Below are 55,823 nucleotides of genomic sequence, written 5' to 3'. Positions count from 1 at the left end.
GCCCATGACGATGGTGGTGAGGTCGGGCTCTTCTTTGACGCTCTGGATGTTGGCGGCGGAGAGATCGATGCTCTGCCCGAGCAGGAGCTTCAGCGGCGTCTTCGACAAGGGATAGAGGTCCCAGGTGTTGAGCTTGCGGTTGTTGATCGCGACCTGCTCGCCATCGGCGATGACGCGCAGCGGCGCGCCGGAATAGTCGAAGCGGATCTTGCCCGGCCGCTCGATGTAGAACTTCCCCTCGGTCTGCTTGCCGTTGGGGTCGAACTGCATGAAGTCGCCGGTCATCGACTTCACGCCGGAGAAGTGGTCGGCGACGGCCTGCGCGGCCGCGCTCGCCTGGGCCTGCGCCGGCGCCAGGCCAACCGGCAGCGCCAAGGCAAGGCCGAGAAACGCGGTGGCGAGAAGGCCGGTATGGCGGGTTTCCTGTCGAAGCATGATCGTCCTCTTTCGTCGTCGCCCGGTTCGTCGTCCCCGGACGGCCGTCGCAGGCTTCATATCGTCCTGCAACGTTCCTTGATCGGGATGGATGCCATGGGCTCAAGGCTTGAATAGGGCAACGGGCAGCCCCGCCCGCGTCCCGACGGCGCGGCCGCCTACATCCGCTCTTCTTCGGTCGGCACCAGGATCTCGCGCTTGCCGGCATGGTTGGCGGGACCGACGATACCCTCGCGCTCCATCCGCTCGATGATCGAAGCGGCGCGGTTGTAGCCGATCGACAGGCGCCGCTGGACGTAGGACGTGGAGGCCTTGCCGTCGCGCAGGACGATAGCCACCGCCTGGTCGTAGAGATCGGCCTCGCCGTCGACATCGCCGCCCCCGGCACCGCCGGCACCGCCCCCGTCGCCGCCCATCTCGTCCTCTTCCTCGAGGATCGCGTCGAGATAGTCGGGCGTGCCCTGCGCCTTCAGATGCGCCACGATGTGCTCCACCTCGGCATCGTCGACGAAGGGACCGTGCACGCGCTGGATGCGCCCGCCGCCGGCCATGAACAGCATGTCGCCCATGCCGAGCAGCTGCTCGGCGCCCTGCTCCTGCAAAATGGTGCGCGAGTCGATCTTCGACGTCACCTGGAAGGAGATGCGGGTCGGGAAATTCGCCTTGATCGTGCCGGTGATGACGTCGACCGAGGGACGCTGCGTCGCCATGATGACGTGGATGCCGGCGGCGCGGGCCATCTGCGCCAGGCGCTGGACGGTGCCCTCGATGTCCTTGCCGGCGACCATCATCAGGTCGGCCATCTCGTCGATGATGACGACGATGTAGGGCAGCGGCGACAGGTCGAACTCCTCCGATTCGAAGATCGGCTCGCCGCTCTCCCGGTCGAAACCGGTCTGCACGATGCGCGAGATGGATTCGCCCTTCTCGATGGCGGCCGCGACGCGGGCGTTGAAGCCGTCGATGTTGCGCACGCCGACCTTCGACATCTTGCGGTAGCGGTCCTCCATCTCGCGCACCGTCCATTTCAGGGCGACGACGGCCTTCTTCGGGTCGGTGACGACGGGCGAGAGGAGATGCGGTATGCCGTCGTAGACGGAGAGTTCGAGCATTTTCGGGTCGATCATGATCATCCGGCACTCGGCCGGCGTCAGCCGGTAGAGCAGCGACAGGATCATGGTGTTGATCGACACCGACTTGCCGGAGCCGGTGGTGCCGGCGACGAGGAGATGCGGCATCTTGGCGAGATCGGCGATGACCGGCTCGCCGCCGATCGTTTTGCCGAGCGCCAGCGCCAGCTTCGCCTTGTTCTGCTGAAAAGTCTCCGAGGCGATCATCTCGCGGAAGTAGACGGTTTCGCGCTTCTGGTTCGGCAGTTCGATGCCGATGGCGTTCTTGCCGGGAATGACGGCGACGCGGGCGGAAATCGCGCTCATCGAGCGGGCGATGTCGTCGGCGAGGCCAATGACGCGCGAGGACTTGATGCCGGGGGCCGGCTCCAGCTCGTAAAGCGTCACCACCGGGCCCGGACGGACCTCGATGATCTCGCCGCGAACGCCGAAATCGTCGAGCACGCCTTCGAGCAGACGCGCATTCTCCTGCAGGATCTCCGGCGAGAGCATGGTGTCGCGGGCGCGCTGCTTGGGCGGCGAGAGCAGATCGATCGGCGGCAGCTCGAAGGGCAGCGCGATGGCGTTGCGGGCGAGCGCCTCGGCACCGCGCTGCGGCCGGCCGCGGGCCGGGATGGTGGCGGCGGGCGGGGCGACGCGCACCGGCGCGGCGGCCGGGGCCGGGCGGGCCGAAACCGGCGCCACGGCGGCGCGCACGGCCTGCGGGCGCTGTGCCGGGAGCGCGTCCGGCTCGGACTTCGGCTTCCGCTTGCCGGGAAAAGCGACGATGTTGGCGGCGAGGCCCCGCCAGCCGGACACTTCCTCGGTGGGCTGCCGGTCCGTGACCGGTTCGACCGGGCCGAGAATCGCATCGTCCGCGTCGACGGCGTCGATGAGCCGATCGTCGTCGCGCTCGTCCTCGAACCGGTCGTCGTCGCCGTCGTCGATCTCCTCGGCGCGATCGTCGCCCTCAGGTGCGTCGAAGCGTGCCGGCTCAGCCGCGCGGCTCCGCGGCAGAGCGGCGGGGGTGTCGAACTGGAAGGGTTCGGGCTTGTCGCTGCGCGGCTCGCCGCCTTCCTCGTCGTCGAGCGGGTCGATATAGCCCCCGCTCTGGTAGGGCGCGGTGACGCGGATCTGACGGGGATGGGCCTCGCGCGGCAGCGGCGGCGCAAAATCGCCCTCCTCTTCCTCGTCCTGCCAGCTGTCGAAACGGTCGGCGAATTCGCTCGGCTCGCTGCGCCGCGCCTTCACCTCGCCGCGGCGACGGTCGAACGCCGCCTTGGCGGAATAGGCGGTGTGCGCGAGCGCGCCGAAGAGCAGCGCCAGCCGGCCCTCGTCCTCGGCGTCGTCCTCTTCGGCGACGGCCCGCGCGCTCTGCCCGGTGGCGGCGGCGCGCGCCGAAATCTGCGTCCGGCCTTCGGCCGCCACCATCGGATCGGCCGAGGGCCGGTCGATCAGCGCCGCGCCGTTGAGGAACAGCCAGACGGCCGGCACCGCGATCATCACCGACAGCACCATGGCCAGCACGCCATCGGGATAGGCGCCGGTGGCGAGCGCCGGGAATTTCAGGACGAGATCGCCGGCGACGCCGCCGAGGCCGATCGGCAGCGGCCAGCCAGCCGGCGCCGGCAGGCAGCCGAGCGCCGCCGAAGCCAGAACGACGCCCGCCAGCGCCAGCCAGGCGCGGCGTCCGATGCGGTCGATCGGCTTGCCCAAGGCGACGAGAATGCCCCAGATCGTCGGCAGCACGGCGAGCAGCACGGCGCCGAGGCCGAAGACCTGCATGACGATGTCGGCCACCACCGCGCCCGTCGAGCCCGCCAGATTGGCGACCTCGTTGTGATTCGCCTGGCTGAATGAGGGATCGGTGACCGTCCAGCTGGCCATCGACAGGCCGAGAAAGCCCGCCAGGCCGAGGAGGCCGAAGCCGCCTGCGATCTCCGCCTGGCGACGCAGGAAGCCCGTCGGCTCGGGACGCTGTGCCCCGTCTTTCCTCGTCACTGTCCGTGGACCCGCTGTCGTAGACGCCATCGCCAATTCGCCCGTTCCGTCGCATCAATCGGCTCCCGAGAATCGCCGGGGCCTTGCTGACGACAGAGTAAGTGCCTCTGGTTAAAGCCTCTTTAACCCTAAGCGATCGTTGCCGGCCCAGGGCATGGCAGCCATGCAGGAGCCCTGCGGCCTCTTGTCCCCGCGGCCCGGCTGCGCCATTTTTATGACAAACATGTTTCATGGAGGACGACAGCCATGCAGATCCGACACGAGGCGACGGAGACCGGCGGCCGATTCGTCGCCGCGGACGTTCCCGGCGCCGAACTGATCTATCTCCACCCCCGCGCCCGCACGATCGTTATCGATCATACCTTCGTTCCGGAGTCGCGGCGCGGCGAGGGCATGGGCGAGACGCTGGTGACCGCGGCGGTCGACTATGCCCGCCGAATGGGCCTGCAGGTCGATCCGCGCTGTCCCTTCGCCCGCCGGAAGTTCGCCGGGCATGCCGACTGGCAGGGCCTCCTGGCGAAGTAGCGACGGCCCGCCCGCCGACCCCGGAACGAAGGGGCCGGAACGAAGAAGTCTGAGCCAGGAGCATAGCAACGAAAAAGGGCGGGCCTTGCGGCTCGCCCTTTTTCGCGTCGTGGCAGGAGGGCGACCCGAATGGCCGCCCCCTGGCTGGGTCAGGAGGCGTGGTAGGCCGCCTCGCCGTGATAGGTGATGTCGAGGCCTTCGCGCTCGGCTTCGACGGTCGGCCGGAGGCCGATGATGAGGTCGACGACCTTGAACAGGATCACCGAACCGACGCCGCTCCACACGATGGTGATGAGCACGGCGATGATCTGCGAGTAGACCTGGCCGCCCATGCTGACGCCCTCGACATAGCCGACGCCGCCGAGCGAGCTGCTCGCCAGGATGCCGGTGCCGATGGCGCCGATGATGCCGCCGATGCCGTGGATGCCGAAGACGTCGAGCGCGTCGTCATAGCCGAACTTCGGCTTGATGACGGCCACGAAGAAGTAGCAGACGACCGAGGCGAAACCGCCGAGGAAGATCGCCGCGACCGGCCCGATCAGGCCGGCAGCGGGCGTCACCGCGACGAGGCCGGCGACCATGCCGGACGCTGCGCCCAGCATCGACGCCTTGCCGCGACCAAAGCTCTCCACGATGGCCCAGGCGACGATGGCGCCGGCGGTGGCCGTGAAGGTGTTGATCATGGCGAGCGCGGTGCCGCCATTGGCCTCGAGGTTGGAACCGGCGTTGAAGCCGAACCAGCCGACCCAGAGGATGGAGGCGCCGACCATGGTCAGCGTCATCGAGTGCGGCGCCATCATGTCGCGGCCGAGACCGGTGCGCCTGCCGATCATGATGCAGCCGACGAGGCCGGCGATGCCGGCGTTGATGTGCACGACCGTGCCGCCGGCAAAGTCGAGCGCGGCGATGCCGCCGGCATGCGCACCGGTGAAGATCAGCCCGGCAGCGTCCCAGACCATGTGCGCGACGGGGAAGTAGATGAAGGTCGCCCAGAGGATCGAGAACAGGATCACCGCCGAGAACTTCACCCGCTCGGCGAAGGCGCCGACGATGAGCGCCGGGGTGATGGCGGCGAAGGTCATCTGGAAGCAGATGAAGACGTATTCCGGGATGACTTCCGAGGAGAAGGTCGCCGAGACCGAATCCGTCGTGACGCCGGCGAGGAAGAGCTTGCCGAGGCCGCCCCAATAGGCGCTGGTGGATCCGCCGAAGGCGAAGGAATAGCCGTAGACGACCCAGACGATCATCATCACCGCGGTGATCATGGTGACCTGCATCAGCACCGACAGCATGTTTTTGGCGCGCACCAGGCCGCCGTAGAAGAGGGCGAGGCCCGGAACCGTCATGAACAGGACGAGGATCGAGGAGATCAGCATCCAGGTCGTGTTGCCAGGATTGGGAACAGCCGGGGCCGCGGGCGCGGCAGCGGCGGCCGCATCGACCGCCGGCGCGGCGGCGTCCTGGGCGAAGGCCGCGGTCGCGGCGAGGCCGGCGAGAACCGCGGCCGAGAGGAGGATTTTACCGAAACGCATATGAAGGAGGTCCTTTCTCAAAGGGCGTTCGAGTCGATTTCGCCGGTGCGGATGCGCACGGCGGAATCGATGCCGAAGACGAAGATCTTGCCGTCGCCGATCTGGCCGGTCTTGGCGGCGACGGTGATCGCCTCCACGGCCCGGTCGACCATGTCGGACGCGACCGCGACCTCGACCTTCAGCTTGGGAAGGAAGCTCACGGCGTATTCGGTGCCGCGATAGATCTCGGTATGACCCTTCTGGCGGCCGTAGCCCTTCACTTCCGTCACGGTGAGACCCTGGATGCCGACGGCGGTCAGGGCTTCACGCACCTCGTCGAGCTTGAACGGCTTGATGATGGCCATCACGATTTTCATGTGCACCTCGAATCTTGAGCGGCGGCCGGGCGAACGGGCGCCGCTATGCCGAGCCATCTGCCCTCCGGACGGCATGTCCGGGAGGGTGACTGACCTTCTCCATCCAAGCCGCGTGCCAATTGCGACCTCTGTCGCGATTTTGCCGTATTTGGGCCGCTGCGGCGCACAATCGCCCGATCCCGCGCCATCCCGCAGCGCACAATCCGTCGGCATTTGCCAGTGTTCTAGGCAGATGCCTGGTTTTCAGGCGCCGGTCGCCGGGGACGGATCAGCCCCTCTTGCGCCACCGAGGCGACCAGAGCGCCATCGAGCGCAAACAGCGAGCCGCGCGTCAGCCCGCGCCCGCCGGAGGAGCTCGGGCTGTCCTGGGCGTAGAGCAGCCAGTCGGAGACCTTCACCGGCCGGTGGAACCACATCGAGTGGTCGAGGCTCGCCGCCTGGATGCCGGCGTCGAAGACCGACAGGCCGTGCGCGAACAAGGCGGTGTCGAGCAGGGTCATGTCGGAGAGGTAGGCGAGCACTGCAGCGTTCAGCGCCGGGTCGTTGCCGATGTCCGACAGCGCCCGCACCCAGATCTGCTGCACCGGCTCGAGCTTGTCGGTGGTGAGGTAGTGGGCGAAGGAGACCGGCCGGAACTCGATCGGCCGCGGCCGCCGCCAGTAGCGCTGCACCGGCTCGGGCGCGCGGTCGAGCAGCATGGCGGCGAGCTCGGCGCCGTGCGGCAAGGCGTCGGGATGCGGCACTTCGGGCATGGCAGCCTGGTGCACCAGCCCCTCCTCGTGCCGCTGGAACGAGGCCGAGAGCGAGAAGATTGCCGCGCCGTGCTGGATCGCCACGACCCGCCGCGTGGTGAAGGAGCCGCCGTCGCGGATGCGGTCGACATCGTAGACGATCGGCACCTTCGGATCGCCAGGCCGCATGAAATAGCCGTGCAGCGAATGCACCTGGCGCTCGGGATCGACGGTGCGCTGCGCGGCGACCAGTGCCTGCGCGATCACCTGCCCGCCGAACACCCGCTGCCAGCTCTGCACCGGCGAGACGCCGCGGAAGAGATTTTCCTCGATCCGCTCGAGATCCAGGATCTCCAGAAGCCTGGCCACACCCTCGTCCATGTCCGTCATTCCTCTTCCTGCCCATCACGGCTTGGGCGTTATGCACCAGCTTGGCGCGGGGGCGTCAACTCGTCGCGCCGGGCGGGAAGGCGGCCCCGGCGGCGTTCTTCGGTTGTCCCGCGCGCCATTCGCCCCTAGATCAGGGCACGCCCCCGTTCGGGCCATGGGCCGCGCAGCCGCCGAGGAGACCCCCCTATGTCGCAAGCCGACACGACCGCCTTGCCGTCCGACGCGCCGGGCCATGCCGCGCCCGAGCGGGTCGACATCGTCGTCGCCGGCGCCGGCTATGTCGGTCTCGCCACGGCCGTCGCCATTGCCGACGCCGCCCCGGGCCTGAAGGTCCTCGTCGTCGATGCCGCGCCGGCCGGCGTCTGGCAGAAGGACGAGCGCGCCTCGGCGATCGCCGCCGCCGCCGTGCGCATGCTGACGCAGCTCGGCCTCTGGGCCGACCTCCTCCCGCAGGCGCAGCCGATCAACGAGATGATCGTCACCGATTCCCGCACCTCGGACGTGGTGCGGCCCGTCTTCCTCACCTTCGGCGGCGAGGCCCAGCCGGGCGAACCCTTTGCCCACATGGTGCCGAACGTCGCCCTCAACGGCGCGCTCCGGGCGCGGGCCGCCGCCCTCGGCGTCGAGATCCGGGCGTCGAGCGGCGTCACCGGCATCGCGGAGAACCCGGCCTCGATCACCGTCAACCTCGCCGGCGGCGCCAGCGTCGAGGCAAGACTTCTCATCGCCTGCGACGGGGTCAAGTCGGCGATCCGCGCCATGGCCGGCATTCCCGTCGTCCATAAGGACTACGGCCAGTCCGGCATCGTCTGCACCGTCGCGCACGAGCGCCCGCATGGCGGTCGGGCCGAGGAGCACTTTTTGCCCTCCGGCCCTTTCGCCATTCTGCCGCTCACCGGCAACCGCTCCTCGCTGGTCTGGACCGAACCGACGCGCGAGGCCGAACGCCTCGTCGCCGGCGATACCATGATGTTCGAGCTCGAGCTGGAGCAGCGTTTCGGCCACAAGCTCGGCACGATCCGCGTCGAGGGCGGCAAGCGCGCTTTTCCGCTCGGCCTCACGCTGGCGCGCGCCTTCGTCAAGCCGCGCATCGCGCTCGCCGGCGACGCCGCGCACGGCATTCATCCGATCGCCGGCCAGGGCCTCAATCTCGGCTTCAAGGATGCCGCGGCGCTCGCCGAAGTGGTCGTCGACGCCGCCCGCCTCGGCCTCGACATCGGCGCCCTCGACGTGCTGGAGACCTACCAGCGCTGGCGCCGCTTTGACACGGTGCAGATGGGCGTCACCACCGACGTGTTGAACCGCCTCTTCTCCAACGACAATCCGCTGCTGCGCGCGGCCCGTTCCTTCGGCCTCTCCCTCGTCGACCGCGCCCCGCCGCTGAAGGATTTCTTCATCGGCCAGGCCGCCGGCATGACCCGCGGCCCCTCCCCTAGATTGCTCCAGGGCGAGCCGATCTGAGGCGGCTCGCTGGCACCGGAGCGCATGCGTTCAACGCTGCGGCATGGGTCCTCGGGTCAAGCCCGAGGATGACTATCTCAGGGGGTAGCAGCCCGTTTACCCGTCCGGCAGGTGGGCGAACTGCGATGTGAGCCGGCGCCGAGGCGCCGGTGAAATGCCAAAATCCTCTCAGGATAGTCATTCTCGGGCTTGACCCGAGAACCCATGCCAAGCCGGTTCCGCTCCTCCAACGGTTCCGGACGGCATTGCTCTCAAGCATCTGCCCCACCGCTCCATCGCGCGCCGGCCGCCCCCCGTGGCAAATTGTTCCTCTCCCGACCCGACATAGAGAATTCCCGCCGCCGCATGTCGGCGCAAGGCACTCTATTCAGAACGAACGCAAACTCGGCGTTTTCGCGCCGGGCGAAAAGGCCTATGCAGCGGCACTCAGAAGCAGCGTGAAGGATCTCGGCATGGCGAATGAAGCGAAGGCAGGGCCGAAAGCCTCGCCGAAGAGCAAGGGGCCGCAGCTTCCCGTCGTGCTCAGCGCCAACAATCTGCTCGTCGGCGACGTCGTCTTCCTCTCCGCCGACGGCTGGACGCGCGATCCGGCCAAGGCCGCGGTCGGCGCCGATGCCGAGACCGCCGCCGCCATGGAGGCGCGCGCCGCTGTGGACGTGAAGGCCAATCTCGTCGTCGACGCCTATCTCGTGCCGGTGACGATCGATGCCGCGGGCATGCCCGTCGCCCGGCATTTTCGCGAGCTGATCCGCCAGAAGGGCCCGAGCATCCATCCCGATTACGGCAAGAAAGCCGAATTCAGCAACCACTACGAAGCGTGAGCGTCGAGGGCCGCACGCGCCCTCCCCCGCTTCGCCGCCGAGCCGAAAAGGATGCCTGATGTACCGTTATGACGAATTCGACGAGCGTTTCGTGCGCGAGCGTGTCGCCCAGTTCACCAGCCAGGTCGAGCGCCGGCTCGACGGCTCGCTGTCGGACGACGAGTTCAAGCCGCTGCGGCTGAAGAACGGGCTCTATCTGCAGCTGCACGCCTACATGCTGCGCGTCGCCGTGCCCTACGGCACGCTGCGCTCCAAGCAGCTGCGCCAGCTCGCGCTGATCGCGGAAAAGTTCGACAAGGGCTACGGCCACTTCACCACGCGCCAGAACCTCCAGTTCAACTGGCCGAAACTGTCGGACGTGCCGGAAATCCTCGGGCTTCTGGCCGATGTCGAGATGCACTGCATCCAGACCTCAGGCAATTGCATCCGCAACGTCACCGCCGACCAGTTCGCCGGCATCGCCAAGGACGAGGTCGAGGACCCGCGCCCGACCGCCGAGCTGATCCGTCAGTGGTCGAGCCTGCACCCGGAATTCGCCTGGCTGCCGCGCAAATTCAAGATCGCCGTCACCGGCGCCGAGCACGACCGCGCGGCGATCCTCGTGCACGACATCGGCCTGCGCGTGCGCCGGCATCCGGAGACGCAGGAGATCGGCTACGAAGTCATCGTCGGCGGCGGCCTTGGCCGCACCCCGATGATCGGCAAGGTCATCCGCGACTTCCTGCCCAAGGCCGAGATTCTGGCCTATCTGGAGGCCGTGATGCGCGTCTATAATTCGGAAGGCCGGCGCGACAACAAGTACAAGGCGCGGGTGAAGATCCTGGTCCATGAGACCGGGCCGGAAGAGTTCATCCGCCGCGTCGAGGCCGAATATGCCCAGCTGAACGGCCCGACGATCAATGCGCCGGAAGAGGAAGTCGAGCGCATCGCCGCCTACTTCGCCAACCCGGAATTCGAGACCCTGCCGGAGCATTCGCAGCTTCTGGCCGCCGCCCGGCAGATCGATCCCGGCCTCGACCGCTTCGTCGCCCAGAACGGCTTTGCCCATCGCCAGCCCGGCTATATCGCGCTCACCGTGTCGCTGAAGCCGGTCGGCGGTGTTCCCGGCGACATGACCGCCGAGCAGATGCGCGCCTTCGCCGACATCGCCGAGCGCTGGTCCTTCGACGAGCTGCGCATCACGCATTCGCAGAACCTCGTCCTGCCGAGCGTCAGGCTCGACGACCTGCCGGACGTCTATGCCGCACTGAAGGCGGCGGGGCTCGCCACCGCCAATGCCGGCCTCGTCACCGACATCATCGCCTGCCCCGGCCTCGACTACTGCGCGCTCGCCACCGCCCGCTCGATCGGCGTCGCCCAGGAGATCGCCGAGACGTTCCGCGACGAGGCGCGGCAGTCGGACATCGGCCCGCTGCAGATCAAGATCTCCGGCTGCATCAATGCCTGCGGCCACCACCATGTCGGCCATATCGGCATTCTCGGTCTCGAGAAATCCGGCAAGGAGAACTACCAGATCACCGTCGGCGGCGACGCCACGGAGAACGCCGCGCTCGGCGAGCGCCTCGGCCCCGGCATCGACGGCGAGCACGTCTCCGGCGCGATCGAGGCGATCGTCGCCGTCTACATGAAAGAGCGTCAGGACGGCGAGGAGTTCATCCAGACCGTGCGCCGCGCCGGCCTCGAGCCCTTCAAGGCGGGCTTCACCGCCTATGTCGCCGACAGGACCGGTTCGAGCGTGGAGGAACTGGCATGAGCCTCCTCGTCGGCAATGAAGGCGCCCGCGCCGATCTCTACACCCCCGTTGACGACGTCGCGGCCCTCTCGCTCGCCGACGGTCCGATCCTCGTTCCCCTGACCGTCATCGACGCGGCGCTCGCCGACCGGCGCAACGAGCGGCTGGGCCTCCTCGTCGCCAACGACACGCCGATCACCGCGATCGAGCCTTTTTTCGGCAGCGTCGACCTCATCGCCGTGACCTTCCCGTCCTTTTCCGACGGGCGCGGCCTGTCGCTGGCGAAACGCCTGCGCCGCGCCGGCTTTGCCGGAACGCTCCGGGTCCGCGGGCCGATCGTCGCCGATCAGTTCGCCGAAGCGCTGGCCTGCGGCTTCGACGAGGTCGAGGTCCCCGACGCCATGGCCGCCCGCCAGCCGCTCGACCAGTGGCTGGGCGCCAAGGACATCGTCCGGGATCACTACCAGTCCGGCTATGGCGAGACCGAGAGCATTTTGCAGAAGCGCCTGGCCGCCCGGCAGGGAGCGGGAAGCGATCCGGCATGAGTGATTCACGTGAAACCCTCGCCGCCGAACTTGATCAGGCTTTCGCGGAGCTGACGCCGCTGGAGCGCCTGACCCTGCTCGTCGAAAGGGTCGAGGCGCCGATCGTCTTCACCACAAGCCTCGGGATCGAGGACCAGATGCTGACGCACCTGATCTTCACCGCCAAGCTGCCGATCGTCCTGAAGACGCTCGACACCGGCCGGCTGTTTCCCGAGAGCTACACGCTGTGGCGCGAGACCGAAGAGAAGTACGGGCGTCGCATCAAGGCGATGTATCCGCAATCCGAGGCGCTGGAAGAACTCGTCAACGACCAGGGCATCGACGGATTCTATTACGCGCCGGAATTCCGCAAGGCGTGCTGCGGCGTGCGCAAGGTCGAGCCGCTCGGCCGGGCTCTGGCCGGTGCCGGCGGCTGGATCACCGGGCTCCGCCGCGACCAGTCGGCGAACCGCGAGGGCATGGAATTCGTCGGCTACGACGCCGCCCGCGGGCTGATCAAGGCCAACCCGCTGTTCGACTGGACGCGCGAGGAAATCCGCCTCTTCGCCGAGGAAGCGGGCGTGCCCGTCAACCCGCTGCACGCCCAGAATTTTCTCTCCATCGGCTGCGCGCCCTGCACCCGCGCGCTGCAGCCCGGCGAACCAGAGCGCGCCGGCCGCTGGTGGTGGGAAGAAGAGACGATGCGCGAATGCGGCCTCCATATCGAGGCCGACGGCACGGTGTCGCGGGCCCGCTTGGTCCCCGGACATGAACATGGCGACGTCGCCTTCGAGCGGCTGGCGCCCGGCGAGACCCCGCCGAAAGGACCTTTGGCATGAAGCACCTGACGCATCTGCAGCGACTCGAGGCCGAATCGATCTTCATCATCCGCGAGGTCGCCGCCACCGCGGAGAACCCGGTGATGCTCTATTCCATCGGCAAGGATTCGGCTGTCATGCTGCATCTGGCGCTGAAGGCGTTCGCGCCGGGCAAGCTGCCGTTCCCGCTGATGCATGTCGACACCAAGTGGAAGTTCCGCGAGATGATCGCCTTCCGCGACCAGTTGGCGGAAAAGCTCGGGCTGAACCTCATCGTCTACACCAACCAGGCCGGCGTCGAGGCCGGGATCAACCCGTTCGCTTCTGGCTCCAGGGTCCACACCGACGTGATGAAGACCGAGGCGCTGAAGCAGGCGCTGGACCTCCACAAGTTCGATGCGGCCTTCGGCGGCGCGCGGCGCGACGAGGAGAAGAGCCGCGCCAAGGAGCGGATCTTTTCGCTGCGCTCGGCCGAGCACCGCTGGGACGCCAAGAACCAGCGGCCCGAGCCCTGGCGCCTGTTCAACACGCGCAAGCGCGCCGGCGAGAGTTTTCGCGTCTTCCCCCTGTCAAATTGGACGGAGACCGACGTCTGGGACTACATCGCGCTCGAGAACATCGAGGTGGTTCCGCTCTATTTCGCCAAGAAGCGACCGGTCGTCGAGCGCGACGGCATGCTGATCATGCGCGACGACGAGCGCATGGACCTCCTGCCCGGCGAAGTCGTCGAGGAGAGAACGGTACGGTTCCGTACACTCGGCGACTATCCGCTGACCGGGGCAGTCGAGTCCACCGCATCGACGCTGCCGGAAATCATCCAGGAGATGCGCTCGTCGCGCTCGTCCGAACGCGAAGGCCGGATGATTGACAAGGACGGCGGCGCCTCGATGGAAGAGAAGAAGCAGGAAGGCTATTTCTGAGATGGATTCTCTTGCCCGCATCGCCGACGCCGAATTCGCCGGCCCGGCCCCCGATCTCGCCGCCATTCCCGCGCCGGCCGAATCCCTGCTGCGCTTCATCACCTGCGGCTCGGTCGACGACGGCAAGTCGACGCTGATCGGCCGCCTGCTCTACGACGCCAATGCGGTCTTCGACGACCAGCTGGAAGCCCTGAAGCGCGACTCGAAGAAATTCGGCACGACCGGCGACGATCTCGACTTCGCCCTCCTCGTCGACGGCCTCTCGGCCGAGCGCGAGCAGGGCATCACCATCGACGTCGCCTACCGCTATTTCTCGACGCCGAAGCGCGCCTTTATCATTGCCGACACGCCCGGCCACGAGCAGTACACCCGCAACATGGCGACCGGCGCGAGCTCGGCCGAGCTCGCGGTGATCCTCGTCGACGCGCGCAAGGGCATCCTGCCGCAGACCCGCCGACACTCCTTCATCACCTCGATGCTGGGCGTCAAAAGCGTCATCATCGCCATCAACAAGATGGACCTCGTCGGCTTCGACCAGGCCGTCTTCGACCGCATCGTGGCGGAGTACAAGGCGATCCTGCCGGCGCTCGCCTTCACCGATGTCAGCTACATCCCGCTGTCGGCGAAGAACGGCGACAACATCACCTCGCGCTCGGTCCACACGCCCTGGTACACCGGCGAGACGCTGCTGGAGCGGCTGGAGAACGCCACGCCCGAGACTTTCGAGGCCGACGGCGCCGCCTTCCGCATGCCCGTGCAGTGGGTCAACCGGCCGAACCTCGATTTCCGCGGCTATTGCGGCACCGTCGCCGGCGGCCGCATCGCCAAGGGCGATCCGGTCACGGCGCTGCCGAATGGCGGCACCAGCCGCGTCAAGGCGGTCTATGGTCCCGCCGGCGAGGTCACGAGCGCCGGGGCCGGCGAGGCGATCACCGTCACGCTCGAGGACGAGGTGGACCTCTCGCGCGGCGACGTGCTGGTGATTTCCGGCGACCGCATCGCCGCGCACAAGCTGGTCAAGGCCGAGATCCTCTGGATGGTCGACCGGCCGCTGATTTCGGGCGGCCGCTTCGTCGCCCGCATCGGCACGGCGCAGACGCCGGCGACGGTGCGGAGCCTCGACAAGGCGATCGACATCCACAGCTACGCCCCGCGCGACGCCAATGCGCTGCTGATGAACGAGATCGGCCGCGTGACCCTCGCCTTCGACCGGCCGCCGGTGACGCTGCCCTATACCGACAACCGCGACCTCGGCGCCTTCATCCTGATCGACCAGCTGACCAACGAGACGGTGGCGCTCGGGCTCGTGCGGGAAGTCGGAACCGATGCGCCGAGGATCGAGACGGCGGCGCCCGTCGCCGAGCCGACGGCGATGGAGCGGGCCAAGCGCGCCTGGTTCGGTGCCGACGTCGCCGCCCATCCCGAGCGGGCCGCCGGCATCCTGCGCTTCCGGGCGCTGGCCTCGGTGCTGATCGCGCTCCTGGCGCTCGCACTCGGTCTTGGCTGGTTCGCCGCGATCGTGCTGGGCCTTGCCGATTTCGCGCTGCGTCCTCTGCTGCGGCAGGCCGTCGACGGCACCGAGCGCCATCCCGGCGCGCCCTCCGATCCGACGACGGTTCGCGACGGGGCCGGAATTTGAGCGGCACCACCGGCGGCGGCAAGCCCTATCGCCGCGCCGGCCCGCCGGCGCGTCCGCAACGCTCGCTGCCGATCATCGAGGCCGCCCTCCTCACCGCCTCCATCGCCGCCTGCTTCGCGCTGACGGCGGGGATCCTGGGGTAGTGCCGGACAGATAGCGTGTGTCCGCCGGATCCGTCGGTGCGTGGCCCTCGTGCTTCGACGGCGCTCAGCACGAGGGCCATGCATAGGTGTGCGCCCGGCAGAACGCCGACGTTTGGGAACCGATGTTCAAAGTCCCCCCCGGCGTCAGCGTCCCGGCTGAACCGGGGACGCGGCGAGAGCGCTGGCTTCTCATCCCCTCATGCTGAGCCTGTCGAAGCACGAGGGGATCGGCACAGCAGGTCTCTCGCCTATTCCGCAAACAGGCTGCGCAGCACCTCCAGGACCGCTGCCAGCGCCCCGTCGTCGATCCGTCCCAGCCGCTTCACCAGCCGTCGCTTGTCCAAAGCCCGGCTCTGCTCCGGCAAGACGAGCCCGCTCGTGCCCTGAAACGCGATGGCGACGCGAAACCGCGCTGGCGTGCTGCCCGAGGTCATCGGGGCGACGAGGACGGTTCGAAGGTGATCGTTGAGATCGTCGGGCGACACGACGAGGCAGGGCCGGGTCTTCCGGATCTCGCTGCCGACCGTCGGGTCCAGCGTTGCGAGCCAGACCTCGCCACGGCTTACCATGTCAGATCTTGGTCGCCCTCGTTGGCAAAGTCGGGCCAGACAAGCCCGTCATCGCCCGCCTCTGCCAGGCGGGCCGCATCCTCGGCCCATCCGGCGCGGGGATCGGCGTCGAGCCGTTCGATGACGATCCGCCCGGCTTCCATCGTCAGGCTGACATGGTCGCCGGCGTTTGCGCCAAAAGCGGACAGCAGCGGCTTCGGGATGATGATTCCGGTCGAATTGCCGAATTTTCTCACCGCGCCACGCATGCCTCTTCTCCACCCTGGTATCCGACCAAGATAGCAGGCGCGGGATCCGTTACAACAATGTTAGCCCGTCTACCCCTGCGAATAGGGCGAGATCGACACTTCCACCCGGCGGTTCTGGGCGCGGCCATAGTCGCTGTCGTTCGGCGCGATCGGGCGGCTCTCGCCAAACCCCTGCACATTGAGGCGGCGGCCGTCGATGCGCTGGCTGGCGAGATAGTCGGCGACACTTTCCGCGCGCCGGCGCGACAGGTCGAGATTGTAGCCGTCCGAGCCCTGGCTGTCGGTGTGGCCGTCGACATCGACGGCCGAGCGGTCGTATTTCGCCAGCACGATCGCGACCGAATTCAGCACGGGATAGAAGTCGGAGCGGATCGAGTCGCCGTCCGAGGGGAAGGTGATGTTGGAGGGCATGTTGAGGACGATGCGGTCGCCGACGCGCGTCACCGAAACGCCGGTGCCCTGCAGCTGGCGGCGCAGATCCGCCTCCTGGTTGTCCATGTAGGCGCCGATGCCGGCGCCGCCGATGCCGCCGATGCCGGCACCGATCAGGGCGGCGCGTCCCGCATCCATGCCGGTCGCCCGTCCCACGACATAGCCGCCGAGCGCCCCGACGCCCGCGCCGATGCCGGCGCCCCCCACCGTGTTGGAGAGCTTCTGCTCGCCGGTATAGGGATCGGTGGTGCAGCCCGATACGACGAGCACGGCACAGGCGAGGGCGGCGATGGGCTTCATGGGAACCTCGATGGGGCGAAACGGGCGCCGTCCCCGCTGTGGCGGCGGACGTCTTGCCGAAAGGTCGCCAAATCCGGTTGAGGTTTCGTTAAGCGTGGCAGGGCCCCGGGGCGGGCCGGGCCGGACGATCGGGGCTCCTTCCGTAGCGGCGCCCTCCCCCTCATTGCATTCGTCGTCACAAAACAATGATCTTGTCCCCCCAAAAGGCTAGGAAGGATGGACGAAGTTTCGCCGACCGTCCCATCTCGCCGCCTTCTCGGAGATGCCGCATGCGCCTCGCCTTTCTGTTTCTCGCCCTTTTCGCTCCCGTCGCTGCCCAGGCCGCGGATGTTGCCGTGCCGCCGGCGCCGGTCTATCGTGGCCAGATCGTCCTGCCGACCGGGCTGAAGGTCGCCGGCGCCGAATTCGGCGGGATCTCGGGACTCGACTACGACCCGGCCTCCGACACCTTTTACGCCATCTCGGACGACCGATCGGAAAAGGCTCCCGCGCGCTTCTACGCCCTGAAGATGACGCTCGGAACGGACGGCATCAGCGGACTCGACATCGCCGAGAGCCATGCGCTTCTCGCCCTCAACGGCGAGCCCTTCGCCGCCCGCAGCGTCGATCCCGAGGCGATCCGGCTGGCGGCCGGCCGCCTGATCTGGTCGAGCGAGGGCGACGCCACCGGGCGCCCCTCGATCACCAAGGCCGATCTGGCCGGCAAGGGGCTCGGCACCTTCAAGCTGCCCGACGCCTTCCTTCCCGACGAGGGAGCCGCCGGCCGCGGCGTGCGCGGCAATCTCGGCTTCGAGGGGCTGGCACTCTCGCCCGACGGCACGACGCTCTATGCCGCGACGGAAAACGCGCTTCTCCAGGACGGCGACAAGGCGAGCCTGACCGCCGGCAGCCCGGCGCGCCTTCTCGTCCTCGATCTCGCCGAGGGCAAGGTGACCGGCGACTATGTCTACGAGACGGAGAAGATCTTTCAGGCGCCGACCCTGCCGGGCGCCCCGGCCGACAACGGCGTCAGCGAGATCCTGGCGCTCGACGCCGAGCACCTCGTCGTGGTCGAGCGCAGCTATGTCGCCGGCGTCGGCAACCACATCGCCTTTTTCATCGTGCAGCTTTCTGGCGCCGACGACATGTCAGCGCGGCCGACCATCGCCGGGGCGAGGCCCCTGTCCAAGGCGCTGTGGTTCAAGATCGACGAAGGCGATTTCGGCGGGCTCGACATCGACAACATCGAGGCGGCGAGCTGGGGCCCGGAAATCGGTGGCGAGCGCTCGCTGGTGATCGCCTCGGACAATAATTTCAACCGGCACCAGTCGACCCAGTTCCTGCTCTTCACCGTGCCGAATCCGGCGCCCTGAAGCCTGATCCCGAAAGGCGGCTTCCGACCTTCGGAAAAGACCATGCCAGACCAGGCGTCTGGCGCCTTCCCGCGCCTGGCTTGAGCGAGGTCAAGGCCGCCGGCCCGCCATGCGCGATGATCCCGAGGCCCGATGATCTCGGGGGACATGGCGGAGCACCGGATGGACAAGACCCTGGAAGCGCAGATCCTGAAGATACTGGCCGAGCATCGCATCATGACCCTCGCCACCCTGCGGCCCGACGGCTGGCCGCAGGCGACGACGGTCGGCTATGTCAGCCTCGGCCTCACCCTCTATTTCCTGTGTGCGCTGGACAGCCAGAAGGCGGCGAATCTCGCGCGCGACGGCCGCGTCTCGGTGACCATCGACCACGACACATCAGATCTCATGGCGATCACCGGCCTCTCCATGGCCGCCCGGGCCGAGCGGGTGACGGATCCGGCCGAAGGCGCGCGGATCCTGGCGCTGATGCCGCTGAAATATCCTGAGGAAACGACGCTGCCGATGCCCATGCCGGAACCGGACCAGGTCGCGATCTTCAGGCTGACGCCGACGGTGATCTCGGTCCTCGACTATACCAAGGGGTTCGGCCACAGCGAGCTCGTCACGCTCTGATGGGGCCGTCCGCCCGTGAGCCGCGTCCGGGGGTCGCGACGCCGCCACTCCCGGCGGCGTCGCAAAGATAAGCCGGCTTAGGCCGCCTTCTTGCCCTTGAGAAGGCCGCGGTTGACCAGCAGCTCGGCGATCTGCACGGCGTTGAGCGCGGCGCCCTTGCGCAGATTGTCGGCGACGACCCAGATGTTCAGGCCGTTCTCCAGCGTCTGGTCCTCGCGGATGCGGCTGATATAGGTCGCGTCCTCGCCGGCCGATTCGTAGGGCGTCGTGTAGCCGCCGTCCTCGTGCTTGTCGACGACGAGGCAGCCCGGCGCCTCGCGCAGGATGGCGCGCGCCTCGTCAGCGGTGATCGGGTTCTCGAACTCGATGTTCACCGCCTCGGAATGGCCGATGAAGACCGGCACGCGCACGGCGGTGCAGGTGACCTTGATCTTCGGGTCGAGGATCTTCTTGGTCTCGGCCATGACCTTCCACTCCTCCTTGGTCGAGCCGTCTTCCATGAAGACGTCGATATGGGGAATGACGTTGAAGGCGATGCGCTTGGTGAACTTGTTGACCTCGACGGCGTCGGCGACGAAGACGGCGCGGCTCTGCTTGAACAGCTCGTCCATGCCTTCCTTGCCGGCGCCCGACACCGACTGGTAGGTCGACACCACGATGCGCTTGATCTTGGCATGGTCGTGCAGCGGCTTCAGCGCGACGACGAGCTGAGCGGTGGAGCAGTTCGGGTTGGCGATGATGTTCTTGCGCGAGAACATCGCGACCGCATCGGCATTCACCTCCGGCACGATCAGCGGCACGTCGGGATCGTAGCGGAAGGCCGAGGAATTATCGATGACGACGCAGCCGGCGGCGGCGATCTTCGGCGACCACTTCTTCGACACTTCGCCGCCGGCCGACATCAGGCAGATGTCGCTCTGGGAGAAGTCGAAGGTGTCGAGGAACTGCGTCTTCAGCGTCTTGTCGCCATAGGCGACCTCGGTGCCCTGGCTGCGGCGCGAGGCCAGCGCCACGACTTCGTCGGCCGGAAAGCCGCGCTCGTCGAGGATGTTGAGGATTTCGCGCCCGACATTGCCGGTGGCGCCTACGATCGCGAGCCTGTAGCCCATCGGAACTCTCCCCTCTCCCGCGGAAAATCATGCGCTCGATCCCACCCCCGGGGAGAGCACGGGGAGGGAAGCGTCAGATAATCGGGGTTTTGGTGGTGAGCGCGATCATGCGCGCGGTATGGCGAAGGCCGCGGCGAAAGTCAATTGTCGACTGTTGATGTCGGGTGTCGAGATTTGCTGCCGCGGTCTGACCGCGGCATCCCCCGCTCCCGGAGCCCACGCCAGGCGCGGTCTCCGGAAGTTTAGGTAGAGCCGACGACTAGGCGTCGCGGCGTTGGGTCGGGCGCGACTGGCTCTTTGCGAAACGCTTGGCGATCCAGCCGACGACGAAGACCTTGATGAGCTGCTTGATCATGGGGTGTCCTTAGAAGGGGCAAAGGAGCTCAACGTGGGTCCTCGCCTCCGGTTGCCCTCGCAGGCGGGGTTTTTGCGCACGTTTTCGTCAGCCTGATGCGGCACAGAACCAGCACCCGGCCGAAACTTTGGCTCAACGCAGGCGTGCGCCACCTCCCCTAGCGGAACATTTGCGTCGGTCGTCCGTTCCCGTCGCAATCAACTGCATCAGGGAGGATTTCCCGCATGTTTCGTCCCTCGGTGGCCGCGCTGGCGGCCTCGCTTCTCTTTGCCCCGGCGGCCTTCGCCCAGTCGCAGTCGGATTCCTCCGTCCCAACCATTCCGGAATCGCAGATCGAGCCGCGCACGGTCGCCACGACCTACGAATTCGTCGCCACCGCCAGTTCCGGCAACGCCTTCGAGATCGAGGCGGCGACGCTGGCCTTGCAGAAGGCCGCGATGCCGGAGGTGAAGGCGCTGGCGCAGAAGATGCTGGACGACCACACGGCGGCGCAGGAAGAACTCCTGGCCGTCGGCAAGAGCGCCAATACCGACATCGCCAAGCCGGCGCCCGACGGCGAGCAGCAGGGACTTCTCGACAAGCTCGGCTCGACCGATCCGGCCGGGTTCGATGCGATGTATCTGGACAGCCAGATCTTTGCCCACCAGCGCGCTCTGGCGCTGTTCAAGGGCTATGCCGAAGGCAGCGAACCGCTGAACCAGTATGCGGCCAAGACGCTGCCGACGCTGCAGATGCACTATCAGATGGTCCTGGACCTTTCAGCCAAGCTGCCCGGCGAGGCGGCGGTCCAGTAACCCAACCTGGCGCCGCGGAAGCGCTCCGCTCCCCTGTGAGGAGCGCTGCCCGCCGCGTCGGGGCGGCCATGCCAGTCGGTGCCGGCATGGCCGCATTCTTCACGCCGCGAGCTTGCCGCGGAAGGCGGACCGGATCGCCGCACCCATCTCCACAGTGCCGACGCGGGTCGCGCCCGGGGCCATGATGTCGGGCGTGCGGATGCCCTTTTCCAAGACCTCGGCGATCGCCGCTTCCAGCGCGTCGGCTTCCCTGACCTTCTGGAAGGAATAGCGCAGGCACATGGCAAACGACGCGATCATCGCGATCGGATTGGCGACGCCCTGGCCGGCAATGTCCGGCGCCGAGCCGTGCACCGGCTCATACAGCGCCTTGCGCTTGCCGGTGGCAGGGTCCTCGGCGCCGAGCGAGGCCGAGGGCAGCATGCCGAGCGAGCCCGTCAGCATCGCCGCGATGTCGGACAGCATGTCGCCAAAGAGGTTGTCGGTGACGATCACGTCGAACTGTTTTGGCGCGCGCACGAGCTGCATGCCGCCGGCGTCGGCCAGCATGTGCTCGAGCTGGAGATCGGAAAACTCCTCGCGGTGGACGCGGGTGACGACCTCATTCCACAAGACGCCCGACTTCATGACGTTGCGCTTTTCCATCGAGGTGACCTTGCCGCGGCGCGTGCGCGCCAGCTCGAAGGCGGCCCTTGCGATGCGCTCGATCTCGTAGGTGTCGTAGACCTGCGTATCGATGCCGCGCTTCTGGCCGTTGCCGAGGTCGATGATCTCCTTCGGCTCGCCGAAATAGACGCCGCCGGTGAGCTCGCGCAGGATCAGGATGTCGAGCCCCTCGATGATCTCGGGCTTCAGCGAGGACGCGTCGGCGAGCGCGGGATAGCAGATCGCCGGCCTGAGATTGGCGAACAGTTTGAGGTCCTTGCGCAGCCGGAGCAGGCCGGCCTCCGGTCGCTGATCATAAGGCACCGAGTCCCATTTCGGCCCGCCGACGGCGCCGAACAGCACCGCATCTGCCGCGAGCGCCGTCTCCATGTCGGCGTCCGCGATGGCCTCGCCATGCGCGTCGTAGGCCGAGCCGCCGACGAGCGCCTTTTCCGTCGCGAAGGAAGCGACGCCCTCGTCGTTCATGAAGCCCACGATCTTCTCGACCTCGGCCATCGCCTCGGGGCCGATGCCGTCGCCGGGCAGGAGCAGGAGTTTGGACGTGTTCATGCGAGGATCCTCTGGAAAACTCCACCCCTGCTAGCGCCCGCCGCCGCAAGCTGCAAGCGCGGAGGCATCGGGCGACGCTCCGGCCGAGAAACCTCAGTCCTGCGCCGTCGGACGGATGACGATGCTGCCGATCTCCACATCGGCCGGCTGCTCGATGGCGAAGGCGATGCCGCGGGCGATCGACTCCGGCGCGATCGCGATGGCCTCCGCGCGGGTCTGGATCGCCCTGCGCAGGGCCTCGTCGCGAATGGTGCCCGCAAAATCGGTGGCGATCATGCCGGGCGACACCTCGGTAACCCGCAGATGTGGAACGCACTCCTGGCGCAGCGCTTCCATGATCGTGCGCACGGCGTTCTTGGTCGCGGCATAGACGCCCATGCCCGGCACGACCTTCAGCCCCGCCGTCGAGACGACGGAAACGATGTGTCCACCCTGCTGTCGGCGGAACACGGGCAGAGCAGCGGCGATGCCGTGAAGGACGCCTTTGACGTTGACGTCGATCATTGCATCCCATCCGTCGATATCCAACGTGTCGAAGCGCGAGATCGGCCCGATGCCGGCATTATTGACCAGGACGTCGAGCCGGCCGAAACGCTCGACAGCCAGTCCCACGAGGTTTTCCAGATCGTCGCGCCGGGTGACGTCCGTCACCCGGCAGACGGCCTCGCCGCCCGCCGCCGCGATCCCTGCCGCAACTTCGGCCAGCGGGCCTTCGCGCCGTCCCCCCAGCACCAGCTTCGCCCCGCGCGCGCCCAAGAGCGCTGCAGTGGCCCGGCCGATGCCGCTGCCGGCGCCGGTGATCACGACGACCTTGTTCTCGATGGACATGGGACTCTCCTTTTCCCGAAAGACTAGTCCCGCCCGCCCGGACAATATATGCGTAAAACGCCATGATCCCGTCGAAGACGTCCAATTCTCAGGTTGATCCCCTCTCGGAGGTGCTGTCGGTGCTGGGAGCCAGGGGGATCCGTCTCACCCGGCTGGAAGCGTCCGGCGACTGGGCGCTGGCTTTTTCGGCAAGGCAGCGGCTGAAATTCGTCGCGATGCTTCGCGGTGAATGCTGGATTGTGCCGCAGGACAGGCGCCGCGAGCGCCTGACGCAGGGCGACGTCTTTCTGATCGGCGATACATCCTATGCCGTGACCAGCGATCCGGCTCCCGCGCCGATCGACGGCGATGCGCTCTATGCCGAAGCGGACAGGGTCCGGCTCGGCGGCATGGACTGCGTGATGGTCGGCGGCGGTATCGACTTCGCCAGCGCCGATGCCCGCTTCGTGCTCGACGCGCTGCCCCCTTTCCTGCGCGTCGACCCGGCCTCGGCCTCGGCCATCGCCGGTCTTCTGGATCTGCTCGACCGCGAGGTTGGCGACGACCGGCCCGGCAGCGCGCTGGTCGCCGCCCGCCTTGCCGAAATCCTGCTGGTCGAGGCGATCCGCGCCTATGTCGCGGTTCGGAGGGAGGAAGAAGCCGGTTGGATCGGCGCCCTCGGCGATCCCCGCATCGGGGCATCCCTTCGCCTGATCCATGGCGACGTCGCCCATCCCTGGACGGTCGGGGAGCTGGCGGCGCGGGTCGGCATGTCGCGGTCGGGCTTTGCCCGGCGGTTCGCCGAGCGCGTCGGTCGCCCGCCGCTCGGCTATCTCACCCACTGGCGCATGATCCTTGCGCGCCGGATGCTGCGCGGAGACGCCGCTACCGTTGCCCGTGTCGCCACCGGGATCGGTTATGCCTCCGAGAGCGCCTTTGCGCACGCCTTCCGGCGAACCTTCGGTCACGCGCCGAGACAGGCAGCGCCAGCCATGGCGACGGCGGCCTTGCCCGTCGAGGCCGCCGCCGCACCCGCCGGGACAAACGACGATGGCGCCGGCAAGGCTCTGCCGGACAGGGGTTCTGCGATTCACACCCATGGCGCCGACGCCCCGACAATGCCCTGAATCGACCGCAATTTCTCAACCTTCGCTTAACCCTGTCGGCGCCATAAGCGGACCATAGAAACGGCGCCCAGGCCGCGGGTAAGAGATTGATCGCAAAGGCGTGATTTTTCCCCGCCGGCACAAGGCCGGAGACCTAAAATGCCCGACTTCATCAGCCAAAAAGCCGCCGACAATCTCGGCATCAGCCTTGCCATTCTGCTCGGGCTCCTCGCCTGCCGCTGGGCCGCCGAGCTCTGGACGTCGCGCGGCACCGACGCCGTCGCCGCGCGTCAGCGCCGCTTCACCATCCGCGCCGTCACCAATGCGCTGATCGCCGTGTCGCTGCTCGGCGTCTGGCTGTCGGAGATCCAGAACCTCGTCTTCTCGCTCGCCGCCGTCATGGTCGCCCTGGTGATCGCCACCAAGGAGCTTCTGATGTGCGTCGCCGGCGCGCTGCTCCGGCTCGGCGGCCATCTGTTCAAGGTCGGCGACCGGATCGAGATCAACGGCCTGCACGGCGAGGTCATCGACCACGGCCTGTTCTCGACGACGATCATGGAGACGCCGCGGGCGAGCCTCGGACACGCCGGCACCGGCCGCCGCATGACCCTGCCCAACAGCCTGTTCCTCGCCTGTCCGGTGCGGGTCGAGGCGCAGCCCCGGCAGTTCGCGCCTCACCGCTTCACCCTGACGCTCGAGCACGCCGTGCCGGTGGCCCATGCGCTGAGCCGCCTCGAGGCCGGCGCCGAGGCGGCGCTCGCCGAGGACATGGACCGCGCCACGCGCTTTCATCGCCTCGCCGTCGCCAAGACCGGCGTCGACATCGCCGGCCCCGGCTTCGAGGTGACGCTCGCCACCAGCGAGCTCGGCAAGCTGCAGTTCCACGTGATGCTCTATTGCCTCGCCCAGGACGCCCGCGCGCTGGAACAGGAAATCACCCTCGGTTTCCTCGCCGATCTCGAAAACCTCGCCGTGCCGGACGCCGAGCCGGCGCGCCCGAAACTCAGCGAAAGCTGGGACGCGCTCGCCCGCAAACTGCGCGATCCCCGCTCCAGCGCCGCCTGATTCTCCCGCTCTCCTCGAAAGGACCCGCCATGTCTCTCGCCGCCCGCAGCGCCGCCACCGACACCCGCCGCCCCTCGCGCCTCGGCTCCGACGTCGCCCAACCCGCCCGCGTCGCCCGCCGCCTGACGGCCGACGGTCGCAGCTTCGGCCGGTAGGGCAAGCACACCATCCAGCCCACACTTTTGGAAGAGCACGCAGGCTGATCCCTTCAGACATGATTCTCCCTGCGGCGATCGGGGCGCGGGCTGCTGGAACACTGTCGCTAGCCCAACGGAGCCCGGTCGCCATTCAGAATAGGCGACCAGCGCGAGGCTGCCCGCAAGCTGCGTCGAGTACGCCGTGGCGCTTGGTGTGCTGCGCGAGGTGTTGAGCGAGCGGCGGCCGTACCTGGTCCGAAAGTGCGTCCGCCGCAAGTTCCAAGAGTAAGATCCGTCGATCAAGGACCGGACCAGTTATCGCCGATCCGGAAACGCGATTACCCGACCGCTTTCTAAATCAACCGCCTCCACCGCACGCGGCCGCAGTCTGATAATGGCGGCACCATCGCGGTCGCTGAGATATCCGCGCGCCAAGCCGGCAAGATCTTCGATCTCAGCCGGCGGCAAAGGCAGGGCGGAGCGGATTGAGGCCTTAGTGACGATACCCTCGTCGAGCAGCGCCTGTATACCGCGGCGAAGCATTCGCGGCCGCTCCATCGGCATCTCTGCATCGCTGTCGAACGGCTCGCGCAGTGGTCCGCGCCACTTGCGACGGCTCATGCTCTTCTGCAGCTCCGTCTTCATGTCGCTGTCGATCATGCCAAGATCGAAGGACCGCATGACCATTGCGCCAATCGACATCCCCCACCGCTTCTTAAGCGCGCTGAAGTAATCCAGCGACGGATAGCGAACCTCGGTCATAAAGGCAGACTTTGGGAAAAGGAGCGCGCCTGCGAACCGGTGCGCCTGCTTCTCCAGGAGACGATGATCAGCCTTTCCCTTTTCCGTTTGCTTGTCAGGCGGCGACACGCCTCGATGCAGCACCAGATGACCGAGCTCGTGCGCAGCGTCGAAACGAGCACGCGCCGCACTGACCTCGTAGATGTTAATACCGACGAACGACCTGTTAAGCATCTTCGACGGAAAGAGAAAACCGTCCTGCTTGTCGGATGGGATGTTGAGCGTGACGACCGGAATGCCGACATTTTCAAGGGCGAGAATCATGTCGCGGATCGGCTGATCCTGGAAACCCCAAGCGCGCCGAAGCGCCTCGGCACAGGACTCGATCTGGGCCGGCGTGATAAGACTGAAGTCTGCCGGCAGCTTGAAGTCCGGCAGATCGACATGAGGAAATTCGAGCTCGCTTTCCAGGAAGCTAAACAGCTCTCGAAGCCACTTCATCCGCTGCTCGGTCATCTCGCGCGCAGACTTCGATTCAGAAGCGAGCGAGCGCCAAAAAACGCGATCCAGCCGCTCGTCGAATGGGGGCTTTGTGAAAAAGTCAGCGGGAAAACTCAGCTTGTCAGCAAGGGCCGACAACCGCTCAGGCGTCGGCTTGTCTTGATTGGCCTCATATCGAGTAATCGCCATTGGCGTTACCCCGATCATGTCCGCCAGCGCGTTCTTGAACAGACCGCGAGCAAGCCGAGCTTCAGTCAGCCTCTCGCCGAAGAAGTTTGGTACTCCGTTCGTCATTATCTTTCCTCCTCGACAATCCGGCGGCGAGGCCGGACCTGAACTCGATCTGGCTGGCCAGTTCCTTCATCGTCATTCTTATCTTCAGGGCCCACCGGCGGCTCGGCGGTCCCAAACATCGCCAAGTTATGCAGGTCAAAACGATGCACCCAGTTTGTGTATTCCGCGTTGGGCACCGCCAGCATGAGAGCGCCAAGATTCGTTTGCTCTTCATTAAACCGCATGCCGCTCATACCGTGGAGAAGAACGACAAGCTGGCCTTGAGAGAAGTCGATCATCCGTACGAGGCGATCGCCGAGAGGCAACTCAAGCTGAGAGACCGCGCCGAGGCTGCGCGCCATCTGCCGCTTATAATCTGCAATGCGCGGAGCATCGCCCAAGGTCAGAATCGGCTCCTGGATCATAATCAGGCGCCCAGCTTTGACGACCAGCTTACGTTGACCATTACAGGGAAGTCGCCGCGTATCGTACGGGACGCCAAAACGCTCGCAAGCATCGATTATGCAGCTGGCGATCGCCGGGCCGCGTCTGCGCGCGAACTCCTCCATCTTTCCGTATTCTGGAATTAGATCGTCCTCGGCGATCTGGTCCGCCAGCTGCCGATACTGCCAGGGAGCCCGCGTGGCGATCATTCGAAGAAGGTCTTGGTCGAGATCGCTCTGAATGAGTTCTGCTGCGCTGATCACCAATCGCCTCCGATTCGCCAACATCCTTAACGTAAGTAGGGAAAAGGCCGCGAAAAGTAAAGTCTGACGCGGTTCATGCGACATCGGCAGGGTATTGATGTCACTCGGGCCGCCTGCGGCATTGCGGACAGGCGCACCGGCCGCCTCCCCGCAAGAATTTGAGCATCAATGTCACCTCGCGCCGACCATGCACGGCGACGAACTGCGCATTTGCTCCACCGAGCCAGCATTCTCGAAGCCTCGGCTTTTCCCCTCGTATTTGGATCGTCATCACGACGGACTAGGCGTCTGTATCAGGCATTGCTCAGTGTCCCCACCGGTGAGACCGCAAATGCTTGCGTGGTGAAAATAGCAAAAAGGCCCGCCGAAACGAGCCTTGCTACACATCTGATATTCTTGAAAAAATTTGGAGCGGGCGAAGGGATTCGAACCCTCGACCCCAACCTTGGCAAGGTTGTGCTCTACCCCTGAGCTACGCCCGCCCGCTCCTGGCAGCGCTAGGCGCTGCGGATGAGCGCTGTATGCCGCAAAGATCGGGGCATTGCAACAGGCTTCGTGACGCTTCGCCCGGGAAAAATGCAGCGGACCGCCAAACACACTTTCCGCGGGCGGCTCGACGATGACGTGCGCCGGATCGCTGGTGCCGGGTCCGGAAGGCCTTGCCGGCACGAAGCCTGGATCGTCGTGCCCGACGCGCACGCGGTGCTTCTTGCCGACCTCATGCGCTGCAACGCCCTTCGTTTCCTGCCCGCGTCGCCCCGATATGCCGCTCCCTGCGCCAGCGCCGCGACTTGATCCCGGCCCGCGGCGGGGCTAGGTCGGGCGGCTAAATGCCCGCAGAAACGCCCGACATCGGATCCTCCATGGCTCTTTCCCGCGACGATCTCTTTGCCTTTCTCGATCGCCAGGGGATCGCCACCACCACGGTCGAGCACCCGCCGCTGCACACCGTCGAGGAGAGCCAGGCGCTGCGCGGCGCCATTCCCGGCGGCCACACCAAGAACCTGTGCCTGAAGGACAAGAAGGGGACGATCTTTCTCGTCGTCGCCGAGGAGACGGCCGCGGTGGACCTGAAGACGCTGCACAAGACCATCGGCGCGCAGGGGCGCCTGTCCTTCGCCAGCCCCGACCAGATGCGCGCTCTGCTCGGCGTCGAGCCGGGCTCGGTCACCGCCTTCGGCCTCGTCAACGACGGGAACCATGCGGTGAGGCTGGTGCTTGATGCGGGACTTCTCCAGCACGATATGGTGAACTGCCATCCGCTGACGAACCGGGCGACGACGACCATCGCCCGCGAGGACCTGATGGCCTTCTTCGCGGCGACCGGGCACACGCCCGCCATCGTCAGCCTGGAGGCGGGCGAACACGGCCAAGTCGACGACGTGTGAGTCGCTGACGGCGAATGTGAAGACGAACAGGGCGGCGGCGGACCGGCGGAATGACGGGCGCAAACAGACGGGGACGGTAAAGATGAGCAACAACCCCTACGGTTCGGGCTACGGCGCGCAGACGATGGGCGCAGCCACGCCCAAGGCGCCCCCTGCCGGTGCCGGTGCCAACGGCGCCGGGCCGCTGATCAAGGACACGACGACGGCGAATTTTGCCGCCGACGTGATCGCGCAATCCCGCCAGCAGCCGGTCCTGGTCGATTTCTGGGCGCCCTGGTGCGGCCCTTGCAAGCAGCTGACGCCGATCCTCGAGCGCGCCGTGATGGCGGCCGAGGGGCGGGTGAAGCTCGTGAAGATGAACATCGACGACCATCCCTCGATCGCCGGCCAGCTCGGCGTGAAGTCGATCCCGGCGGTCTTCGCCTTCGTCGACGGCCAGCCGGTCGACGGTTTTATGGGCGCCCTGCCGGAAAGCGAGGTCACCGCCTTCATTGAGCGCCTCGGCGGCCCCGGCGAGGATCCCGTCGCCGCCGCGCTGGAAGAGGCGAAGGCCCTTCTCGCGGCGGGCGATGCCGGCAATGCCGCGCAGCTCTTCGCCTCGATCCTGCAGCACGACCCCTCCGTCCTCGGCGCCGTCGCCGGTCTCGTCGAATGCTATCTCCTCGCCGGGGATGCGGTGCATGCGCGCACCCTCCTCGACCAGGTGCCGGCCGACAAGGCGGATGATCCCGCGCTGTCGGTCGCCCGCACCAAGCTGAAGCTGATGGAAGAGATCGCCGCGCTCGGCGACCCGGTGGCGCTGCAGGCGCGCATCGAGGGCGATGCCGACGACCATCAGGCCCGCTTCGATCTGGCGTTGATCGCCCAGGCGCGCGGCCACAGGGCCGAGGCCGCCGGGCATCTGCTCGAAATCGTCAAGCGCGACCGCAGCTGGAACGAGGACGGCGCGCGCAAGAAGCTGATCGAGTTCTTCGAGGTCTGGGGCGCGATGGATCCGGCGACCAAGGACGCCCGTCGCCGGCTGTCGACGCTCCTCTTCTCCTGAAGCTGTACGCGCCGGCCGCCTTCGGGCGGTCGGCGCGGGCAGAAGAGACGGTGGGTGTCGCGGCGGACAGGCCTTGAGATTCCCGTGCCATGTCCCAGTTCGGGTTGTGTCAGATGGAGACCGACCGTGGTTCATGCAGGCAATGCCAATTACACCAGAGAAGCCGATCTGCCGGATACCGTGCCGGTCTTCCCGCTCGTCGGCGCGCTGCTCCTGCCGGGCGGCCAGCTGCCGCTGAACATTTTCGAGCCGCGCTATCTCGCGATGATCGACGATGCGATGGCGGGACGACGGATCATCGGCATGATCCAGCCGCGCGTCGACGGCGCGATGCTGCCGAACGGCGATCCCGATCTTGCCAAGGTCGGCTGTCTCGGCCGCATCACGTCGCTGACCGAGAGTGGCGACGGCCGCTACGTCATCAACCTGCACGGCATCGCCCGCTTCCGGGTGATCGAGGAGCTCGTGGTCCGGACGCCCTACCGCGCCTGCCGCCTCGCCCCCTTCGTCGCAGACCTCGATCTCAGCCACGGCGCCGGCGAGGTGGACCGGGAGGGCCTGCTCGCCGCCTTCCGGATGTATCTCGACGTCAACCAGCTGGAAGCCGACTGGGAGAGCATCACCAAGGCCTCGAACGAAACGCTCGTCAACGCGCTGTGCATGATGTCGCCCTATGGCCCGGCGGAAAAGCAGGCGCTGCTCGAGGCGCCCGACCTGAAGACGCGCGCGGAAACGCTGGTCGCGCTGACCGAGATGGCGATCGCCCGCGAGACCTCCGAGGACGGTCTCGGCCAGACGCTGCAGTAGCCGAGCACGCCGCTGCCGGAAGTGTGCGGATACTGCGACGTGGTCAGGGACGGCGGCGAGAGTGGGCTGGCTTGCGAATAGCCCTGTAGCGGCACCCGTATAGGCTTCGTGCTTGCGACCGGTCCGGGGACCGGTTCGTGATCGGGCCAGCGACCCGCCGGCGCTCGTGCCATAGTCTCGGTCTTGTGCCATGACGGGGCGCCATGTCCGGCGCCGCCTTTCGACGACAGGAAGCCCATGCCCCGCACCACCCCGGCCGACCGCAGGCCCGACCCTAAACTCCTGGAACTCCTGGTCTGCCCGCTGACCAAGACGACGTTGACCTATGATGCCGAGCGCAACGAACTGGTTTCGGCCGCCGCACGCCTCGCCTTCCCGATCCGCGACGGCATTCCGATCATGCTGGCCTCCGAGGCCCGCGCGCTCGACTGAGCCCGCTCGAAAGCAGTGCGCGAGCTTGGCGGGATGAGCACGGGTCGCAACGCGGCGACGGCCGGCCGCGAGACCGTCATCCCGGCCGGCCGATCTCCCTGTTCCCCCCGGCCCTGCCGGTGCTATGACGGGCCGAGGAGATTTCCATGGCCAAGCATCTGACCGCCCGCAACATCGCCGCCGATTTTGGCGAGAGTTCCCGCCACTGGACGAAACTCGCCGCCACCGGCGTCGTGCCCGGCGCCTTCCAGCCGAAGGGCACGGCGACCTGGCTGTTCGACGTCGAGCTGTTTCGCGCCTGGCACGCTGCGGGCCAGATGCCGGCGCCGCGTGCGCCGGTGCCCTCGCCCGTCTCCAAGCGGCCGAAACCCGTCGTCTCGCCGCGCCAGCAGCGCAAGCAGGCCGAATTCAGCTCCGAGATCGACCGCCTCGTGCGCAGCGCTCTGCCGCCGAAATAAGTCGCTCATGGCGGCTGATGGCGCCAGGCCGCGGGATCGCCGAGCCGGACGGCCAGAGCTCGCCGAAAGGCTCCTCTGATGGACGCCAAAGCCGAAGGCCGCAGCGCCCGGAAGGATCATGCCTTGGACGACAGGACCGACATGACCGCCAACTTTCTCGGCCTGCCCCGAACACTGCCGGACGGCCGCGCCCCCGCCGCGGTGATTTTTGGCGCCGGCCACGGCAGCACCTATCCGGGCAAGGACAGCACGGCTCACGCCCGGGCGGCCGACGCGATCCGCGCCGCCAGCAAGGCGGATGCGGGCCTCCTCACCCACTGGGATTTCGATCTCGGCGGGCCGCTTTTCCCCGATGGCCTCGTCGCCTGCGTCGACAGCGGCGATCTGCCGACGGCGATGCACGACAATGCCGGCAACCGGGCGCTGATCGAGGCGCGCACGCGCGCCGTGCTGGCCGAGGGCGCCGTGCCGATCCTCCTCGGGGGCGACGATTCGGTCGTCATCCCCTTCCTCGCCGGCTTTGCCGAGGGCGGACCGATCTGGATCCTGCAGATCGACGCGCATATCGACTGGCGCGACGCGCTGGACGGCGAGCGTTTCGGCTATTCCAGCCCGATGCGCCGGGCGAGCGAAATGGGCCATGTCGCGGGGATGGTGCAGGTCGGCCTGCGCGGCGTCGGCAGCGCCCGCCCGGCCGAGATCGAAGCGGCCCGGGATTTCGGCAGCCGCTTCGTCACCGCGCGCGAGCTTCATGCCGGTGGCATCGACACCGCGCTGCGCCACATCCCGGAAGGCGCGCGGGTGGTGGTGACGCTCGACTGCGACGGCCTCGACCCCGCCGTCATGCCGGGCGTCATCGCGCCTGCGCCCGGCGGCCTCAGCTACACCCAGGCGACCCAACTCATCGCCGGCCTCGGCCGGCGCGCCAGAATCGTCGGCTTCGACCTCGTCGAACTCTACCCGCCGGCCGACATCGGTGGTCTCTCGGCCCTCACCGCCGCGCGGCTCGTCATCAACGCGATCGGGGCGATCGTCCGGCAGGCGTGACGCCGGCTCGACCGGTGAGACAAGGTGAAGCGTCGCGCCTCGGCCAGATGCCCAATTCGCCCACCATGCGCGGATGCTCAGTGCGGCAGTTCCTCATCTCCCAGGAACACCGCAATCCCGTTTTCGTCGAGCACCCGGCTGAATTCCTCGTAGGCCTCGCGCTCCGTCGCAAAGAGCTCATCCCAGGCGGTGGAGACATCGTCCACATCGACGACCTCCAGGGCCCAGCCATGGTCGCTGCCGACGATGCGGTAGATGTGAACCTGAACGGTGCGATCGTCCCGCGTGACGAGGCCGCCGAGGGGTGAAAATTCGAGGTCGGGATCGTCGGTCATCAGTACTTTCCTGTGCCCTTGGGTCTGGCGGCGAAATCGCGCCGCAACGAACAGGGTCGAGGAGCTTCCCGGTGTGGGATGCTAACGGGGAGAGGGACAGGTCAGCAAGGCCCGCATCCGCCGCGGTGCCGTCTCGACGCGGTCCTCAGAAAGCGTCAGGCGTGATGGCCCGTCGCCGCCATCGGTGTTTGCGAACCCCCATTGCCGGACGCATTCCAACGTCAGTCGCCGCGCACCCAGCTGCCAATCAACCACACGACCGACCTGGCCGCGACTGCCGTCCGCGACAACAAAAAACCCGCCGGACCAAACCTAAAAGGCTGATCCGACGGGTTAAATTTGGTTGCGGGGACAGGATTTGAACCTGTGACCTTCAGGTTATGAGCCTGACGAGCTACCGGGCTGCTCCACCCCGCGCCACGGCGTCGACTGTGCCGCTCGTTGCCGAGCGCTTCGTCTCCGGTGAGGTGGATATAGGCGACATCGGCCGGAATGAAAAGGGGAAATGTGAAGGTAAGACGACAATTTCGTCCGGCGGCCCCGGGGTGGTGCCGCCGTCGTGCATGACCTGGCGAAAATAGAGCCCATCGCGACGCAAAAGGCAAATCCGCTGTTCCGGGCGCCCATGGTAATCGGAGCAAGGGTTGTAGGCCCCTGGTGCAGCCAAGAACTGCGCCTGCGAGCCTCTCGCTCTCGCTAAAGGCCGGATCGGCGGCCGAAAGGGTTCGGCGGCCGTCGATCGCGCTTGCGTCGAACATCCGGCCTTCGCCGGTGTCCGGACATCGCGGCCGTATCTCCCGGCGGTCGAAGGCCGGCCCAGAGAGCCGTGCGCCTCAGGCGTCGCGCAGCTTTCGGCGCAGCACCTTGCCGACATTCGTCTTCGGCAGCTCGTCGCGGAACTCGACATGTTTTGGCCGTTTGTAGCCGGTGAGTTCCGCCTTGCAAAAACTCTTCACCGCCTCGGCCGTCAGCCCGGGATCGTTGCGCACGACGAAGAGCTTCACCGCCTCGCCGGAATCGGCATCGGCGACGCCGATGGCGGCAGCCTCCGCCACGCCCTTCAGGCGCGTGACGACGTCCTCGATCTCGTTCGGATAGACGTTGAAGCCGGAGACGTTGATCATGTCCTTCTTCCGGTCGACGATGCAGAAGGCGCCGTTTTCGTCCATCACGCCGATGTCGCCGCTCTTGAAGAAGCCGTCCTCGGTCATCACCCGCGCCGTCTCGTCCGGCCGGTTCCAGTAGCCGGCCATCACCTGCGGGCCGCGAATAGCGATCTCGCCGCGCTCGCCCATCGGCAATTCCCGGCCGTCGTCGTCGATGATCTTCAATTCGGTCGACGGCAGGGGATAGCCGATCGTGCCGGTATAGGCGGTGGCATCCACGGGATTGCAGCAGGCCGAGGGCGCGGTTTCCGACAGGCCGTAGCCCTCGACGATGGCGCAGCCCGTCGTCTCCAGCCAGAGTTTGGCCGTCGCCGACTGCACCGCCATGCCGCCGCCGACGGAAAGGCGCAGGTTCGACCAGTCGACCTTCGTCGCATCGGGGTGGCGCGCCAGCGCCCCGAACAGGGTGTTGACCGCGGGAAAACAGTGAAAACGGTGCTGCTGCAGTTCCTTCAGCGTCGCGGCGATGTCGCGCGGGTTGAGGATGAGGAGGTTGCAGCCGCCGGTCCGCATGGCCAGCATCATGTTCACGGTGAAACCGAAGATATGGTAGAGCGGCAGGGCGCAGACGGTCAGCACCTGCTCGCCGGCCGGGATGCGCCGCATCGCCGGGGCGTGCCAGGTCTCGGTCTGCAGCACATTGGCGATGACGTTGCGGTGGAGGAGCATGGCGCCCTTCGAGACGCCCGTGGTGCCGCCGGTATATTGCAGCGCCGCGATGTCATCGAGCCCGGCCGAGGCCGGGGTGAAGCGCCCGGCGCGCCCCTTGGCCATCGCCGCCTTCCAGCGCACCGCCTGCGGCAGGTTGAAGGCCGGCACCAGCTTCTTCACATGCCGCAGCACGAAGTTGACGACCGTCCCCTTCAGGATCGGCAGCATGTCGCCGATCGAGGTGACGACGATGTGCGGCAGGGTGATGTGCGCCGCGCAGGCCTCCAGCGTCGCCGCCATGTTCTCGAGGACGATGATCGCCTTGGCGCCGGAATCGCTCAGCTGGTGCTCGAGTTCGCGCGGCGTGTAGAGCGGGTTGGTGTTCACGACCACCATGCCGGCGCGCAGCACCGCGGCCACGGCGACGGGATATTGCGGCACGTTCGGCATCATCAGCGCCACGCGGTCGCCCTTGGCCAACCCCAGCGACTGCAGATAGGCGGCGAGCACCTGCGACTGCGCGTCGAGCTCGGCGAAGCTGAGCGTGGTGCCCATAAAGCGGAAGGCGGGTTTCGCGCCGTGCCGCGCGAAGGCCTCGACCAGAAGGTCGGACAGCGAACGGTAGGAATAAGGCGGCAGATCCGCCGCGATCCCTTCCGGATAATGTGCCAGCCATGGTCTCTGCATTTGCGTGCCCTCCCGTTTTTTCCATCCTGAATACATGAGATGGCGGGAAAGCGAAATTGTCTTCCGTTTACGTCAATGCCGCACGAGCCGGTATGACGAAAGCCTGCCCGCGGTGGTCCGACATTTGCCGGGCGCTGAGGACCTGCTATCTTTGCGGCACGAACGAGCAAGCCAAGAGGACAGGGACATGCAGAAATTCGATCGCCTGACGGGCGTCGCGGCGCCGATGCCGATCGTCAACATCGACACCGACATGATCATTCCCAAGGACTATCTGAAGACGATCGCCCGCACCGGCCTCGGCAAGGGCCTCTTCGCCGAGCTGCGCTACCAGGCCGACGGCTCGGACAATCCCGACTTCGTGCTCAACAAGCCCGCCTATCGCGGCGCCGAAATCCTCGTCACCGGCGACAATTTCGGCTGCGGCTCGTCGCGCGAGCACGCCCCCTGGGCCCTGCTCGACTTCGGCATCCGCTGCGTGATCTCGACCTCGTTCGCCGACATCTTTTACAACAACTGCTTCAAGAACGGCATTTTGCCGATCCGCGTCACGCCCGAGCAGCTGGAACTGTTGATGGACGACGCCGAGCGCGGCGCCAATGCGCGGATTTCCGTCGACCTCGAGGCGCAGGAAATCCGCGGACCCGACGGCGGCATGATCCATTTCGACATCGATCCGTTCCGCAAGCACTGCCTCCTGAACGGCCTCGACGACATCGGCCTGACCCTGGAAAAAGGCACGAGCATCGAAAATTTTGAGGCGAAGAACGCCGCCGAACGGCCCTGGGCCTGATTCTTCCCGCGTCGGCCGCAGCCTGACAGCCGCACGGCCACCCGACCCGCTCCTTTCCGCCTCCCCTGTCACGGCGGCGGAAAGGCTCAGGCGAGCGAGGGCGGGTGGACGGGCGCGCCTTCCGCCATTTCGCCGAGCCAGGCCGCCAGAAGGCCCGGCCAGGCCGCGGTTTCGGTTCCGGCGCGCCCCATCCCCCAGCCATGCCCGCCCTGGGAAAAGACATGCAGCGCGGCGGGGATGCCAGTCGTTCGCAGGGCATTGAACATCATCAGGCTGTGGTCGATCGGCGCCAGCGGATCGTCGGCGGAATGCGCGAGGAAGACGGGCGGGGTCCCGGCGTCGACATGGCGCTCGACCGAAAAGGCCTCGCTCTCGCGCCGGCCGGGATTGTCCCCGAGAAGCGCGCGGCGCGCGCCCGTGCCGTCCACGGTCGGCATCATCGACAGCACGGGATAGACCAGCGCGGCGAAATCGGGCCGGGCCGACAGGGCGTCGATGGCGTCGAGCCTTGAGCCCAGATCTTCATCCGGGCGCACCGTGGTCATTCCGGCGAGATGCGCGCCGCTGGAAAAGCCGATGAGGCCGATTCGGGAAAATCCCTCGGCCGCGGCCCGCGACCGCACGATCCGCATGGCGCGCCTTGCGTCCTCGAAAGGCGCCGCCGCGGGCCAGCCATCGCCGGGGAGGCGATGGATCAGCTCGAAGGCGGTGATGCCTTGCGATTGCAGCCAGCGGCAGGCCGGCTCGCTCTCGGCCCCCGCCCCCATTCGGCCATCGCCGCCGCCGACGACGATGACCGCCGTCCCGCCGAGATCCACCACGGCTGGCCGCGTTCCCGAGGGATGCGCCGGCCGGTAGACCACGAGCCGCGGCCCCCGGACGGCCTGCGGCGCGCCCAGCCCGTCCCTCGTCTCGGCGCGAGAAAATCGCCCTGCCTCCGGCGGCCCGTCCGGCCAGAGCGGCACGATTTCCAGCGCCGCAGGGGCCCATGCCCGCGCGGGCCCGGCCAGTGCGGCGAGCGTGGCAAGGCCGAGCAGCTGGCGCCGGTCGATCAGCATCATTTCTCTCCTCCACCGACGGGGCTTCCGCCGCGTCCCGGTCTTCACCTAGGGTGGCCGGCGGCGCCGCGAAACCCGGCGCCTTCCTGCCGCAGGCTTGAGGTCTTGTCGTGTCCCCCGAAGTCGATTCCGTCGCCACCCCGAATGTCCTGCCCGGCCCCGTTGACGTCGTCGTTATCGGCGGAGGCATCGTCGGCGTCAGCACCGCGCTCTTCCTTCAGCAGAAGGGTTTTCGCGTCGCGCTGTGCGAAAAGGGCGTCATTGCCGGCGAGCAGTCGAGCCGCAACTGGGGCTGGTGCCGCGCCATGGGCCGCGACGCGCGCGAGATTCCGCTGATCCAGGAGAGCCTGCGACTCTGGAAGCGGATGGAGGGGCTCGTCGGCCACGATGTCGGCTTTCGGACCTGCGGCATCGCCTATCCCGCTGCCACTCAGGACAAACTGGACGCGCACGCGCCCTGGCTCGAGCATTCGAGGATCCATCAGCTCGGCTCGCGGATCCTGACGGCAGACGAGTTGCGGGCCCTGATGCCCGGCCCCACCGGCGATTTCGCCGGCGCCCTGTACACGCCGGGCGACGGCCGGGCGGAGCCGGCGCGCGCCGCACCCGCCATCGCCCGGGCGGTAATCGCCGGCGGCGGCACGGTGCTGACGAATTGCGCGGTGCGCGCGGTGGAGACGACGGCCGGGCGCGTCTCGGGCGTCGTGACCGAAAGCGGGACCATTGCCGCGGGTGCCGTGGTGCTGGCCGGCGGCGCCTGGTCGCGGCTGTTCTGCGGCAACATGGATCTCGACCTGCCGCAGCTGAAAGTGCTGGGCTCGGTGCTGCGCACCGCGCCGATCGAGGGCGGGCCGGAGATCTCGGCCGCCGGCAGCGATTACGGGTTCCGCAAGCGCGCCGACGGCGGCTACAGCCTCGCCCATGGCGGACTCTCGACCTTCGACATCACCCCGGATGCGTTCCGCCTGTTCTCCGCCTTCCTCCCGGCCCTGAAGAGTGAGCATAAGGGACTGAAACTCCGGCTCTCCCGACGGTTCGTCGACGAGCTCCGGCAGAAGAGGCGCTGGGCGGCGGACAGGGTCTCGCCTTTCGAGGAAACCCGGATCCTCGATCCCGAGCCCGATGCAAAACTTCTGGAGGCGGCGATGGCGGCCTTCCGCCGGCTGCATCCGGCCTTCGCCGCGGCGCGCGAGGTGCAGCGCTGGGGCGGGCTGATCGACGTGACGCCGGACGCCGTGCCGGTCATCTCGGACGTCGCCGCCCTGCCAGGCTTCTTCGTCGCCACCGGCTTTTCCGGCCACGGCTTTGGCCTCGGTCCGGGCGCGGGAAAGCTGATGGCCGAGCTGGTCGCGGGCGACACGCCCGTCGTCGATCCCACGCCCTTCCGCTTCGCGCGCTTCACCGACGGCAGCCCGATCACCCTCGACGGCGGTTTCTGATTCCCGCCGGCGACCGCGCCGGGCCCCTCATGCCGTGCCTGCCCGAGCACGCGGGGTCGGCACGGCGCGAAACGTCGATGCGCTCCGTCTATTCCGCGGCGGCGGCGGCCGCGGCGAGTTCGCGCTCACGCGGCGAGCCCAGCACCTTGTGCAGCTGCTCCTCGTCGAGCGCGCCTTCCCAGCGGGCGACGACGAGGGTCGCGACCGCATTGCCGACGAGATTGGTCAGCGCCCGGCATTCCGACATGAAGCGGTCGACGCCGAGGATCAGCGCCATGCCGGCGACCGGCACCGACGGCACGACCGAAAGCGTGGCGGCCAGCGTGATGAAGCCCGCGCCGGTAATGCCGGCCGCGCCCTTCGACGACAGCATGGCGACGAGGAGGAGGAGCACCTGCTCGCCGAGGGTCAGGTCGATGTTCGTCGCCTGGGCGATAAACAGGGCCGCCAGCGTCATGTAGATGTTGGTGCCGTCGAGGTTGAAGGAGTAGCCGGTCGGGATGACGAGGCCGACGACCGATTTCTGCGCGCCGGCATATTCCATCTTTTCCGTCAGCGTCGGCAGCGCCGCCTCCGAGGACGAGGTGCCGAGGACGAGCAGCAGCTCCTCCTTGATGTAGCGCAAGAGCGCGAAGATGGAGAAGCCGTTGTAGCGGCAGACGAGGCCGAGCACCACGACGACGAAGAGGAGAGCCGTGAGGTAGAAGGTGCCGACCAGCATGGCGAGGTTGGCGACCGAGCCGATGCCGTATTTGCCGATGGTGAAGGCCATGGCGCCGAAGGCGCCGATCGGGGCGGCCTTCATCAGGATGGCTACGAGCTTGAAGATCGGCGCCGACAGCGCCTGCAGGAAGGTCAGCACCGGCGCGCCCTTCTCGCCGACCATGGCCAGCGCGATGCCGAACAGGACCGCGAAGAACAGCACCTGCAGGATGTCGCCGGAAGCGAAGGCGCCGACGATGGTCGTCGGGATGATGTTCATCAGGAAGCCGGTGATCGTCTGCTCGTGCGCCTTCGAACTGTAGTCGGCGACGGCGGCGGCATCGAGCGAGGCCGGGTCGATGTTGAGGCCGGCGCCGGGCTGGACCAGATTGGCGACGACGAGGCCGATGACGAGGGCCAGCGTCGAGAAGGTGAGGAAGTAGATCATCGCCTTGCCGACGACGCGGCCGACCTTGCCAAGATCGCTCATCGCCGCGATGCCAGTCGCCACCGTCAGGAAGATCACCGGCGCGATGATCATCTTCACCAGGCGAATGAAGCCGTCGCCGAAGGGCTTCATGCTTTCGCCGATGGCGGGATAGAAATGCCCCAGCGCGATGCCGATCAGGATCGCGGCGACCACCTGGACGTAGAGCTGGCGATAAAGCGGCTTGCGGCCGGCGGGTGCGGCGCCCGCGGGGAGGGTCTGGATGTCCATGTCTGTCCTCGATGAATTCGCTCGGGCCGGTCATGGCCGGCCCGAAACCGTTTTCATCAGTTAGACTTAACATGCGGCGGCGGCAACCGCCTCTCAGTCCTCGTCGCCTTTCGGTCCCTCCGCCTCCACCAGCTGTCGCGCCTCCTCGGCGACCTCGGGGCTGAGCGGGCGAGGCGTCAGGTCGATGCCCCGGGACAGGCGGTCGACGATCGTCTGCAGCGCCGTCACGCGGCCAAAGGTCTTGTGGTTGGCCGGGATGACGTCCCAAACGGCATGGTCGGTCGAGGTTTTCGCGAACATGTCGTCGGCCGCTTCGACATAGCCGCTCCATTTGCCGCGGTTGCGGAAATCCTCGACGCTGAGTTTCCAGCGCTTCAGCGGATCGTCCATCCGGCTGAGAAAGCGCTTCAGCTGCTCCTCGGCGGTGATGGCGAGAAAGACCTTGACGATGCGGGTGCCGTTGTCGCTGAGCGTCTTCTCGAATTCGCAGATCTCGCGATAGGCGCGTTTCCATTCGGCCTGGCTGGCAAAACCCTCGACGCGCTCGACGAGAACGCGCCCGTACCAGGATCGGTCGAAGACGGCGATCTCGCCCTTGGCCGGCAGGCGCGCCCAGAAACGGGAGAGATAGTGACGCGAAAGATCGTCCGGCGTCGGCGCGGCGATCGGCCAGACCTTGAAGCCGCGCGGGTCGAGGACATTGGCCATGCGGCGGATCGCCCCGCCCTTGCCGGCGGCGTCCCAGCCCTCGAAGACGACGATGGCACTGTGGTCGGAGTGGAGATAGGCCTGCTGGATCTTCACCAGCGTCTGCTGCAACTCGGCCAGCCGGTCCTCGTAGGTGCCGCCCTTCAGACGGCTGCCCATGTCGAGCCCGGCAATGGTGGGCGCGGTCGGTTTCTTTGACATCGGCGAAAAGTCTCCCTGCACGGCCGTGCGATCTTTATCGGCAATCGCCAAAGGCGCAAGCCGTGCGGCATGCCGGCGCGCTGCGCCTCGGGTGAGGCGCCATTCAGAGACGGTTCGGAGGGAGAACGTCAAGACGGCCGCCGGGTTGGGCGGTCGAAACCGCGGGGAGCGAATCGGCGGCGACGAGGCCTCCGGGTGGGCGAGGGAGGTAGGTCAGGCGAGGGTCGGCGTGAGCGCCCCTTCATCCCGTCGCAGAAGGAGCGATTGTTCACCCATCCGTAGACGGAAACGGAGGAAGGCCGCGAAGTTGAAGGGCCCGATGGAGCTTTTTCAGGTCTTCTGCATTCTGGGAACGCCGCGCCGATCGTTTTCGGCCGGCGACATCGCCTCATTGTCTACGCGCCGTTGACAGTCAGGCGGCATTCCCTCGTCTTTGAGCGGACGGCGTTCGATGCCAAATGGGGGTCACGTTCCATCAGCGGAGATCTTCCATGCTCGACCAGATCAAGGGCCTTCATCACGTCACGTCGATGGCCGCCAATGCCCGCGACAACAACGCCTTCTTCACCGAGACGCTCGGCCTGCGCCGGGTGAAGAAGACCGTCAACTTCGATGCCCCCGACGTCTACCATCTCTATTACGGCGACGAGGTCGGCACGCCCGGCTCGGTAATGACCTATTTTCCCTTCCCGCACATCGTGAAGGGCAGGCCCGGCGCGGGCGAAGTCGGCGCCACCGCCTTCTCCGTCCCCAAAGGCAGCCTCGGCCGCTGGGAGACGCGCCTTGGCGACGCCGGCGTTTCCGGCCTGTCCCGGGACGCGGCCTTCGGCGCGGAACGCCTGCATTTTGACGGCCCCGACGGCGACGGATTTGCCCTGATCGAGACCGAAGACGACACCCGGACGCCCTTCCTCGGTGCCGGCGTCGACGCGGATGCGGCCATCCGCGGCTTCCACTCCGTGCAGCTGCGGCTGCGCGACGGCGGCGCGACGACCGAACTCCTGACCTTCATGGGCTACGAGACCGTCGAGCGGGCCGGCGCGGTGACGCGGATGCGGGTGAAGGGCGGCGGCATCGCCGACATCATCGACATCGAGACGCTGCCCAGCGCGCCCGCAGCAAGGCAGGGTGCCGGCTCGGTCCACCATGTCGCCTTCGCGGTTGAAAACCGCGAGACGCAACTTGCCGTGCGCCAGGCGCTGCTCGACACCGGCCATCAGGTGACGCCGGTGATCGACCGTGACTATTTCTGGGCGATCTACTTCCGCACCCCCGGCGGCGTGCTGTTCGAGATCGCCACGAACGAGCCCGGCTTCGAACGCGACGAGGACCGCAGCAGTCTCGGACAAGGATTGATGCTGCCGACGCGCTACGAGCCTTCCCGTGCCGCGATTGCCGCCCATCTTCCTCCGCTGTGAAGTCTGTCGATTTTCAACCTGCGACGAGGTATACTGTGCCAATGTCATCGGAGACTTATCATTACGCGCAGCATACCGCCGCGCCCGGGGCGCCGCTGCTGTTCGTCTTTCATGGGACGGGCGGCGACGAGCGGCAGTTCTTTGCGCTCGGGCGCCAGATGCTGCCTTTCGCCCATCTCGTTTCGCCGCGCGGCGACGTCGCCGAGATGGGCGCGGCGCGCTTCTTCCGGCGCCAGGCCGAGGGGCAGTACGACAGGGCCGATCTCTCCCGGGCGACGGCCAAGATGGCGGCCTTCGTCGCGGCCAAAATCGCCGAGCTCCGGCCGAGCCGCGTCGTCGGCCTCGGCTATTCCAACGGTGCCAACATTCTGTCCACCCTCTTGTTCGACAAGCCCGCTCTGTTCGACGCGGCGGTGCTGATGCACCCGCTGATTCCCTTCGATCCCGTGGCGGGCGCCGGGATGGACGGGACGCGAATCCTGATCACGGCGGGACGCCGCGATCCGATCTGCCCGCCCGCCTTGACCGAGCGGCTGGCCGACTTCCTCGGTGCTGAGGGCGCGGGGGTCGAGACGGTCTGGCATCCCGGCGGACATGAGATCCGCGACACAGAGCTCGACGCCGCTTCGGCCTTCCTCGCCGGTGCCGCCGGCAGCGCCGCCGGGACGGAAGCGACGGGAGAAAAAGCGTGAACGCGTCGGAGATCACCCTGGAGGATGGGCCGAGCAAGGGCGTCTACCGCCTGCGGGGACCGGACGGCGCGGCCGCCGAGCTGAGTTTTTCCAAGGCTGGCACGACCATGATCATCATCGACCACACCGACGTGCCCGACGCTTTTCGCGGCCAGGGCGCGGGCCTGCTCCTGGTGGAACGGGCCATCGCCGACGCTCGGGCGAGCGGCAAGAAGATCATCCCGCTCTGCCCCTTCGCCAATGCCCAGTTCCGCAAGCATCCCGAATGGGCCGACGTGCTGAAGCAGTAAGGCGCCGCGCAAGGGCTGCTGCCCACCTGGCTCCCTCCAGCAGGTGACGGGCTTGGAGAGGGCGTCCTGGTCTGCCTGATGGGCGGCTTGGACACTTTTCGATCGATCCGGCCGGCATCTGCCGCCCGCACGGTGCTTTCATCTCTGCCGGTTCGCGGGGAGCCGCTGCGGCAGCGCTTGGCCCGGACGCCATCACTGGAAATTGCGCCCTTTCGGCAGGACCGCGCGCAGCGCAGGCCCCGGCACGGCGACACCCGGGACGGTGCGGTCGACGCGCGAGGGCGCGCCCCGCGCCGCCTCGATCGGCCGGCGCACCTCGTCGGCGCGCGCCAGCAGGCTGCCGAGCGACGAGGCGACGCCGCCCCGCCGTCCGCGCCGCCCTGACGGGAGCGGGCTCTTGACGTGGTCGGCCGGCGCCACGTGCCCCTCCCCCGGCAGGCCGCCCGCCGCCACCGCGGCCAGGAGCGGGGTGAGATCCTCGACGCGGTCGGCGACGACGTGGATGACGCCGCGATCCGACTGCATCCGCCCGGTCACCTCGACGAAGCGGGCACCGAGCACCACCGGCCGGAACGCCTCGAACAGCTTTGGCCAGACGATGATGTTGGCGGTGCCGGTCTCGTCCTCGATGGTCATGAAGATCACCCCCTTGGCCGAGCCCGGCCGCTGCCGCACCAGAACGAGGCCGGAAACCGTGACGCGCCGACCCGACGGCAGGCTTTCCAGCGTCTCGTTGGTCAGCACCTTGCGCGCCTTCAGCGTGGCGCGGACGAAAGCGACGGGATGCGCCTTCAGCGACAGCGACAGAAAACGGTAGTCGTTGATCACCTCCTCGCCGAGCGGCATTGGCGGCAGATGCGCGTCCGGCTCCTTCTGCAGGTCCGTGGCATCGGCCTGCTCGAACAGAGGCAGGCGCTCGGCCGCGCCGCTGGGATCCAGCGCCTCGGCCGCCCAGAGCGCGTCGCGCCGGGAGAGGCCGAGCGAGGAAAAGCAGTCGCCATCGGCGAGCCGCTCGATCGCCGCCCGCTTCAGCCCCGAGCGCAGCCAGAGATCTCTCACGGAATCGTACGGCCCCGACCGCGACCGCGTCGCCACCAATTGATCCATCTCCGCCTTCGACAGGCCCTTGATCTGCCGAAAACCGAGCCGGACGGCGTGGGTCGAGCGGATGTCCTTCTCCATCTCGCGGTGGCGCCGCGCCAGAGCGCGCGGGTCGAAGGCCGAGGGTTCGAGGCTGCAATCCCAGGTGGAATGGTTAACGTCGGCCGGGTGGACGGCGACGCCGTGGTCGCGCAGGTCCCGGACGATCTGCGACGGCGCATAGAACCCCATCGGCTGGGCGTTGAGGAGCGCCGCGGCAAAAACGTCGGGGTAATGGCACTTCATGTAGCAGGAGGCGTAGACGAGAAGCGCGAAGGAGGCGGCGTGGCTCTCGGGAAAGCCATAGCCGCCGAACCCCTCGATCTGCTTGAAGCAGCGCTCAGCGAAATCCCTGGAATAGCCGTTGCCGACCATGCCCTCGATCATCTTGTCGCGGAAGGTGTGGATCTTGCCGGTGCGCTTGAAGGTCGCCATGGCGCGGCGCAGCTGGTCGGCCTCGCCCGGGGTGAAACTCGCCGCGACGATCGCCATCTGCATCGCCTGTTCCTGGAACAGCGGCACGCCGAGCGTGCGGTGCAGGACGGCCCGCAGCGCCTCGTTCTCGTAGACGGGCTCTTCGAGCCCCATCCGGCGCTTGAGATAGGGGTGCACCATGTCGCCCTGGATCGGCCCGGGCCGGACGATCGCCACCTGGATGACGAAGTCGTAGAACTCCCGCGGCTGCAGCTTCGGCAGCATCGACATCTGCGCCCGCGATTCGATCTGGAAAACGCCGAGCGTGTCGGCCCGCCGCGTCATCGCATAGGTCGGACCGTCCTGGGCATGCTTCGACAGGTAGGCGAGCGTCAGCCGACCGCCATGGTGCGCGGGATAGTGCTCGGAGAGGAGATCGAAGCCGCGCCGAAGGCAGGACAGCATGCCGAGCGCCAGGATATCGATCTTCAAAATCTTCAGCTCGTCGAGATCGTCCTTGTCCCATTCGACGATGGTGCGCCCGTCCATGCCGCTGTTGAGGATCGGCACGACCTCGTCGATGCGCCCGCGGGTGATGACGAAGCCGCCGACATGCTGCGAGAGGTGGCGGGGAAAGCCCATCAACTCGTTGGCGAAGGCGAGCACGTTCTCCGTCACCGGATCGGCGACCGACAGCCCCGCCTCCGCCGCCTCGCGCTCGCCGACATCCCCAGCATGATGGCCCCAGACCGAGCCGGACAGGGCCGAGACCGCGTCGTCCGACAGGCCGAAAGCCTTGCCGACCTCGCGCGCCGCCGAGCGGCCGCGATAGGTGATGACGGTGGCGGCAATCGCCGCATTGTCGCGGCCATAGGCCTCGTAGATGTGCTGGATCACCTCCTCGCGCCGCTCGTGCTCGAAGTCGACGTCGATGTCCGGCGGCTCGTCGCGGTCCGGCGAGATGAAGCGCTCGAACAACAGCCCGGTGATCTCCGGATCGACCTCGGTAATCCCCAAGCAATAGCAGACGGTGGAATTGGCGGCCGAGCCCCGCCCCTGGCAGAGGATCTGCTGCGAGCGGGCGAAGCGGACGATGTTGTAGACGGTGAGGAAATAGGGCTCGTATTTCATCACCGCGATGATTTTCAGCTCGTGCTCGATCTGCCCGACGGTCTTCTCCGACACGCCGCCGGGATAGCGCCAGGCGGCCCCCTCATAGGCGAGGCGCCGCAGCACCTCGGCGGGCGTGCCGTCGAGCCCCAGCGCCTCGTCGGGATATTCGTATTGCAGCGAGGCGAGATCGAAGCCGAGCGCTTGGAAGAATCGCCCGCTCTCGGAAAGCGCGCCGGGATGGTCGCGGAACAGCGCCGCCATCTCGGCCTCGGTCTTCAGGTGCCGCTCGGCATTCTTCGACAGGATCAGGCCCGCCTCGGGGATGGCCACATGATGACGGATGGCGGTGAGAACGTCCTGCATCCGGCGGCGGTCGGGCACGTGGTAGAAGACGTCGTTGGTCGCCATCAGCGGAAGCCGCGCCTCAGAAGCGAGCCGTGCGGCACGGGCAAGCCGCCGGGCGTCGGCGCCGTCATGGCGTGGCGCCGCCGCCAGATGCACGGCGCCGGCAAAGTTTTCCCGCAAGGCGAGGAGACAGGCCTTCGCCCCGTCGATCGCCGCCTGCGCGGCTTCGTCGTCGCTGGCGCCGAGCCCGTCCGGGGCGAGCAGCGCCAGATGCAGCCCCTCGCCACCGTCGAGGAGATCGCCGAGATGGAGCACGCAGTCGCCCTTCACCGTGCGCCGATTGCCGAGGCTGAGCAGCCGGCACAGTTTTCCCCAACCGGCCCGGTCGCGCGGATAGGCAAAAATGTCGGGCGTTTCGTCCTTGAAGACGAGGCGGGCACCGGGCGCGAAGGCAAAGCCGATCTCGCGGGCCGCCTGGTGCGCCCGCACCACGCCGGCGACGGTGTTGCGGTCGGCGAGCCCGAGGCCGGCGAGCCCGAGCGCGCGGGCGGCAATGACGAGTTCGTCCGGCTGCGAGGCGCCGCGCAGGAAGGAAAAGCTGCTCGCCGTGCCGATCTCGGCAAAGCCGCCGGCAGCGCCCGGCCGAAAGGGGCGGCGAAAGGACGGCGGGCGCGAGGCCGGGGGCGGAAGGGCGGCCGTCATCAGGCAAAGATCCCGTGCATGAACCAGCGCGCCACCGCGTCGCCATGGCCGCTGTCGCCGGGCGTCGCTGCCTGTTCCTTGCGAAACAGCCAGAAGCGCCGCCCGTCGGCATCCTCGATGCGGAAATAGTCGCGGGCGCGCTCGGCCTGCCCGAGCCACCATTCCGGCGCGATCCGCTCGGGCCCCTCGACGCGGCGCACGACATGCAGCGCCCGGCGCCAGCGGAAATGAAGCGGCGCCCCGTCCGGCACCGCGAAGGTTGCCTCGACCGGTTCGGGCGACGCCAGCAGCCGCACCGGCCGCGGCGCCGGCGCCGCGGCCAAGGCGGCATCCGGCAGCGCCCGGGCGCAGGCAGCCACGGCCGTGAGCCGGCTGCCGCCCTGCGGCCCCGACACGGCCGGGCGGATGCGCATCGCCCGTTCCGGCCAGTGGCTGGCGCGCGCCTCGATCTGCAGCACCTGCGCCTCGCCGAGGCGGGCGCCGAGCCGGTCGATCAGACCGGCAAGATCGCCTTCCGCCCCGCGTTCGCCGGAAAGATCCTCCTGGCGCTCGGCCAAACTCTCCGACTCCAGCACCGCCAGGCGGACGAGATCGAAGCCGAAACCGGCATCGATGTCCTCGCCAAATCCCTTCAGCCGCTCGCGGAAGAGCGCCCCGATGCGGTCGGGCGTGCGCAGCGGCAAGGAGGCCGCGACGCGCACCCGCTCGACCTTGCCGTCGACGCGGAACAGCGACAGCTCCAGCCGCCGCGCCCCCTCGCCGCGACGCTCCAGCGCCTGGCAGAGACGCTGGGCGAGAAAACCGGTGATGCGCTGGACGTCCTCCACCTGGTTGATCGGCGCGGCAAAGCGCCGTTCCGCCATCAGCGCGGGAACGGGGCGGCGCGGGCTGATCGGCCGGTCGGCGAGGCCGAGCGATTCGTCGAGACGGGTGAGGAGGGCGGCGCCGAAGCGCCGCGCCAGGCTCTGCCGCGGCAGCGCGGCCAGCGCCCCGACGGTCTTCAGCCCGAGCCGCTCGAGCTTGGCCGTCTCCTCCGCCCCGAGCCGAAGCGCGCCGATCGCCAGCGGCGTCACGGCGGCGCGCTCCTCCCCCCTGGCGACGGCCATCCCCGAGGATGACGCGACGACCGCCAGCGCCGTGCCGGCATGCCCGGCAATCGCGGCGCGGGCGAAGAATCCCTGGTGGAAGAGCCGGGCGAGAAGATCGTCCATCAGCGCCTTCTCGCCGCCGAAGAGATGGCCGCAGCCGGAAATGTCGAGGATCAGCCCGTGCGGCGGATCGAGCGCGACGAGCGGGGTATAGCGGTCGCACCAGTCGGCAAGCGCCGCGAGAAGAACGGCGTCCGCCCCCCTGTCGGCCGCGACGACGTCGAGACCGGGAAAACGGGCGCGGGCATCGGCCAGGCCGAGCCCCGGCGACAGGCCGAGGGCCGATGCCTTCTCGCAGAGCGCGGCGATGCGGTCGGCCTGGGCGAGCCGCTCGTAGAGCACCAGGGGTGCCGCCGGCTCGGCCGCGTCACGAGGCGCGGCGGAGCGCCAGGACCGCCCCAGACGGTCGCGCCGGATCCGGTCCGTCGACAGGAGCGGCAGCTGGACGGCGAGCAGGCGGCTCGGCGAAGGCTTGGAAGCGGCGGTCATGGGGATTCCATTGCAGGAGAAAATGATGGGAACGGCCGTCGCGCGCCTTTTCGACGGTGACGGCGAAGACGGGGTGGCCGATCAGCCGCGAGGCCGGCTCGCCGCGGCCCGGCGACAGATCCGGCACGAAGGAGGCCGGCGCGGGGGCGATGCGCAGCCGCAGCGGCGCGGCCGTCGCCTCGGGCCGTCCGCTCTGGCGCAGGAGCAACAACGGGCGGCCGGCGCGGCCGGCGCGCAGATGCAGCCGGCGCGTGCCCTCGAGCCCCAGAAGCTTTGGATTGCCCCGCGCTTCCAGGATGGTGAGGGCGGGCGCCGGCGAGCGCGCCGCCTCCTCGCCGGCCCAGATCGCCTGCTCCAGCCGCGGCGCACGCACCAGGACGAGACCTGAGGGATCGAGGCCGTAGGCGGCCAGGCCCGGCCCGTAGGGCATGCCGCCCTCGGCAAAGCCGTGGGCGCCGCCGATCCAGATCGCCGGGCGGTCCGGGCCGGCGCCGAACAGAACGGCGAGCGCCAGGGCAAAGCCCGCGCCGCTGCCGCTGCCGCGGGTCTCGTCGACATGGATTTCGGTGAGGCCGCTCAAGGGAAAGCCGCCGCCAAGTGCCGCATCCGCCTCGGCGATGCCGAAAGGCCGGCACGCTTCCCCGCTTGGCACCGTTGCCCGGGCAGGCCCGCCGCTCGCCCGCGGGACCTCGGGCGGGGCCGCCAGCCGACCGACGGCGCGGCCCTCGATCCGGGCGATGCGTGCGGCGAGGTCGGCCACGGTCTCGCGCCGTCCGGTTTCGGCGGCCGGGCGGTCGGGACAACGCGCGGTTTTTAACATGGCGATCTCCCTCGGCGCGCCGGGCGGCCGTTCCATCCCCTCTCCCGGAGGGGTCTTGTTCCCTGTATGTTCCTATGGATTCCAGAGGGCCGGAGGAGAGTCAAGAAGAGTCTTTTTCGGAATATTTTCCTTTTATCAGGGAACTTGGCGGGTACATCCGGGCATTCCCTCGGGGAATGGGCCATAGATTCCTAGGCTACGCCGAGGCCAGGCGTCAGCGAGGGACCCGCGCATCCCGCCCGCCGCCGCCGGCAACGGCAGGGGATATCCGATCGAGGCCAGCGATTTCTACGGCCGGCGGCGCCTTTGGCTACGATATTGCGGAAGGGCGGCGCGAATCGGCCCGATCATGCCGGGCTTCGCACCGGCGCCGGCCCGCCCTATCTTGTCGGGAACGGCAGAGAGAAGGAACGACATGGCCATACTCGACCAGAGCGGCGACTGGGGCCGGCGGCTGGCGCCGAGCCTGGAGGAGATCGAAGCGCTGGCGCTGGAGGCCTATGCCGGCCTGCCCGCGGAATTCCGAGCGCTCTCCGGCGACGTCCAGTTCCTCGTCGCCGAGTTTCCCGAGGATTCCGTCATCGAGGAAATGGGACTGGAAAGCGCCTTCGACATTCTCGGCCTGTTCGAGGGCCGCCCCGTCGGCGATCCCGGCCTCGCCGTCACCGGCGAGATGGGCAACCGCATCCTTCTCTACCGCCGGCCCCTTCTCGACTATTGGTGCGAGCACGAGGAAGCGCTCGGCACGCTCGTGGCGCATGTGATGATCCACGAGATCGGCCATCATTTCGGCCTGTCCGACGAGGACATGGAAGAGCTCGAGGCGCAGGCCGACTGAGGCTTTCACCATCGCCCGATGGTTTTCGATCATCCTCGCCGTCGTGCCCGACATCGCCATCCCCACGGCCACACCGTCCGGTCAGCGCCGATGCCAGTCGAGCGACCACAGCAGCGTCGCCGGCAAGGGTGTCCAGAGGCCGGTGGGGATCCCGGCCGCGCGCAGGGCCGCCGCCGTCCAGGCATTGCAGCCGGCGAGCGCGGTGAAGCGTCCCTCTGCCTCATAGAAGCGGTCGAAGCTTCCATAGCCCGGCGCGTCCACCGGCACGGGGGCGCCCGCGGCATCGCGGGAAAACGCCGCGAGGACGAAAGCGGTGAGGGCGGCGAGGCCGGCATCGTCGAGATCGATCGCAGTAACGCCCGGTGCCGAGGCGTCGATCACCGGGGAAAGGCCGACATGCAGCACCGCGGCGTCGCCGGCGAAGGCGCGAAGCACCGTGCCGAGGCGCAGGTCGGTCCATTCGGGCGTCGCGAGATAGAAGTCGCGCCCGCCGCGACCGACGACGATGGCCGCGACGTCCTCCCGGCCCACCGGCAGCCCGGCATCGCCCAGGAATCCGAAAGCCGCGCGCAGCTCCGCCACCGCCGGCAAGGCGATGTCCGTGTGGATGGCGTTGGAGAGGATCAGCACGCGGTGGCGGGCGCCGGAGGACGCCAAGGGATCCCGGCGCACGGCGTCGGGGGCGTGGGGCAGGACGACGCCGAGAACCAGGGCCAGCACCGGCACCATCAGGACCGCGGCAAGCCCGTAACGTCCGCCGCGTCCGCGCATCAGCTCTTCCCCCTTCCGCTACTGTTCGCCGAGTTTCATCTCCGGGGAGTAGTTTTGTCCGTAGAGTTCTTTGACGACGGCTTGGGCGCAACGCATTTGGTTGGCGTTGGCATCGTAGGCGTAGGCAGGATTGCCGTGGAGTTCCCATCCCTTGTCGAGGGCTGCGGAGACCTTGTGGCAGAAGCTGGCGTCGTCTGGACCTGTGAGCAGTCGGTAGAGTTTCATGGGGGTCCTTGCGGGTTCTCGGAGGGTTTTGGCGGGTGCCGGCGCTGATCCCGGCGCGAGCTGCGGGGCCGTCTTGGGGGAACTGGCTGTGGGCGGGCCGGGCGGCGGGGCGATGGGGCGGCGTCCGGGCTCTGGGCGCCGAGCGCCGGTGGCAGCGGGCCGTCGGCGGCAGGCCGGGCAGCGGGACAAGGCCGTCGAAGCGTGGGCAAGGCCGAGGCCGTTCGGCCGACAGGAGTGGCGCGCTGAACGCAAACAGCCCCGTCGCTTTCGCGACGGGGCTGTTTGGATGGATGTTGCTGATGAGGCTTGGAGAGATTTGACTTGCCATTGGCAGACCTGGCGGCGACCGACTTTCCCGCGTCTTAAGACGAAGTATCATAGGCGCTGGAGCGTTTCACGGCCGAGTTCGGAATGGGATCGGGTGCAGCCGCTCCGCTAGAACCACCAGGTCAGCGAATGGCAAGATGAAGCTGGTATTTTTTCAGGGGCGCTCACGCCAGTCGGGTAAAGACCCGACTGTCTCCGCTGGGGCGGGCCACAAGGCCCGACGCCCGGTCGGGCTACGGGGCGCCAAGCTGGTTGGTCGTTCCGTAGCTGAGAGTTCTGGCAGCCCCTGCAGGGAGGCCGTTTGGCTTGGAATGAGAACCGTCTCTTTTCAGCGGCAACAGGCTGGGTGCCCGTAGACCGACAGGTCGTCGGATTGCTTCGCAATCCGCGCCAGCGCAGACGGCCATTCCGTGAATGGCCGGCGTGAGCGCCTCGAGACAAACCAATGTTCACCCTCGCTAAAGCGAGGTGAACATTGGCGAATGGGAATGATCAAGCCGATCGGGCGATTAGTACCGGTAAGCTTCAAGCGTTGCCGCTCGTCCACACCCGGCCTATCAACGTGGTGGTCTACCACGGCCCTGATAGGGAGCACTCGTTTTGAGGTTAGTTTCCCGCTTAGATGCCTTCAGCGGTTATCTAGTCCGTACATAGCTACCCTGCACTGCGGCTGGCGCCACAACAGGTCCACCAGAGGTACGTCCATCCCGGTCCTCTCGTACTAGGGACAGATCCTCTCAATACTCCTACACCCACGGCAGATAGGGACCGAACTGTCTCACGACGTTCTGAACCCAACTCACGTACCGCTTTAAATGGCGAACAGCCATACCCTTGGGACCTGCTCCAGCCCCAGGATGCGATGAGTCGACATCGAGGTGCCAAACAACCCCGTCGATATGGACTCTTGGGGGTCATCAGCCTGTTATCCCCGGCGTACCTTTTATCCGTTGAGCGATGGCCCTTCCACGCGGGACCACCGGATCACTATGACCGACTTTCGTCTCTGCTCGACATGTACGTCTCGCAGTCAGGCGGGCTTATGCCATTGCACTCGACGACCGATTTCCGACCGGTCTGAGCCCACCATCGCGCGCCTCCGTTACTCTTTGGGAGGCGACCGCCCCAGTCAAACTACCCACCATACACTGTCCCGGATCCGGATAACGGACCGCGGTTAGACATCCATGACGATAAGGGTGGTATTTCAAGGATGGCTCCACACGAGCTGGCGCCCATGCTTCAAAGCCTACCACCTATCCTACACATGCCGACACGAATGCCAGTGTAAAGCTATAGTAAAGGTGCACGGGGTCTTTCCGTCTGACCGCAGGAACCCCGCATCTTCACGGGGAATTCAATTTCACTGAGTCTATGCTGGAGACAGCGGGGAAGTCGTTACGCCATTCGTGCAGGTCGGAACTTACCCGACAAGGAATTTCGCTACCTTAGGACCGTTATAGTTACGGCCGCCGTTTACTGGGGCTTCATTTCAGAGCTTGCACCCCTCCACTTAACCTTCCAGCACCGGGCAGGCGTCAGACCCTATACGTCGTCTTGCGACTTCGCAGAGCCCTGTGTTTTTGGTAAACAGTCGCTACCCCCTGGTCTGTGCCACCTCATCGAACTTGCGTTCGAAAAGGTCACGCTTCTTCCGAAGTTACGCGTGCAATTTGCCGAGTTCCTTCAGCATAGTTCTCTCAAGCGCCTTGGTATACTCTACCAGTCCACCTGTGTCGGTTTAGGGTACGGTCTATACGGTGGGGCTATTTCCTGGAACCTCTTCACCGCCCGATCAATCCAATAAGACCGAACGATACACGAGATCCGTCACTCTCCACCAGGCCCACGATTATTAACGTGGTTCCCATCGACTACGCCTTTCGGCCTCGCCTTAGGGGCCGGCTAACCCTGCTCAGATTAACTTTAAGCAGGAACCCTTGGACTTTCGGCGAGGGTGTCTCTCACACCCTTTATCGTTACTCATGTCAGCATTCTCACTTCCCATACCTCCAGCAGCCCTCACGGGTCCGCCTTCACAGGCCTAGGGAACGCTCCGCTACCACTTTGCAAACCCGTAGGTTTGGCAAAATCCACAGCTTCGGTGCATGGCTTTAGCCCCGTTACATTTTCGGCGCAAAGACCCTTATTTAGACCAGTGAGCTGTTACGCTTTCTTTAAATGATGGCTGCTTCTAAGCCAACATCCTGGTTGTTTTGGGATCTTCACATCCTTTCCCACTTAGCCATGACTTGGGGACCTTAGATGGTGGTCAGGGTTGTTTCCCTCTCCACGACGGACGTTAGCACCCGCCGTGTGTCTGCCGACTAGTACTCCCCGGTATTCGGAGTTTGATTGGATTTGGTAGGACGGTGAGTCCCCCTAGTCCATTCAGTGCTCTACCCCCGAGGGTATTCGGTCGACGCTCTACCTAAATAGATTTCGCGGAGAACCAGCTATTTCCGAGTTTGATTGGCCTTTCACCCCTAGCCACAAGTCATCCCGATCTATTGCAACAGATATGGGTTCGGTCCTCCAGTGCATGTTACTGCACCTTCAACCTGCTCATGGCTAGATCACTCGGTTTCGGGTCTAATCCGACGAACTGAACGCCCTGTTCAGACTCGCTTTCGCTACGCCTCCACCTATCGGCTTAAGCTCGCTCGCCAGACTAAGTCGCTGACCCATTATACAAAAGGTACGCCGTCACCCATGATGGCTCCGACTGTTTGTAGGCATCCGGTTTCAGGTTCTATTTCACTCCCCTTGTCGGGGTGCTTTTCACCTTTCCCTCACGGTACTGGTTCGCTATCGGTCATGCACGAGTACTTAGGCTTAGAGGGTGGTCCCCCTAATTTCAGACAGGATTTCACGTGTCCCGCCCTACTCGAGGACACTAAAGAGCATTATGCCTACGGGGCTGTCACCCACTCTTGCCACGCTTTCCAACGTGTTCGGCTTCTCTCAGATAGTGCCACTGGCCTGGTCCGCGTTCGCTCGCCGCTACTGACGGAGTCTCGGTTGATGTCCTTTCCTTCGGGTACTTAGATGTTTCAGTTCCCCGAGTTCGCTTCTTATCCCTATTTTATTCGAAGATAAGATACCTCGCTATGATCCCTAGAAACCGCAATGCCACCACGCAGCCTAAGCCACGCAGTGCCATTCCGATTTTCTAGGAATCGGAGGTGGGTTGCCCCATTCGGAAATCCACGGATCAAAGCTTATTCGCAGCTCCCCATGGCTTATCGCAGCGTATCACGTCCTTCATCGCCTGTGCATGCCAAGGCATCCACCAGATGCCCTTATATCACTTGATCATTCCCATCGCCAATGTTCACCTTTTGCGAAGACCGTTCACGCCGACCATCAGTGTGATGGTCGTCTGCACGGGGCGCGGATTGCAGAGCAATCCGACGGCCGGTCGGCCTACGCATTCCCCATCCTGAGATGGGGTTTGCTTCGGCGTTCTGGTCGCCTGCCTTCGTGGCGTGGCGGGCCTCTCAAAGAGAGAGGTGTTCATGGGATGTAGTCTCATTCCACGACGAAGCGTTAGCTTCGTCGTTCGAGCACCGCAAACGCGAGGGATGTGCAATCCTGGTCGCGTCCTGCAGCGGTACTCTCGTGCCAATCCCTTCTGGAGAAAGGATTGGCGAAAGACCAGCTTCTTGAGACGGAGCCCGATGCCACGCGGTCAGGCATGGCAATCGAAACAGGGGAACCCATTCCAACAAGTTCATCGCCGCATCCTTTCGAATGCGCCGCCAAACCCAAGGGGTGAGGGCTATCCCTGCGGATCATGACGTCTATCCAATCGGTGATGAACCGCTTGGCGCCATGACCCAGACAGAACCCTTCAAAACACCCCTTTCGGAGTGCCCCAAAGGGCCCTTCAGGACCCGTCTTCTCTTCACAATGTCAACAGAACAGGCCAACCGAACCCCGATGGGTCCGGCGGCAAACTTTTACCTTCTTCATGTTTGGATGACTGCGCGC

At 66.9% G+C, this 55,823-nt stretch carries 50 protein-coding genes, 2 tRNA genes and 2 rRNA genes (1 of these 54 running past the window's edge); 27 read left to right on the top strand and 27 right to left on the bottom strand.

Annotation, left to right across the window (positions count from 1 at the left end; translation table 11 throughout):
* Positions 1 to 435: the 5' portion of an outer membrane lipoprotein carrier protein LolA gene (locus IEX88_RS24670; protein ID WP_188855135.1), read on the bottom strand. It extends 201 nt beyond the left edge of the window; only the first 435 of its 636 coding nucleotides appear in the window; it begins with the start codon at positions 433 to 435; its stop codon lies beyond the left edge, outside the window.
* Positions 436 to 593: 158 nt separating this feature from the next.
* A complete protein-coding gene (locus IEX88_RS24665; protein WP_188855134.1) occupies positions 594 to 3,575 on the bottom strand; it encodes an FtsK/SpoIIIE family DNA translocase in 2,982 nt (993 codons plus the stop codon).
* Between the two features lie 216 nt (positions 3,576 to 3,791).
* On the opposite strand from IEX88_RS24665, the gene IEX88_RS24660 reads away from it, so the two are divergent.
* Entirely contained in the window at positions 3,792 to 4,070 is a 279-nt protein-coding gene (locus tag IEX88_RS24660; protein WP_188855133.1) for a GNAT family N-acetyltransferase, read from the top strand.
* A gap of 149 nt (positions 4,071 to 4,219) precedes the next feature.
* Here IEX88_RS24660 and IEX88_RS24655 read toward each other — a convergent pair whose 3' ends face one another.
* The 3 genes from IEX88_RS24655 to tesB all read right to left on the bottom strand — a co-directional run bounded on the left by IEX88_RS24655 (position 4,220) and on the right by tesB (position 7,070).
* The gene (locus IEX88_RS24655; RefSeq protein WP_188855132.1) at positions 4,220 to 5,602 is read right to left on the bottom strand and encodes an ammonium transporter; all 1,383 of its coding nucleotides are present in this window, start codon (positions 5,600 to 5,602) and stop codon (positions 4,220 to 4,222) included.
* Between the two features lie 17 nt (positions 5,603 to 5,619).
* Complete coding sequence (locus IEX88_RS24650) at positions 5,620 to 5,958, bottom strand: P-II family nitrogen regulator (protein ID WP_188855131.1); 339 nt, start codon at positions 5,956 to 5,958, stop codon at positions 5,620 to 5,622.
* Between the two features lie 224 nt (positions 5,959 to 6,182).
* A complete protein-coding gene (gene tesB, locus IEX88_RS24645; RefSeq protein ID WP_188855166.1) occupies positions 6,183 to 7,070 on the bottom strand; it encodes an acyl-CoA thioesterase II in 888 nt (295 codons plus the stop codon).
* Between the two features lie 195 nt (positions 7,071 to 7,265).
* Between tesB and IEX88_RS24640 the strand changes: the two genes are divergently transcribed.
* The 8 genes from IEX88_RS24640 to IEX88_RS24605 all read left to right on the top strand — a co-directional run bounded on the left by IEX88_RS24640 (position 7,266) and on the right by IEX88_RS24605 (position 15,137).
* Positions 7,266 to 8,540: a ubiquinone biosynthesis hydroxylase gene (locus IEX88_RS24640; RefSeq protein ID WP_188855130.1), complete on the top strand. Its 1,275-nt coding sequence runs from the start codon at positions 7,266 to 7,268 to the stop codon at positions 8,538 to 8,540.
* A gap of 452 nt (positions 8,541 to 8,992) precedes the next feature.
* Positions 8,993 to 9,361, top strand: coding sequence for a DUF2849 domain-containing protein (locus IEX88_RS24635; protein ID WP_188855129.1), 369 nt, complete (start codon positions 8,993 to 8,995; stop codon positions 9,359 to 9,361).
* Positions 9,362 to 9,419: 58 nt separating this feature from the next.
* Positions 9,420 to 11,114 carry a nitrite/sulfite reductase gene (locus IEX88_RS24630; RefSeq protein ID WP_188855128.1) on the top strand — a complete coding sequence of 565 codons (1,695 nt, stop codon included), beginning with the start codon at positions 9,420 to 9,422 and terminating at the stop codon, positions 11,112 to 11,114.
* Positions 11,111 to 11,638, top strand: coding sequence for a DUF934 domain-containing protein (locus IEX88_RS24625; protein ID WP_188855127.1), 528 nt, complete (start codon positions 11,111 to 11,113; stop codon positions 11,636 to 11,638). The genes IEX88_RS24630 and IEX88_RS24625 overlap by 4 nt, the downstream gene beginning before the upstream one ends.
* The gene (locus tag IEX88_RS24620; RefSeq protein ID WP_188855126.1) at positions 11,635 to 12,456 is read left to right on the top strand and encodes a phosphoadenylyl-sulfate reductase; all 822 of its coding nucleotides are present in this window, start codon (positions 11,635 to 11,637) and stop codon (positions 12,454 to 12,456) included. The genes IEX88_RS24625 and IEX88_RS24620 overlap by 4 nt, the downstream gene beginning before the upstream one ends.
* Positions 12,453 to 13,355 carry a sulfate adenylyltransferase subunit CysD gene (cysD, locus tag IEX88_RS24615; protein ID WP_188855125.1) on the top strand — a complete coding sequence of 301 codons (903 nt, stop codon included), beginning with the start codon at positions 12,453 to 12,455 and terminating at the stop codon, positions 13,353 to 13,355. The genes IEX88_RS24620 and cysD overlap by 4 nt, the downstream gene beginning before the upstream one ends.
* A gap of 1 nt (position 13,356) precedes the next feature.
* The gene (gene cysN, locus IEX88_RS24610) at positions 13,357 to 14,994 is read left to right on the top strand and encodes a sulfate adenylyltransferase subunit CysN (RefSeq protein WP_188855124.1); all 1,638 of its coding nucleotides are present in this window, start codon (positions 13,357 to 13,359) and stop codon (positions 14,992 to 14,994) included.
* Positions 14,991 to 15,137 (top strand): hypothetical protein, encoded by a 147-nt coding sequence (locus IEX88_RS24605; protein WP_188855123.1) that lies wholly within the window; start codon positions 14,991 to 14,993, stop codon positions 15,135 to 15,137. Before cysN ends, IEX88_RS24605 begins: the two co-directional genes overlap by 4 nt.
* A 248-nt stretch (positions 15,138 to 15,385) precedes the next feature.
* On the opposite strand, the gene IEX88_RS24600 is transcribed toward IEX88_RS24605, so the two are convergent.
* From IEX88_RS24600 to IEX88_RS24590, 3 genes are all read right to left on the bottom strand, one after another.
* Positions 15,386 to 15,706, bottom strand: coding sequence for a type II toxin-antitoxin system PemK/MazF family toxin (locus IEX88_RS24600; protein ID WP_188855122.1), 321 nt, complete (start codon positions 15,704 to 15,706; stop codon positions 15,386 to 15,388).
* Positions 15,700 to 15,954: an AbrB/MazE/SpoVT family DNA-binding domain-containing protein gene (locus tag IEX88_RS24595; RefSeq protein WP_188855121.1), complete on the bottom strand. Its 255-nt coding sequence runs from the start codon at positions 15,952 to 15,954 to the stop codon at positions 15,700 to 15,702. The genes IEX88_RS24600 and IEX88_RS24595 overlap by 7 nt, the downstream gene beginning before the upstream one ends.
* A gap of 69 nt (positions 15,955 to 16,023) precedes the next feature.
* Positions 16,024 to 16,686, bottom strand: coding sequence for a YiaD family glycine zipper/OmpA-like lipoprotein (locus IEX88_RS24590; RefSeq protein WP_188855120.1), 663 nt, complete (start codon positions 16,684 to 16,686; stop codon positions 16,024 to 16,026).
* 269 nt (positions 16,687 to 16,955) lie between these two features.
* On the opposite strand from IEX88_RS24590, the gene IEX88_RS24585 reads away from it, so the two are divergent.
* Together IEX88_RS24585 and IEX88_RS24580 are read left to right on the top strand one after the other, a co-directional pair.
* Entirely contained in the window at positions 16,956 to 18,038 is a 1,083-nt protein-coding gene (locus IEX88_RS24585; RefSeq protein ID WP_188855119.1) for an esterase-like activity of phytase family protein, read from the top strand.
* A gap of 162 nt (positions 18,039 to 18,200) precedes the next feature.
* Entirely contained in the window at positions 18,201 to 18,653 is a 453-nt protein-coding gene (locus tag IEX88_RS24580; RefSeq protein ID WP_188855118.1) for a pyridoxamine 5'-phosphate oxidase family protein, read from the top strand.
* A 77-nt stretch (positions 18,654 to 18,730) separates the two neighbouring features.
* Here the strand turns inward: IEX88_RS24580 and IEX88_RS24575 are convergent, their stop codons facing one another.
* Positions 18,731 to 19,762, bottom strand: coding sequence for an aspartate-semialdehyde dehydrogenase (locus IEX88_RS24575; RefSeq protein WP_188855117.1), 1,032 nt, complete (start codon positions 19,760 to 19,762; stop codon positions 18,731 to 18,733).
* Between the two features lie 579 nt (positions 19,763 to 20,341).
* Between IEX88_RS24575 and IEX88_RS24570 the strand changes: the two genes are divergently transcribed.
* Complete coding sequence (locus IEX88_RS24570; RefSeq protein WP_188855116.1) at positions 20,342 to 20,911, top strand: DUF4142 domain-containing protein; 570 nt, start codon at positions 20,342 to 20,344, stop codon at positions 20,909 to 20,911.
* Positions 20,912 to 21,010: 99 nt separating this feature from the next.
* Here IEX88_RS24570 and leuB read toward each other — a convergent pair whose 3' ends face one another.
* Entirely contained in the window at positions 21,011 to 22,126 is a 1,116-nt protein-coding gene (gene leuB / locus IEX88_RS24565; RefSeq protein ID WP_188855115.1) for a 3-isopropylmalate dehydrogenase, read from the bottom strand.
* A 93-nt stretch (positions 22,127 to 22,219) separates the two neighbouring features.
* Complete coding sequence (locus IEX88_RS24560) at positions 22,220 to 22,954, bottom strand: SDR family oxidoreductase (RefSeq protein WP_188855114.1); 735 nt, start codon at positions 22,952 to 22,954, stop codon at positions 22,220 to 22,222.
* Between the two features lie 62 nt (positions 22,955 to 23,016).
* On the opposite strand from IEX88_RS24560, the gene IEX88_RS24555 reads away from it, so the two are divergent.
* The 3 genes from IEX88_RS24555 to IEX88_RS27125 all read left to right on the top strand — a co-directional run bounded on the left by IEX88_RS24555 (position 23,017) and on the right by IEX88_RS27125 (position 25,259).
* The gene (locus IEX88_RS24555) at positions 23,017 to 24,060 is read left to right on the top strand and encodes an AraC family transcriptional regulator (RefSeq protein ID WP_188855113.1); all 1,044 of its coding nucleotides are present in this window, start codon (positions 23,017 to 23,019) and stop codon (positions 24,058 to 24,060) included.
* 138 nt (positions 24,061 to 24,198) lie between these two features.
* Complete coding sequence (locus IEX88_RS24550; RefSeq protein WP_188855112.1) at positions 24,199 to 25,104, top strand: mechanosensitive ion channel family protein; 906 nt, start codon at positions 24,199 to 24,201, stop codon at positions 25,102 to 25,104.
* Positions 25,105 to 25,133: 29 nt separating this feature from the next.
* Positions 25,134 to 25,259, top strand: coding sequence for a hypothetical protein (locus IEX88_RS27125; protein ID WP_274604643.1), 126 nt, complete (start codon positions 25,134 to 25,136; stop codon positions 25,257 to 25,259).
* Between the two features lie 297 nt (positions 25,260 to 25,556).
* Here IEX88_RS27125 and IEX88_RS24545 read toward each other — a convergent pair whose 3' ends face one another.
* From IEX88_RS24545 to IEX88_RS24535, 3 genes are all read right to left on the bottom strand, one after another.
* Positions 25,557 to 26,777, bottom strand: coding sequence for a helix-turn-helix domain-containing protein (locus tag IEX88_RS24545; protein WP_188855111.1), 1,221 nt, complete (start codon positions 26,775 to 26,777; stop codon positions 25,557 to 25,559).
* Positions 26,777 to 27,463, bottom strand: coding sequence for a hypothetical protein (locus tag IEX88_RS24540; RefSeq protein ID WP_188855110.1), 687 nt, complete (start codon positions 27,461 to 27,463; stop codon positions 26,777 to 26,779). Before IEX88_RS24540 ends, IEX88_RS24545 begins: the two co-directional genes overlap by 1 nt.
* Positions 27,464 to 27,870: 407 nt before the next feature.
* Positions 27,871 to 27,945: transfer RNA gene (locus IEX88_RS24535), tRNA-Gly, on the bottom strand.
* 381 nt (positions 27,946 to 28,326) lie between these two features.
* On the opposite strand from IEX88_RS24535, the gene IEX88_RS24530 reads away from it, so the two are divergent.
* The 6 genes from IEX88_RS24530 to IEX88_RS24505 all read left to right on the top strand — a co-directional run bounded on the left by IEX88_RS24530 (position 28,327) and on the right by IEX88_RS24505 (position 32,640).
* Complete coding sequence (locus IEX88_RS24530; protein ID WP_188855109.1) at positions 28,327 to 28,851, top strand: prolyl-tRNA synthetase associated domain-containing protein; 525 nt, start codon at positions 28,327 to 28,329, stop codon at positions 28,849 to 28,851.
* Positions 28,852 to 28,933: 82 nt separating this feature from the next.
* The gene (gene trxA, locus IEX88_RS24525; RefSeq protein WP_188855108.1) at positions 28,934 to 29,896 is read left to right on the top strand and encodes a thioredoxin; all 963 of its coding nucleotides are present in this window, start codon (positions 28,934 to 28,936) and stop codon (positions 29,894 to 29,896) included.
* Positions 29,897 to 30,022: 126 nt separating this feature from the next.
* A complete protein-coding gene (locus IEX88_RS24520) occupies positions 30,023 to 30,703 on the top strand; it encodes an LON peptidase substrate-binding domain-containing protein (protein ID WP_188855107.1) in 681 nt (226 codons plus the stop codon).
* A gap of 237 nt (positions 30,704 to 30,940) precedes the next feature.
* Positions 30,941 to 31,135 carry a Trm112 family protein gene (locus IEX88_RS24515; RefSeq protein WP_188855106.1) on the top strand — a complete coding sequence of 65 codons (195 nt, stop codon included), beginning with the start codon at positions 30,941 to 30,943 and terminating at the stop codon, positions 31,133 to 31,135.
* A 146-nt stretch (positions 31,136 to 31,281) separates the two neighbouring features.
* Positions 31,282 to 31,593: a hypothetical protein gene (locus IEX88_RS24510; RefSeq protein WP_188855105.1), complete on the top strand. Its 312-nt coding sequence runs from the start codon at positions 31,282 to 31,284 to the stop codon at positions 31,591 to 31,593.
* A 141-nt stretch (positions 31,594 to 31,734) separates the two neighbouring features.
* The gene (locus IEX88_RS24505) at positions 31,735 to 32,640 is read left to right on the top strand and encodes an arginase family protein (RefSeq protein WP_188855165.1); all 906 of its coding nucleotides are present in this window, start codon (positions 31,735 to 31,737) and stop codon (positions 32,638 to 32,640) included.
* A 77-nt stretch (positions 32,641 to 32,717) separates the two neighbouring features.
* Here the strand turns inward: IEX88_RS24505 and IEX88_RS24500 are convergent, their stop codons facing one another.
* The 3 genes from IEX88_RS24500 to IEX88_RS24490 form a co-directional block, all read right to left on the bottom strand.
* Entirely contained in the window at positions 32,718 to 32,975 is a 258-nt protein-coding gene (locus IEX88_RS24500) for a hypothetical protein (RefSeq protein ID WP_244640484.1), read from the bottom strand.
* 340 nt (positions 32,976 to 33,315) lie between these two features.
* Positions 33,316 to 33,392, bottom strand: a tRNA-Met gene (locus IEX88_RS24495).
* A gap of 416 nt (positions 33,393 to 33,808) precedes the next feature.
* The gene (locus IEX88_RS24490; protein ID WP_188855104.1) at positions 33,809 to 35,479 is read right to left on the bottom strand and encodes a long-chain-fatty-acid--CoA ligase; all 1,671 of its coding nucleotides are present in this window, start codon (positions 35,477 to 35,479) and stop codon (positions 33,809 to 33,811) included.
* A 187-nt stretch (positions 35,480 to 35,666) separates the two neighbouring features.
* Here IEX88_RS24490 and leuD point away from each other — a divergent pair, with 187 nt between their 5' ends.
* Positions 35,667 to 36,272: a 3-isopropylmalate dehydratase small subunit gene (leuD, locus tag IEX88_RS24485; RefSeq protein WP_188855103.1), complete on the top strand. Its 606-nt coding sequence runs from the start codon at positions 35,667 to 35,669 to the stop codon at positions 36,270 to 36,272.
* An 86-nt stretch (positions 36,273 to 36,358) separates the two neighbouring features.
* Here leuD and IEX88_RS24480 read toward each other — a convergent pair whose 3' ends face one another.
* Positions 36,359 to 37,330: an alpha/beta hydrolase gene (locus IEX88_RS24480; protein WP_188855102.1), complete on the bottom strand. Its 972-nt coding sequence runs from the start codon at positions 37,328 to 37,330 to the stop codon at positions 36,359 to 36,361.
* A gap of 110 nt (positions 37,331 to 37,440) precedes the next feature.
* Between IEX88_RS24480 and IEX88_RS24475 the strand changes: the two genes are divergently transcribed.
* A complete protein-coding gene (locus tag IEX88_RS24475; RefSeq protein ID WP_188855101.1) occupies positions 37,441 to 38,769 on the top strand; it encodes an NAD(P)/FAD-dependent oxidoreductase in 1,329 nt (442 codons plus the stop codon).
* An 88-nt stretch (positions 38,770 to 38,857) separates the two neighbouring features.
* On the opposite strand, the gene IEX88_RS24470 is transcribed toward IEX88_RS24475, so the two are convergent.
* Positions 38,858 to 40,189, bottom strand: a complete 1,332-nt coding sequence (locus tag IEX88_RS24470; RefSeq protein ID WP_188855100.1) for a dicarboxylate/amino acid:cation symporter — start codon at positions 40,187 to 40,189, stop codon at positions 38,858 to 38,860.
* Positions 40,190 to 40,282: 93 nt separating this feature from the next.
* Complete coding sequence (locus tag IEX88_RS24465; protein ID WP_188855099.1) at positions 40,283 to 41,098, bottom strand: polyphosphate kinase 2 family protein; 816 nt, start codon at positions 41,096 to 41,098, stop codon at positions 40,283 to 40,285.
* Between the two features lie 491 nt (positions 41,099 to 41,589).
* Here IEX88_RS24465 and IEX88_RS24460 point away from each other — a divergent pair, with 491 nt between their 5' ends.
* The 3 genes from IEX88_RS24460 to IEX88_RS24450 are packed head-to-tail and all read left to right on the top strand — an operon-like array spanning position 41,590 to position 43,498.
* Positions 41,590 to 42,516, top strand: coding sequence for a ring-cleaving dioxygenase (locus IEX88_RS24460; RefSeq protein WP_188855098.1), 927 nt, complete (start codon positions 41,590 to 41,592; stop codon positions 42,514 to 42,516).
* 41 nt (positions 42,517 to 42,557) lie between these two features.
* Entirely contained in the window at positions 42,558 to 43,208 is a 651-nt protein-coding gene (locus IEX88_RS24455) for an alpha/beta hydrolase (protein ID WP_188855163.1), read from the top strand.
* Positions 43,205 to 43,498, top strand: coding sequence for a GNAT family N-acetyltransferase (locus IEX88_RS24450; protein WP_188855097.1), 294 nt, complete (start codon positions 43,205 to 43,207; stop codon positions 43,496 to 43,498). Before IEX88_RS24455 ends, IEX88_RS24450 begins: the two co-directional genes overlap by 4 nt.
* Before the next feature lie 192 nt (positions 43,499 to 43,690).
* On the opposite strand, the gene IEX88_RS24445 is transcribed toward IEX88_RS24450, so the two are convergent.
* The 3 genes from IEX88_RS24445 to IEX88_RS26980 are packed head-to-tail and all read right to left on the bottom strand — an operon-like array spanning position 43,691 to position 49,669.
* Positions 43,691 to 47,212 (bottom strand): error-prone DNA polymerase, encoded by a 3,522-nt coding sequence (locus IEX88_RS24445; protein WP_188855096.1) that lies wholly within the window; start codon positions 47,210 to 47,212, stop codon positions 43,691 to 43,693.
* Complete coding sequence (locus tag IEX88_RS24440; RefSeq protein WP_244640487.1) at positions 47,212 to 48,702, bottom strand: DinB/UmuC family translesion DNA polymerase; 1,491 nt, start codon at positions 48,700 to 48,702, stop codon at positions 47,212 to 47,214. The genes IEX88_RS24445 and IEX88_RS24440 overlap by 1 nt, the downstream gene beginning before the upstream one ends.
* A 25-nt stretch (positions 48,703 to 48,727) precedes the next feature.
* Positions 48,728 to 49,669 carry an ImuA family protein gene (locus IEX88_RS26980; RefSeq protein WP_244640483.1) on the bottom strand — a complete coding sequence of 314 codons (942 nt, stop codon included), beginning with the start codon at positions 49,667 to 49,669 and terminating at the stop codon, positions 48,728 to 48,730.
* A gap of 415 nt (positions 49,670 to 50,084) precedes the next feature.
* Here IEX88_RS26980 and IEX88_RS24435 point away from each other — a divergent pair, with 415 nt between their 5' ends.
* On the top strand, positions 50,085 to 50,507 hold the full coding sequence (locus tag IEX88_RS24435; protein WP_188855095.1) for a metallopeptidase family protein: 423 nt from the start codon (positions 50,085 to 50,087) through the stop codon (positions 50,505 to 50,507).
* 81 nt (positions 50,508 to 50,588) lie between these two features.
* On the opposite strand, the gene IEX88_RS24430 is transcribed toward IEX88_RS24435, so the two are convergent.
* The 4 genes from IEX88_RS24430 to IEX88_RS24415 form a co-directional block, all read right to left on the bottom strand.
* Positions 50,589 to 51,278, bottom strand: a complete 690-nt coding sequence (locus IEX88_RS24430) for a TIGR02117 family protein (protein ID WP_188855094.1) — start codon at positions 51,276 to 51,278, stop codon at positions 50,589 to 50,591.
* An 18-nt stretch (positions 51,279 to 51,296) separates the two neighbouring features.
* Positions 51,297 to 51,503 carry a DUF1737 domain-containing protein gene (locus tag IEX88_RS24425; RefSeq protein ID WP_188855093.1) on the bottom strand — a complete coding sequence of 69 codons (207 nt, stop codon included), beginning with the start codon at positions 51,501 to 51,503 and terminating at the stop codon, positions 51,297 to 51,299.
* Positions 51,504 to 51,837: 334 nt separating this feature from the next.
* A 5S ribosomal RNA gene (rrf, locus tag IEX88_RS24420) occupies positions 51,838 to 51,952 on the bottom strand.
* Positions 51,953 to 52,318: 366 nt separating this feature from the next.
* Positions 52,319 to 55,147, bottom strand: a 23S ribosomal RNA gene (locus IEX88_RS24415).
* Positions 55,148 to 55,823: the final 676 nt, after the last annotated feature.

Source organism: Aureimonas glaciei (assembly GCF_014643375.1).
Lineage (GTDB): Bacteria > Pseudomonadota > Alphaproteobacteria > Rhizobiales > Rhizobiaceae > Plantimonas > Plantimonas glaciei.
Note: the sequence above shows the minus strand (reverse complement) of the source record. Positions and strands in the feature narration are given on the sequence as shown.

Excerpts from the sequence above, each read along its gene's own strand:
- IEX88_RS24430 (WP_188855094.1), bottom strand. The coding sequence starts at position 51,278 with ATGCGCGGACGCGGCGGACGTTACGGGCTTGCCGCGGTCCTGATGGTG.
- IEX88_RS24590 (WP_188855120.1), bottom strand. The coding sequence starts at position 16,686 with ATGAAGCCCATCGCCGCCCTCGCCTGTGCCGTGCTCGTCGTATCGGGC.
- IEX88_RS24480 (WP_188855102.1), bottom strand. The coding sequence starts at position 37,330 with ATGCTGATCGACCGGCGCCAGCTGCTCGGCCTTGCCACGCTCGCCGCA.
- IEX88_RS24515 (WP_188855106.1), top strand. The coding sequence starts at position 30,941 with ATGCCCCGCACCACCCCGGCCGACCGCAGGCCCGACCCTAAACTCCTG.
- IEX88_RS24435 (WP_188855095.1), top strand. The coding sequence starts at position 50,085 with ATGGCCATACTCGACCAGAGCGGCGACTGGGGCCGGCGGCTGGCGCCG.
- IEX88_RS24650 (WP_188855131.1), bottom strand. The coding sequence starts at position 5,958 with ATGAAAATCGTGATGGCCATCATCAAGCCGTTCAAGCTCGACGAGGTG.
- IEX88_RS24470 (WP_188855100.1), bottom strand. The coding sequence starts at position 40,189 with ATGGACATCCAGACCCTCCCCGCGGGCGCCGCACCCGCCGGCCGCAAG.
- IEX88_RS24550 (WP_188855112.1), top strand. The coding sequence starts at position 24,199 with ATGCCCGACTTCATCAGCCAAAAAGCCGCCGACAATCTCGGCATCAGC.
- leuB (WP_188855115.1), bottom strand. The coding sequence starts at position 22,126 with ATGAACACGTCCAAACTCCTGCTCCTGCCCGGCGACGGCATCGGCCCC.
- IEX88_RS24455 (WP_188855163.1), top strand. The coding sequence starts at position 42,558 with ATGTCATCGGAGACTTATCATTACGCGCAGCATACCGCCGCGCCCGGG.
- IEX88_RS24655 (WP_188855132.1), bottom strand. The coding sequence starts at position 5,602 with ATGCGTTTCGGTAAAATCCTCCTCTCGGCCGCGGTTCTCGCCGGCCTC.
- IEX88_RS24580 (WP_188855118.1), top strand. The coding sequence starts at position 18,201 with ATGGACAAGACCCTGGAAGCGCAGATCCTGAAGATACTGGCCGAGCAT.
- IEX88_RS24460 (WP_188855098.1), top strand. The coding sequence starts at position 41,590 with ATGCTCGACCAGATCAAGGGCCTTCATCACGTCACGTCGATGGCCGCC.
- cysN (WP_188855124.1), top strand. The coding sequence starts at position 13,357 with ATGGATTCTCTTGCCCGCATCGCCGACGCCGAATTCGCCGGCCCGGCC.
- IEX88_RS24625 (WP_188855127.1), top strand. The coding sequence starts at position 11,111 with ATGAGCCTCCTCGTCGGCAATGAAGGCGCCCGCGCCGATCTCTACACC.
- IEX88_RS24560 (WP_188855114.1), bottom strand. The coding sequence starts at position 22,954 with ATGTCCATCGAGAACAAGGTCGTCGTGATCACCGGCGCCGGCAGCGGC.
- IEX88_RS24620 (WP_188855126.1), top strand. The coding sequence starts at position 11,635 with ATGAGTGATTCACGTGAAACCCTCGCCGCCGAACTTGATCAGGCTTTC.
- IEX88_RS24490 (WP_188855104.1), bottom strand. The coding sequence starts at position 35,479 with ATGCAGAGACCATGGCTGGCACATTATCCGGAAGGGATCGCGGCGGAT.
- IEX88_RS24575 (WP_188855117.1), bottom strand. The coding sequence starts at position 19,762 with ATGGGCTACAGGCTCGCGATCGTAGGCGCCACCGGCAATGTCGGGCGC.
- IEX88_RS24425 (WP_188855093.1), bottom strand. The coding sequence starts at position 51,503 with ATGAAACTCTACCGACTGCTCACAGGTCCAGACGACGCCAGCTTCTGC.
- IEX88_RS24665 (WP_188855134.1), bottom strand. The coding sequence starts at position 3,575 with ATGGCGTCTACGACAGCGGGTCCACGGACAGTGACGAGGAAAGACGGG.
- IEX88_RS24630 (WP_188855128.1), top strand. The coding sequence starts at position 9,420 with ATGTACCGTTATGACGAATTCGACGAGCGTTTCGTGCGCGAGCGTGTC.
- tesB (WP_188855166.1), bottom strand. The coding sequence starts at position 7,070 with ATGGACGAGGGTGTGGCCAGGCTTCTGGAGATCCTGGATCTCGAGCGG.
- IEX88_RS26980 (WP_244640483.1), bottom strand. The coding sequence starts at position 49,669 with ATGTTAAAAACCGCGCGTTGTCCCGACCGCCCGGCCGCCGAAACCGGA.
- trxA (WP_188855108.1), top strand. The coding sequence starts at position 28,934 with ATGAGCAACAACCCCTACGGTTCGGGCTACGGCGCGCAGACGATGGGC.
- IEX88_RS24660 (WP_188855133.1), top strand. The coding sequence starts at position 3,792 with ATGCAGATCCGACACGAGGCGACGGAGACCGGCGGCCGATTCGTCGCC.
- IEX88_RS24570 (WP_188855116.1), top strand. The coding sequence starts at position 20,342 with ATGTTTCGTCCCTCGGTGGCCGCGCTGGCGGCCTCGCTTCTCTTTGCC.
- IEX88_RS24505 (WP_188855165.1), top strand. The coding sequence starts at position 31,735 with ATGACCGCCAACTTTCTCGGCCTGCCCCGAACACTGCCGGACGGCCGC.
- IEX88_RS24600 (WP_188855122.1), bottom strand. The coding sequence starts at position 15,706 with ATGGTAAGCCGTGGCGAGGTCTGGCTCGCAACGCTGGACCCGACGGTC.
- IEX88_RS24510 (WP_188855105.1), top strand. The coding sequence starts at position 31,282 with ATGGCCAAGCATCTGACCGCCCGCAACATCGCCGCCGATTTTGGCGAG.
- IEX88_RS24555 (WP_188855113.1), top strand. The coding sequence starts at position 23,017 with ATGATCCCGTCGAAGACGTCCAATTCTCAGGTTGATCCCCTCTCGGAG.
- IEX88_RS24445 (WP_188855096.1), bottom strand. The coding sequence starts at position 47,212 with ATGACGGCCGCCCTTCCGCCCCCGGCCTCGCGCCCGCCGTCCTTTCGC.
- IEX88_RS24640 (WP_188855130.1), top strand. The coding sequence starts at position 7,266 with ATGTCGCAAGCCGACACGACCGCCTTGCCGTCCGACGCGCCGGGCCAT.
- IEX88_RS24500 (WP_244640484.1), bottom strand. The coding sequence starts at position 32,975 with ATGACCGACGATCCCGACCTCGAATTTTCACCCCTCGGCGGCCTCGTC.
- IEX88_RS24595 (WP_188855121.1), bottom strand. The coding sequence starts at position 15,954 with ATGCGTGGCGCGGTGAGAAAATTCGGCAATTCGACCGGAATCATCATC.
- cysD (WP_188855125.1), top strand. The coding sequence starts at position 12,453 with ATGAAGCACCTGACGCATCTGCAGCGACTCGAGGCCGAATCGATCTTC.
- IEX88_RS24585 (WP_188855119.1), top strand. The coding sequence starts at position 16,956 with ATGCGCCTCGCCTTTCTGTTTCTCGCCCTTTTCGCTCCCGTCGCTGCC.
- IEX88_RS24545 (WP_188855111.1), bottom strand. The coding sequence starts at position 26,777 with ATGACGAACGGAGTACCAAACTTCTTCGGCGAGAGGCTGACTGAAGCT.
- leuD (WP_188855103.1), top strand. The coding sequence starts at position 35,667 with ATGCAGAAATTCGATCGCCTGACGGGCGTCGCGGCGCCGATGCCGATC.
- IEX88_RS24465 (WP_188855099.1), bottom strand. The coding sequence starts at position 41,098 with ATGTCAAAGAAACCGACCGCGCCCACCATTGCCGGGCTCGACATGGGC.
- IEX88_RS24635 (WP_188855129.1), top strand. The coding sequence starts at position 8,993 with ATGGCGAATGAAGCGAAGGCAGGGCCGAAAGCCTCGCCGAAGAGCAAG.
- IEX88_RS27125 (WP_274604643.1), top strand. The coding sequence starts at position 25,134 with ATGTCTCTCGCCGCCCGCAGCGCCGCCACCGACACCCGCCGCCCCTCG.
- IEX88_RS24530 (WP_188855109.1), top strand. The coding sequence starts at position 28,327 with ATGGCTCTTTCCCGCGACGATCTCTTTGCCTTTCTCGATCGCCAGGGG.